Source organism: Shouchella xiaoxiensis (assembly GCF_016907895.1).
In the GTDB taxonomy this organism is placed as follows: Bacteria; Bacillota; Bacilli; order Bacillales; family Bacillaceae_D; genus Shouchella; species Shouchella xiaoxiensis.
Window position 1 is genome coordinate 510,576 of the sequence record NZ_JAFBCV010000001.1, and the last position, 57,671, is coordinate 568,246.

General features: G+C 41.0%; 57 protein-coding genes and 1 pseudogene (2 of these 58 cut by a window edge). 32 read left to right on the forward strand and 26 right to left on the reverse strand.

Annotated elements, in window-relative coordinates:
* Positions 1-360, forward strand: the end of a protein-coding gene (locus tag JOC54_RS02670; RefSeq protein ID WP_204464258.1) for an MFS transporter. Its footprint begins 870 nt before the window's first position; 360 of the gene's 1,230 nt are visible here — the last part of the coding sequence; its start codon lies off the left edge, out of view; its stop codon occupies positions 358-360.
* A 54-nt stretch (positions 361-414) separates the two neighbouring features.
* Here the strand turns inward: JOC54_RS02670 and JOC54_RS02675 are convergent, their stop codons facing one another.
* The 3 genes from JOC54_RS02675 to JOC54_RS02685 form a co-directional block, all read right to left on the reverse strand.
* A complete protein-coding gene (locus tag JOC54_RS02675) occupies positions 415-1,704 on the reverse strand; it encodes an acyl-CoA thioesterase/bile acid-CoA:amino acid N-acyltransferase family protein (RefSeq protein WP_204464259.1) in 1,290 nt (429 codons plus the stop codon).
* Between the two features lie 133 nt (positions 1,705-1,837).
* Positions 1,838-2,755: an AEC family transporter gene (locus tag JOC54_RS02680; protein ID WP_204464260.1), complete on the reverse strand. Its 918-nt coding sequence runs from the start codon at positions 2,753-2,755 to the stop codon at positions 1,838-1,840.
* Positions 2,756-2,870: 115 nt separating this feature from the next.
* Positions 2,871-3,893: an aminoglycoside phosphotransferase family protein gene (locus JOC54_RS02685; RefSeq protein ID WP_204464261.1), complete on the reverse strand. Its 1,023-nt coding sequence runs from the start codon at positions 3,891-3,893 to the stop codon at positions 2,871-2,873.
* Positions 3,894-4,032: 139 nt separating this feature from the next.
* Between JOC54_RS02685 and JOC54_RS02690 the strand changes: the two genes are divergently transcribed.
* Positions 4,033-4,512, forward strand: coding sequence for a DUF7878 domain-containing protein (locus JOC54_RS02690; protein WP_204464262.1), 480 nt, complete (start codon positions 4,033-4,035; stop codon positions 4,510-4,512).
* A gap of 88 nt (positions 4,513-4,600) precedes the next feature.
* On the opposite strand, the gene JOC54_RS02695 is transcribed toward JOC54_RS02690, so the two are convergent.
* Positions 4,601-4,867 (reverse strand): hypothetical protein, encoded by a 267-nt coding sequence (locus JOC54_RS02695; protein ID WP_157684028.1) that lies wholly within the window; start codon positions 4,865-4,867, stop codon positions 4,601-4,603.
* A gap of 457 nt (positions 4,868-5,324) precedes the next feature.
* Here JOC54_RS02695 and JOC54_RS02700 point away from each other — a divergent pair, with 457 nt between their 5' ends.
* Entirely contained in the window at positions 5,325-6,026 is a 702-nt protein-coding gene (locus JOC54_RS02700; RefSeq protein ID WP_204464264.1) for a class I SAM-dependent methyltransferase, read from the forward strand.
* A 54-nt stretch (positions 6,027-6,080) separates the two neighbouring features.
* Here JOC54_RS02700 and JOC54_RS02705 read toward each other — a convergent pair whose 3' ends face one another.
* From JOC54_RS02705 to JOC54_RS02735, 7 genes are read right to left on the reverse strand one after another with little or no spacing between them, the layout of a single operon-like run.
* Positions 6,081-6,521: a hypothetical protein gene (locus JOC54_RS02705; RefSeq protein WP_204464265.1), complete on the reverse strand. Its 441-nt coding sequence runs from the start codon at positions 6,519-6,521 to the stop codon at positions 6,081-6,083.
* Between the two features lie 19 nt (positions 6,522-6,540).
* Entirely contained in the window at positions 6,541-8,070 is a 1,530-nt protein-coding gene (locus JOC54_RS02710; RefSeq protein WP_204464266.1) for an ABC transporter substrate-binding protein, read from the reverse strand.
* A gap of 19 nt (positions 8,071-8,089) precedes the next feature.
* Positions 8,090-8,908, reverse strand: a complete 819-nt coding sequence (locus tag JOC54_RS02715) for an ATP-binding cassette domain-containing protein (protein WP_054792589.1) — start codon at positions 8,906-8,908, stop codon at positions 8,090-8,092.
* A complete protein-coding gene (locus JOC54_RS02720; RefSeq protein WP_204464267.1) occupies positions 8,905-9,891 on the reverse strand; it encodes an ABC transporter ATP-binding protein in 987 nt (328 codons plus the stop codon). Before JOC54_RS02720 ends, JOC54_RS02715 begins: the two co-directional genes overlap by 4 nt.
* Positions 9,878-10,780, reverse strand: coding sequence for an ABC transporter permease (locus JOC54_RS02725; protein WP_204464268.1), 903 nt, complete (start codon positions 10,778-10,780; stop codon positions 9,878-9,880). Before JOC54_RS02725 ends, JOC54_RS02720 begins: the two co-directional genes overlap by 14 nt.
* A 12-nt stretch (positions 10,781-10,792) precedes the next feature.
* Positions 10,793-11,707, reverse strand: a complete 915-nt coding sequence (locus tag JOC54_RS02730) for an ABC transporter permease (RefSeq protein ID WP_035419642.1) — start codon at positions 11,705-11,707, stop codon at positions 10,793-10,795.
* A 17-nt stretch (positions 11,708-11,724) separates the two neighbouring features.
* A complete protein-coding gene (locus tag JOC54_RS02735; RefSeq protein WP_204464270.1) occupies positions 11,725-12,345 on the reverse strand; it encodes a TetR/AcrR family transcriptional regulator in 621 nt (206 codons plus the stop codon).
* A 193-nt stretch (positions 12,346-12,538) separates the two neighbouring features.
* Here JOC54_RS02735 and JOC54_RS02740 point away from each other — a divergent pair, with 193 nt between their 5' ends.
* A complete protein-coding gene (locus tag JOC54_RS02740) occupies positions 12,539-16,018 on the forward strand; it encodes a beta strand repeat-containing protein (RefSeq protein WP_367617752.1) in 3,480 nt (1,159 codons plus the stop codon).
* Positions 16,019-16,347: 329 nt separating this feature from the next.
* Here JOC54_RS02740 and JOC54_RS02745 read toward each other — a convergent pair whose 3' ends face one another.
* Positions 16,348-17,721: an FAD-dependent oxidoreductase gene (locus tag JOC54_RS02745; protein WP_204464272.1), complete on the reverse strand. Its 1,374-nt coding sequence runs from the start codon at positions 17,719-17,721 to the stop codon at positions 16,348-16,350.
* Between the two features lie 270 nt (positions 17,722-17,991).
* A complete protein-coding gene (locus tag JOC54_RS02750) occupies positions 17,992-19,161 on the reverse strand; it encodes an MFS transporter (RefSeq protein ID WP_054794209.1) in 1,170 nt (389 codons plus the stop codon).
* A gap of 128 nt (positions 19,162-19,289) precedes the next feature.
* Between JOC54_RS02750 and JOC54_RS02755 the strand changes: the two genes are divergently transcribed.
* Entirely contained in the window at positions 19,290-20,048 is a 759-nt protein-coding gene (locus tag JOC54_RS02755) for a TrmB family transcriptional regulator (protein WP_204464273.1), read from the forward strand.
* 261 nt (positions 20,049-20,309) lie between these two features.
* A complete protein-coding gene (locus JOC54_RS02760) occupies positions 20,310-21,152 on the forward strand; it encodes an STAS domain-containing protein (protein ID WP_204464274.1) in 843 nt (280 codons plus the stop codon).
* Between the two features lie 35 nt (positions 21,153-21,187).
* Here JOC54_RS02760 and glpK read toward each other — a convergent pair whose 3' ends face one another.
* Complete coding sequence (gene glpK / locus JOC54_RS02765; RefSeq protein ID WP_035440854.1) at positions 21,188-22,696, reverse strand: glycerol kinase GlpK; 1,509 nt, start codon at positions 22,694-22,696, stop codon at positions 21,188-21,190.
* Between the two features lie 34 nt (positions 22,697-22,730).
* Positions 22,731-23,435 (reverse strand): MIP/aquaporin family protein, encoded by a 705-nt coding sequence (locus JOC54_RS02770; protein ID WP_035419590.1) that lies wholly within the window; start codon positions 23,433-23,435, stop codon positions 22,731-22,733.
* Between the two features lie 255 nt (positions 23,436-23,690).
* Here JOC54_RS02770 and JOC54_RS02775 point away from each other — a divergent pair, with 255 nt between their 5' ends.
* The 3 genes from JOC54_RS02775 (at position 23,691) to JOC54_RS02785 (ending at position 26,391) form a co-directional block, all read left to right on the forward strand.
* The gene (locus JOC54_RS02775) at positions 23,691-24,161 is read left to right on the forward strand and encodes an NUDIX hydrolase (protein ID WP_239586535.1); all 471 of its coding nucleotides are present in this window, start codon (positions 23,691-23,693) and stop codon (positions 24,159-24,161) included.
* A 181-nt stretch (positions 24,162-24,342) separates the two neighbouring features.
* Positions 24,343-24,762 carry a hypothetical protein gene (locus tag JOC54_RS02780; RefSeq protein ID WP_035440856.1) on the forward strand — a complete coding sequence of 140 codons (420 nt, stop codon included), beginning with the start codon at positions 24,343-24,345 and terminating at the stop codon, positions 24,760-24,762.
* A gap of 174 nt (positions 24,763-24,936) precedes the next feature.
* Positions 24,937-26,391: a SulP family inorganic anion transporter gene (locus JOC54_RS02785; RefSeq protein ID WP_204464275.1), complete on the forward strand. Its 1,455-nt coding sequence runs from the start codon at positions 24,937-24,939 to the stop codon at positions 26,389-26,391.
* Positions 26,392-26,434: 43 nt separating this feature from the next.
* On the opposite strand, the gene JOC54_RS02790 is transcribed toward JOC54_RS02785, so the two are convergent.
* Positions 26,435-26,623 carry a hypothetical protein gene (locus tag JOC54_RS02790; RefSeq protein ID WP_204464277.1) on the reverse strand — a complete coding sequence of 63 codons (189 nt, stop codon included), beginning with the start codon at positions 26,621-26,623 and terminating at the stop codon, positions 26,435-26,437.
* 154 nt (positions 26,624-26,777) lie between these two features.
* Between JOC54_RS02790 and JOC54_RS02795 the strand changes: the two genes are divergently transcribed.
* From JOC54_RS02795 to srtD, 3 genes are all read left to right on the forward strand, one after another.
* Positions 26,778-27,149, forward strand: coding sequence for a CidA/LrgA family holin-like protein (locus JOC54_RS02795; RefSeq protein WP_204464278.1), 372 nt, complete (start codon positions 26,778-26,780; stop codon positions 27,147-27,149).
* On the forward strand, positions 27,146-27,832 hold the full coding sequence (locus JOC54_RS02800; RefSeq protein ID WP_204464279.1) for an LrgB family protein: 687 nt from the start codon (positions 27,146-27,148) through the stop codon (positions 27,830-27,832). The genes JOC54_RS02795 and JOC54_RS02800 overlap by 4 nt, the downstream gene beginning before the upstream one ends.
* A 150-nt stretch (positions 27,833-27,982) precedes the next feature.
* Positions 27,983-28,645: a class D sortase, LPxTATN-specific gene (gene srtD / locus JOC54_RS02805; RefSeq protein ID WP_204464280.1), complete on the forward strand. Its 663-nt coding sequence runs from the start codon at positions 27,983-27,985 to the stop codon at positions 28,643-28,645.
* A gap of 45 nt (positions 28,646-28,690) precedes the next feature.
* Here srtD and JOC54_RS02810 read toward each other — a convergent pair whose 3' ends face one another.
* The 3 genes from JOC54_RS02810 to JOC54_RS02820 all read right to left on the reverse strand — a co-directional run bounded on the left by JOC54_RS02810 (position 28,691) and on the right by JOC54_RS02820 (position 31,405).
* Positions 28,691-29,530 (reverse strand): PhzF family phenazine biosynthesis protein, encoded by an 840-nt coding sequence (locus JOC54_RS02810; protein WP_204464281.1) that lies wholly within the window; start codon positions 29,528-29,530, stop codon positions 28,691-28,693.
* A gap of 68 nt (positions 29,531-29,598) precedes the next feature.
* Positions 29,599-30,702, reverse strand: coding sequence for an ABC transporter permease (locus JOC54_RS02815; protein WP_204464282.1), 1,104 nt, complete (start codon positions 30,700-30,702; stop codon positions 29,599-29,601).
* A 1-nt stretch (position 30,703) separates the two neighbouring features.
* Positions 30,704-31,405: an ABC transporter ATP-binding protein gene (locus JOC54_RS02820; protein WP_204464284.1), complete on the reverse strand. Its 702-nt coding sequence runs from the start codon at positions 31,403-31,405 to the stop codon at positions 30,704-30,706.
* A gap of 86 nt (positions 31,406-31,491) precedes the next feature.
* On the opposite strand from JOC54_RS02820, the gene JOC54_RS02825 reads away from it, so the two are divergent.
* Genes JOC54_RS02825 through JOC54_RS02835 form a run of 3 tightly spaced genes read left to right on the forward strand, consistent with a single transcriptional unit; the run spans position 31,492 to position 33,487 of the window.
* Positions 31,492-32,301: an SDR family oxidoreductase gene (locus JOC54_RS02825; protein WP_204464285.1), complete on the forward strand. Its 810-nt coding sequence runs from the start codon at positions 31,492-31,494 to the stop codon at positions 32,299-32,301.
* A 23-nt stretch (positions 32,302-32,324) separates the two neighbouring features.
* On the forward strand, positions 32,325-33,074 hold the full coding sequence (locus JOC54_RS02830; protein ID WP_204464286.1) for an alpha/beta fold hydrolase: 750 nt from the start codon (positions 32,325-32,327) through the stop codon (positions 33,072-33,074).
* The gene (locus JOC54_RS02835) at positions 33,071-33,487 is read left to right on the forward strand and encodes an SMI1/KNR4 family protein (RefSeq protein WP_204464287.1); all 417 of its coding nucleotides are present in this window, start codon (positions 33,071-33,073) and stop codon (positions 33,485-33,487) included. Before JOC54_RS02830 ends, JOC54_RS02835 begins: the two co-directional genes overlap by 4 nt.
* Before the next feature lie 49 nt (positions 33,488-33,536).
* Here JOC54_RS02835 and JOC54_RS02840 read toward each other — a convergent pair whose 3' ends face one another.
* Positions 33,537-34,010 carry a GNAT family N-acetyltransferase gene (locus JOC54_RS02840; RefSeq protein WP_204464288.1) on the reverse strand — a complete coding sequence of 158 codons (474 nt, stop codon included), beginning with the start codon at positions 34,008-34,010 and terminating at the stop codon, positions 33,537-33,539.
* A 208-nt stretch (positions 34,011-34,218) separates the two neighbouring features.
* Here JOC54_RS02840 and JOC54_RS02845 point away from each other — a divergent pair, with 208 nt between their 5' ends.
* From JOC54_RS02845 to JOC54_RS02875, 7 genes are all read left to right on the forward strand, one after another.
* Positions 34,219-35,487 (forward strand): ABC transporter substrate-binding protein, encoded by a 1,269-nt coding sequence (locus JOC54_RS02845; protein WP_367617753.1) that lies wholly within the window; start codon positions 34,219-34,221, stop codon positions 35,485-35,487.
* A gap of 58 nt (positions 35,488-35,545) precedes the next feature.
* Positions 35,546-36,487 carry a carbohydrate ABC transporter permease gene (locus JOC54_RS02850; protein WP_204464289.1) on the forward strand — a complete coding sequence of 314 codons (942 nt, stop codon included), beginning with the start codon at positions 35,546-35,548 and terminating at the stop codon, positions 36,485-36,487.
* On the forward strand, positions 36,484-37,311 hold the full coding sequence (locus tag JOC54_RS02855; RefSeq protein ID WP_035419578.1) for a carbohydrate ABC transporter permease: 828 nt from the start codon (positions 36,484-36,486) through the stop codon (positions 37,309-37,311). The genes JOC54_RS02850 and JOC54_RS02855 overlap by 4 nt, the downstream gene beginning before the upstream one ends.
* A 6-nt stretch (positions 37,312-37,317) precedes the next feature.
* On the forward strand, positions 37,318-38,349 hold the full coding sequence (locus tag JOC54_RS02860; RefSeq protein WP_204464291.1) for a LacI family DNA-binding transcriptional regulator: 1,032 nt from the start codon (positions 37,318-37,320) through the stop codon (positions 38,347-38,349).
* A gap of 107 nt (positions 38,350-38,456) precedes the next feature.
* On the forward strand, positions 38,457-41,126 hold the full coding sequence (locus JOC54_RS02865) for a glycosyl hydrolase (protein ID WP_204464292.1): 2,670 nt from the start codon (positions 38,457-38,459) through the stop codon (positions 41,124-41,126).
* A gap of 241 nt (positions 41,127-41,367) precedes the next feature.
* The gene (locus tag JOC54_RS02870; RefSeq protein WP_094190207.1) at positions 41,368-41,589 is read left to right on the forward strand and encodes a hypothetical protein; all 222 of its coding nucleotides are present in this window, start codon (positions 41,368-41,370) and stop codon (positions 41,587-41,589) included.
* A 223-nt stretch (positions 41,590-41,812) separates the two neighbouring features.
* Complete coding sequence (locus JOC54_RS02875) at positions 41,813-43,036, forward strand: MFS transporter (protein ID WP_204464293.1); 1,224 nt, start codon at positions 41,813-41,815, stop codon at positions 43,034-43,036.
* Here JOC54_RS02875 and JOC54_RS02880 read toward each other — a convergent pair.
* Positions 42,991-43,812 carry a helix-turn-helix transcriptional regulator gene (locus JOC54_RS02880; protein WP_239586536.1) on the reverse strand — a complete coding sequence of 274 codons (822 nt, stop codon included), beginning with the start codon at positions 43,810-43,812 and terminating at the stop codon, positions 42,991-42,993. The two genes, JOC54_RS02875 and JOC54_RS02880, sit on opposite strands and share 46 nt — an antisense overlap.
* Positions 43,813-44,209: 397 nt before the next feature.
* On the opposite strand from JOC54_RS02880, the gene amaP reads away from it, so the two are divergent.
* The 4 genes from amaP (at position 44,210) to JOC54_RS02900 (ending at position 47,188) form a co-directional block, all read left to right on the forward strand.
* Positions 44,210-44,755, forward strand: a complete 546-nt coding sequence (amaP, locus tag JOC54_RS02885) for an alkaline shock response membrane anchor protein AmaP (RefSeq protein ID WP_035419576.1) — start codon at positions 44,210-44,212, stop codon at positions 44,753-44,755.
* A 12-nt stretch (positions 44,756-44,767) separates the two neighbouring features.
* A complete protein-coding gene (locus tag JOC54_RS02890; protein ID WP_035419575.1) occupies positions 44,768-44,986 on the forward strand; it encodes a DUF2273 domain-containing protein in 219 nt (72 codons plus the stop codon).
* Positions 44,987-45,012: 26 nt separating this feature from the next.
* A complete protein-coding gene (locus JOC54_RS02895) occupies positions 45,013-45,483 on the forward strand; it encodes an Asp23/Gls24 family envelope stress response protein (protein WP_035419574.1) in 471 nt (156 codons plus the stop codon).
* Between the two features lie 325 nt (positions 45,484-45,808).
* The gene (locus JOC54_RS02900) at positions 45,809-47,188 is read left to right on the forward strand and encodes an MATE family efflux transporter (protein ID WP_204464294.1); all 1,380 of its coding nucleotides are present in this window, start codon (positions 45,809-45,811) and stop codon (positions 47,186-47,188) included.
* A 47-nt stretch (positions 47,189-47,235) separates the two neighbouring features.
* Here the strand turns inward: JOC54_RS02900 and JOC54_RS02905 are convergent.
* Positions 47,236-47,989 (reverse strand): annotated as a pseudogene (locus JOC54_RS02905) (class I SAM-dependent methyltransferase).
* A gap of 238 nt (positions 47,990-48,227) precedes the next feature.
* Between JOC54_RS02905 and JOC54_RS02910 the strand changes: the two are divergent.
* The 3 genes from JOC54_RS02910 (at position 48,228) to JOC54_RS02920 (ending at position 50,179) form a co-directional block, all read left to right on the forward strand.
* On the forward strand, positions 48,228-48,896 hold the full coding sequence (locus tag JOC54_RS02910; protein WP_035419572.1) for a Na-translocating system protein MpsC family protein: 669 nt from the start codon (positions 48,228-48,230) through the stop codon (positions 48,894-48,896).
* A 119-nt stretch (positions 48,897-49,015) separates the two neighbouring features.
* Positions 49,016-49,195 carry a hypothetical protein gene (locus JOC54_RS02915; RefSeq protein WP_035419571.1) on the forward strand — a complete coding sequence of 60 codons (180 nt, stop codon included), beginning with the start codon at positions 49,016-49,018 and terminating at the stop codon, positions 49,193-49,195.
* Positions 49,196-49,222: 27 nt separating this feature from the next.
* Entirely contained in the window at positions 49,223-50,179 is a 957-nt protein-coding gene (locus JOC54_RS02920) for an HD domain-containing protein (protein WP_204464455.1), read from the forward strand.
* Between the two features lie 21 nt (positions 50,180-50,200).
* Here the strand turns inward: JOC54_RS02920 and JOC54_RS02925 are convergent, their stop codons facing one another.
* Positions 50,201-51,133 (reverse strand): patatin-like phospholipase family protein, encoded by a 933-nt coding sequence (locus tag JOC54_RS02925; RefSeq protein WP_204464295.1) that lies wholly within the window; start codon positions 51,131-51,133, stop codon positions 50,201-50,203.
* A 260-nt stretch (positions 51,134-51,393) separates the two neighbouring features.
* On the opposite strand from JOC54_RS02925, the gene JOC54_RS02930 reads away from it, so the two are divergent.
* Positions 51,394-51,915, forward strand: a complete 522-nt coding sequence (locus JOC54_RS02930; RefSeq protein WP_051991496.1) for a YhcN/YlaJ family sporulation lipoprotein — start codon at positions 51,394-51,396, stop codon at positions 51,913-51,915.
* A gap of 50 nt (positions 51,916-51,965) precedes the next feature.
* Here the strand turns inward: JOC54_RS02930 and JOC54_RS02935 are convergent, their stop codons facing one another.
* Together JOC54_RS02935 and JOC54_RS02940 are read right to left on the reverse strand one after the other, a co-directional pair.
* The gene (locus JOC54_RS02935; protein ID WP_204464296.1) at positions 51,966-53,318 is read right to left on the reverse strand and encodes a TldD/PmbA family protein; all 1,353 of its coding nucleotides are present in this window, start codon (positions 53,316-53,318) and stop codon (positions 51,966-51,968) included.
* A gap of 5 nt (positions 53,319-53,323) precedes the next feature.
* Positions 53,324-54,706: a TldD/PmbA family protein gene (locus JOC54_RS02940; protein ID WP_204464298.1), complete on the reverse strand. Its 1,383-nt coding sequence runs from the start codon at positions 54,704-54,706 to the stop codon at positions 53,324-53,326.
* A gap of 149 nt (positions 54,707-54,855) precedes the next feature.
* Here JOC54_RS02940 and JOC54_RS02945 point away from each other — a divergent pair, with 149 nt between their 5' ends.
* Complete coding sequence (locus JOC54_RS02945) at positions 54,856-55,836, forward strand: alpha/beta hydrolase (RefSeq protein ID WP_204464300.1); 981 nt, start codon at positions 54,856-54,858, stop codon at positions 55,834-55,836.
* Between the two features lie 80 nt (positions 55,837-55,916).
* On the opposite strand, the gene JOC54_RS02950 is transcribed toward JOC54_RS02945, so the two are convergent.
* Entirely contained in the window at positions 55,917-56,771 is an 855-nt protein-coding gene (locus JOC54_RS02950; protein WP_204464303.1) for a LysR family transcriptional regulator, read from the reverse strand.
* 466 nt (positions 56,772-57,237) lie between these two features.
* On the opposite strand from JOC54_RS02950, the gene serS reads away from it, so the two are divergent.
* Positions 57,238-57,671, forward strand: the 5' portion of a protein-coding gene (serS, locus tag JOC54_RS02955) for a serine--tRNA ligase (protein ID WP_204464305.1). The gene runs 841 nt beyond the window's last position; only the first 434 of its 1,275 coding nucleotides appear in the window; the start codon lies at positions 57,238-57,240; its stop codon lies beyond the right edge, outside the window.

The window sequence follows — 57,671 nt, forward strand, 5'->3', positions numbered from 1 at the left end:
GTTGCAACATACACCGTTTCATTGGTATTCATCGCTGTGTTGCCATTCATAGGATTGTTTTTGTTTATGCAGGTCCTGACAGGAATAGGAAATGCGGGAAGTCGTATCTGTAAGCAGAATTTGATGATGGCGCACATACCGAACGCATTTATCGGTCGAGTGAATGGGATATTTGAAGCTGTTGGAACAAGCATTCGACTTGCTCTACTTCTAGCATTCACGTACGCACTTGATTGGATTAGTGTTCAAACCGCTTTCTTCATTACGGCTATCCTTTCATTTGCAGGTCTGCTATTTCTTATTAAAAGAAAAAATGAGCTGGAAGCGGTACCGGAAGCACGATTTGAGCAAAGTGCTTAAGTGAATATACTTTTAAGGAACTTTTCTACAAAACAGAAAAGAAAGCGTAAATCTTCATTGATTTACGCCTTCTTTTACAGAGGAACTTTCCAAGAAGTTAAATATGTGAGGAAGAGAATCGGCTGCGGCTAATGCGTTTGCCTCTGCAGTTCCACCGAATTGCATCGTCATCCGACCGCCTACATGCTCATTAAGATTAGCGGGCATATTCGGTAATGCATAGGGGAAGGAAAGAAAGTGACCTGCTTGCTCATAATGCTTCCACTCAAGCTGTGGAAGCTTATTTTTCATCAGTTTAGCAAAATGTGCTGCTGGCCAAACTTGATCATCTCCGCCAGTGAGGAGGAGAACAGGGGCTTTAATATTTTCTACTTTAATTCGAGCCGCTTCATTTTTTGCCGGAGCTTTCAAGCTACTCTCCCAAATTCCTAAGAAAGAAGCGGGTTTCTTAACCATCCATTGTCGAAAGAAAGAAAACATTACGGATGGTCGATACGTAAATTTTAAATAAGGAATGGCTTTGTCCGCTAAAGTCCATGATTGGATCGGAGCATAGATCGAATTTTTTAATCCTGATGTTACATATGCTCCAGGTGCACCAGCAATAACGGCATTAAACTGGTCATAAGTTGAAGCGAGCAGTAAAGCGAGCTCGGCACCTCTTGAGTAGCCAATTACAGAAATCTTTTCTTCATTTTCCGTCATTTCTTTGAATACTTGAATCGCGCCCTGGAAGTATTCAAGCGGGATGTTCTCAAGGTTATTCGGTACACCGTCTTGATTAAAATAAGCGAGATCGAGTACGTTGTAGCCTTTTGCTGCGAGCATCGTCGCAGCATGCTCTAATCTGCCCCCATCGGATCCGGCAAGAAGCATAACGTTTTGAGTAGCAGTTTGATCTATTGGTTGATATAGCGTCCCTACAGCGCCATTTGATCGCATCTCTCTTTTTATGACCCGATCGGTGTAGAAGGATATAGCAACCGCTGTCTCGTTAATGGTTTGATGATTCGCTTCCAGTCGAAGGGTTACTTTCAGTGGCTCCGCCGTTGTTTTCGTGAAATAATGACCATTTGCTTTTGTGTGATGAGTCATTGACCAAATTATACCCGCTTGATCAATCGACTGATAGGATCCCGATTCGGGAGCATTCTGTGCTAAAGAAATTTCACCAGACTCACTTGCACGAAACGTTGCCCATGAAGTAAATTGCTCATTTGCGTCATCTTTTAAAAGCGCGCGTAATGTTAGCTCTTGATTCGGTTGACAGCCAACGATCGTAATATAGATAGCTTCATCAATTCGTGGATGTTCAGGTGTAACATGGATGGAAGGGTTTGTCATGATGGAAACAGCTCCTTTTGACTTCTATGTAGGATTCCTTTCGTATCTACGGCTTTAGGAGCAGACGGTTTCGTCGAAAGCAGTGAACAATCGAAAAAGATAGAATGGCAAAAAGCCATTCTATCTTATGTCATTAAAACAGGATTGATGAAAGAAAGATAACGAGGGTGACGGTGATGCTGCTAAGCAAGGTTGTGTATAAGACTACTTGAGCATGAAGTTCTGGTTCGACTTGATATTGCATAGCCATCGTCGAAGTGTTCCGTGAGGTTGGAAAGGAACTAGCGATAAATAAAGATTGGGCGACAACACCGTCTAAACCAATCAGATAAATAATGAGTAGGGAGAGCGCTGGTCCTGCAACTAAGCGACCAATAACTGCCCATGTAATGATTTTGTGGTACACGCGGATCCGAATGTTTGCTAACTGTGCACCTAAGAGTAACAATGCTAAAGAAATAAATCCTGCTGACAAATAATCGAGCGGAATGAGAAGCGCACGAGGCAATGGAATTTGAAATAGTTGGAAAGCTAGCCCAAGAATTAATGCATGTATGATTGGAAGCTTTATAAGCGAGCGTAAGATGTCTTTAAACGTTTTTGTCGCAGCGAGTAAATTATATAAGCCATATGTATAAGTAAGCAGGTTTTGAAAAACTAGCACAAATATTTGAATGGTGACCCCAAGTGGATTTGTACTAAACACCATTTGACTTACTGGTAAACCAAAATTCCCTGAATTCATTAAGGAGATGCTATTTTTCAACGCAGCCCCTTCACCATCATTCACCTTTAAGATGCGGCCAAGAAGGTGGGACAGGAGTACAGTTGCTAGGGTAAATAAGAGTAAATAAACAAGCATTTCCGATAGAACTTGATAGTTGAGCTCAACCCTGTACATGTTTAGAAACACAGCTGCGGGCATAAAGCAGACAGTCAGTAAGGTAGAGAAAGGAGTGAGTGGGAATTGATAGCGTCTCTGCAAGAACGCACCAAGACCGATTAAAAGCAAGATTGGAAAAATGACCTCTAAAAACAAAGGGACAAACATGAAAAACTCCATTCTTAGATACACCGCTCGTTCTGTATCTCGTTACTCTAGTGTAAGGTTTTTTTGACGTGAGAGGTAATTGTTTTTTCTAATAGAGATTGATAACAAAAGCCAATCAGTTCTTTTTATCTAAGGTGGATATACGCGCACATAGCTGCTTTAGCTGTTCAACATATTGATTAGCCCATTGATGAAAAGGCAACTCATTATCCCATGTTACAGCCCCCGTTGCTTTAGCATTCCCCCAATCTAAGACCAGCTGATGGATGAGGTGCACAGTCAATCGTTTCTGCATAGATGCATGGAGCGCCTTAGCAAAATAAGTGTGGAGTAATCGTTCTGCCACAGCCATTTGTTTCTCATTCATGTAATAGAGCAACATTTTACTTAAATCGGATACCGGGTCTGCAAAGTAGGCATTCGTAAAATCAAATACGGCGCTTACGCACCAACCTTCAGGACCTTGGTTTATCAAAAAATTACCAGGTTTAAAATCACCCATTACAAAAGTTGAACTTGTTAAATCGGTAAATCCTTGTTTACTATCCTCCAAGTTCTTCTCAGTCCATCGAAGATCCTTAGTCGCAATCGTTGAAAAACGAGAAGCGTCGTTTAACCAATAGAGAATTCGCTGGAAAAGCCAGTTCGTATAGGAATGCTGAAATGGTGAGATCGTTTGGTCTGCTGGATTGAGTTGACCGAACGTCGGTTCAGTCCATTTATGAAACTGGAGTAAGGTTCTTGCAATGGCATCTGCAACAGCAAGAGACTCCTTTGTTTGCAACGTCTCGTCGTTGATATGATTCCCTGTTAATCTTGGCATAAGCGCATAACTCCAGCCAAATAGGCTGTGGTTTTCATTAATGTGGTAAGGTGATGGTAAAGGTACGGTTGTTTGCTGCTGAAGCCGTTTAATAAAGTATTGCTCTTCTTGGAGCTGACCTGGATAAAGCGGGTTGCCTTTGAGCACATACTCGCCATGACTCGATCTGATAAACAGCGTTTGTCCCATTGCTCCGTTCCCTGTTTTTTCAAAAGCAACTAAGCGACCATAGTGGTGATAATCAAGCATGGATTGAACTTGATTAGGATGGACTGTTCCTAATTTATTCGAAGCGAATATAATTTCTGCCGTCATATGAAAACCTCCTATGATGTGGTGGATTAATTGTTTAAGTTTATAGGAGTTTGTTCTGCCTCGTCTACTTACTGGCGCGTATGTATGGTTTACAATGTAATCATTATCTATAAAAAGAAGCTGTTTAAGGAGAAATCAAATGATAAACGATCCCCCCTTAGAAATTATATATACATTTGTTAATGAGAAGGACGCAATCTCCAATCGAGACAGACGAGATGTCCCAAAAATTTTAGCTATTGATGCGCTCGTTACGGTCAAAATAGCTGGAGACATTTATTTTCAAGAAGAAATCGCTGTGTTGGAATTTTACAAAGCACTCTATCAGTGGCGAAAACAAATGACGAATACGGACACTCAAAAATTTGATTATTTTTCAATTGAAAACGATCAAGAAGAAGGTCCGATTTTATCACTGCTGCCTTTTGCTAATAAGGCGCGAGTCAAAACCATATGGCCACTTGTAGATGTATATAATGTGTTTGAGTTGGTTGAAGCGGTTAAGGTGTTTTGTGAGCTTGAGGAAAGCTTAAAAATAGAAATAGAACGATATTTTGGCATTGAACTCAAACGTTTTCTCAAGCACATTCCTTATTATTTCCCGCTTAATAACGACTGAAGAACGATAGGTTTATATCCGGCGGACTACCTCACGAGTTGATTAATAAAAAGCAAGCAAGTAAATAACTACTTGCTTGCTTACTCTTTTACAAGTGAAGTTGTCGTGCGAGAAACACAGCCAAATCCGTACGCGATAATGCATTTTTGATGTTGTCATAGCCATAGCGATCAAGTAAGACAGTCATTGGCTTTCCTTGTTCAAGTGATTGAGATCTATAGTTGTAACAGTAGCTAGTTGGTGAAAAGCCAATCTCTCCATGCTTCTCAAAAATGAACGGTTGAGAATTAGGAAAGGTTTCAATACATATTTCAAAACGATGTAAGTTTTTTAAGATGGCAACTGAATCCATCATTTCCGTTTCCTCTACCATAGAGCTCCTTTCACACAGGGCTCGCAGAATACGTTCAAAGAAGACCTGTCCTAACAAGTATGACAAAAAAGAACGTATATTGACAGCGAATTTAGAAAAAATACATTATATTTCGTAACCGTGCGAGATTAAGGTACTAAATCCTTTAATAAAAGGATGTTCTGTCATGTATTTGTAACATTTGTAATAGGAGGCAAACACGATAAAAAAACTGTATTAAAGCAAGAGTCTTCTGGTATCGTTATAAGCAACTTTATAAAAATAAATGCCTAGCTATTGAGGCATTGAAAATGAATCAACTTAGTATCCTACAGGCCTATTAGAAGTATGTTAATTGCATGCAAGCACACACTATTTTATCTGATTTAATGTAGTTGTCATAGTCCTTTAATCAAACTACTTTATAATGACTAAAAGCGATTACAAAAGAGGTGTTCTAATGAAAGAAGACATTTATCGTAATGAAGATGTATTGTTGATGTTGGATCAGTGGTTAAGAGAGCCCGAACCTTTCTGGGATGAATTTTACGCTGACCGTCAAAGGTCGATCCCGTTTTTTATTCAAGCTCCGGATGAGAATGTGGTTCGTTATTTTGAAGCGAACCAAGTTAAGGTAGGGAAGGTACTCGAGCTCGGCTGTGGTCCGGGAAGAAACGCGCTTTATTTTGCCGGAAAAGGGTGTGAGGTTGATGCTGTTGACCTTTCAAGTACAACATTAAAGTGGGCAAAAGAACGTGCGGATAAAGCGAATTTAAAGATCAATTTCATTCATAAAAATGTCTTTGAGCTTGATATACAAGAAGGAACATATGATTTTGTTTATGATTCAGGTTGCTTTCATCATATTGCGCCACATCGACGAACGAGTTATGTTGAATTGGTTAGAAAAGCACTTAAACCACAAGGACGATTTGCACTAACATGTTTTCTTAAAGGTGGTCAATTAGGTGGTGCAGTAATTTCAGATTGGGAGGTGTATCGTAGACGTAGTCTTCAAGGTGGTTTAGGCTTTACGGATGAGAGTTTGCGCTCTATATTTTCAGATTTGCAAGTCATTGATGTAAGTCCGATGCAAATTATTGAACAACCAAGTACTCAATTCGGGGTGCCGGATTTTTTAACAGGGCTTTTTCAAAAGTAATCGTGAGATAAAGGTAGAAAAGCCGTTATGAGTACCTCTCATAACGGCTTTTAATTAATTCACTTCTGTTGCATGAACAATGGTTACACCATAGTTGTCCTGCTTCTTTTCGCTAAATAGTTTCCAGTTTGGAGAAAGCATTGCGCCAAACTCATGCAGCTGCGCTTCAGACAAGTGAAGTCCATCAAAGCGTGCTTCTCCCATCGTATAATCTGCGCCGTCTTCAATTCCGTATTTTAGGAGAAGTAGTCGTTTTATGCCAAAGGTAGACATGAACTTAACTTGGTATCCTGATTCAATGGCTGATTTAATTAAAGAAGGATCTTCTGTTGTTGCCTCGATAAGGTCGCTGTAATCAAAGGTTTGATCAAATGAATTAAGTGCTTCTGCATCATGATTTTCCACATGCAATAATAGCTTTTCTTCTGTCATTCCTTTAGCGAGCAAGGTTTCGAGCATAAACGCATTCCATTGCGATAGTGCAGGTAAAGTCATTTAGGTACGTCCTTTCCAGTTAATTAGTTAATTCAATCTCATTTACATCATACAATTCATCAAGTCGAGGAGTATAGTCTAGACGATCATTCACACCGTAACGACCTTGAAGTTGAAAAAGGTAGACTGCTCCGCGATCTTCTGCAAGAATTTGCTGTACTTCCTGATATTGTGCAATGCGTTCCTCTTCATCCATGTTGTATGCAGCCTCTTCTAAAAGCGCATCAATCTCTGGATTTGTATATGGTGCAACGCCATCCTCTTTGAAGAACTCCAATACACTGCCGTCAAACATATCATTGCCCCAGCCAACGAAAATGGCTTCATCTAACTCGTTACTAAATAGGCGATTGGCAAATTGGCTTTGCTCAATTAAATCAATATTTGCCGTAATACCAACATCTGAAAGCATGCCACCAACAACTTCAGCCATTTCCGTATAGTAATTATTGACAGACATGTTTACCGTGACGCCATCTTCATAACCAGCCTCTGCTAACAGCTCCATTGCTCGATCAGGGTCATATTCGTATGTGTTGTAGAGGGATTCATCCGCACCAAAGTTGCCCGGAGTAATATGGGTACGTGTTGCTGTGGCACTCCCGTTCAAGATTTCGTCAATAATAACTTGGTTTTCAATCGCTAAGTCAATTGCTTCACGGACAGCAGGATCAGCTGTTGGCTCGCCCTCTTCATTAGAGAGCCACATTTGAATGACGCGCTGAATCGGTTCAAGTGCCACATGCGTTCCATCATTGTTATCAATTCGCTCCATGTCCGCAGTAGGAATATTAAAGGCAATATCTACACCATCTGTCAATAATTCAGAGACACGAGTGGAGTCTTCAGGTACAACACTGAAACGAACGCGTTCCCAATTTGGTTCCCCTTCGAAGTAATCAGCATACTTACTTAGTTCGACTGCTTCATCTTGCTGCCATTTTTCGTACATAAATGGGCCTGTTCCAACTGGAGATTGGAAGAAACTCTCCGCGCCAACTTCTTCAAAATAATTACCAGGCAAAATGCTGGCTGCTGGAATAGAAAGACGATTAAGCAGTTGCGGGTCTGGTTCAGCTGTCGTTATTCTCACAGTATACTCATCAACAACCTCAACGGTTTCAATTTGGTTAAATGTAGAGTTCTGTTGCAGTGATGTATCATTGGCAACTCGCTCAAGTGAAAAAGCGACATCATTCGCTGTAAAAGCATCACCGTTGTGGAAAGTAACATCATCACGCAAGCGGAATTCCCAAGTTGTTTCATCAATAGGCTCCCAATCCGTTGCCAAGTCAGCTACAATTTCGCCAGCGTCATCTCGTTGCACAAGTTTGCTATATAGATTGACTAAAACAGCTGAAGTGGTAATGACGCTGTTGTTATGCGGATCAAACGTCGTAATATCGGCAGGGTTGGCAATGGTAAGCAATTCATAACCGCTTGATTCTTCACTCGGTTCTGCTGGACTTCCACCGTCAGGATCATCAAATCCACATGCAGATAAGGCAATAACAGAGAATAATGTACTAGCAAGTAAGGCTTTTTTCATGTTTGTAACCTCCATAAATTTAATTCGTTTGTCTATCTCTCGGATGAGCGGGAGGGACAGCTTGTAACAGTGCTTTTGTATAGGGTTCTTTTGGATCATGAAAGATTTGTTTTGTCTCTCCAATTTCAATTAGCTCTCCTTCTTTCATAATCGCAACCCGGTCACTTATATGTTTGACAACTGGTAAACCATGAGCGATAAACAAGTACGATAAACCGTGAACCAACTGTAACTCTTTTAATAAGTTTAGAATTTGTGCTTGCGTTGAGACATCTAAAGCAGAAACTGCTTCATCGCAAACAATGAGATCTGGTTTTAAGGCAATTGCACGAGCAATGCTAAGTCTTTGACGCTGGCCACCGCTAAATTCATGTGGGTAACGATCTAAATGTTGTCTACCGAGTCCAACTTCTTCAAGGAGGGAAAGGGCTCGTTTAGATCGTTCTGCTTTTTTCATTCGTTTGTGAATGAGTAGCGGTTCGGTCACAATTTCTTTTGCTCTCATTCGCGGATTAAGTGAGGCATAAGGATCTTGAAAGACTGCTTGAATTGTAGCCTTCTGCTGTTTCTTAGCTGTTTTTGATAGCTTTCCTACATCTTCTCCAGCAAAATAAACTGAGCCTGAGCTAGGTTCAAGTAACTGTAGAATCATTTTGGCAATGGTTGATTTGCCTGACCCCGATTCGCCAACAATTCCAAGCGTCTCACCTTTGTATAAACGAAAACTGACATTATTTACTGCTTTTAAGGTTGACTTCGAGCTACCGCGTTCTTTGTTGCTCAAGGAGAAGGTTTTGCTTAGCTGCTTTACCTCAAGTAAAGGAGTGATTTCGTTCATTTGATGGCCTCCTTATTCGCATGAATGCATCGAGCAAAATGATTGGCTGACTTTTCATCAAGCGCAGGTACTTTCTCCGTACAAGCATCTGTTGCCCATGGACAGCGTGGATGAAAGGAACAGCCGCTTGGAAGCTTTGCGATATTTGGTGGATTACCAGCAATGGCATTCAAGCTTTCGTTTTCAGTATCAAGTGTCGGCATCGCTTCAATGAGACCAATTGTATAGGGATGCTTTGGTTGATCAAATAAATCAAAGACCGTTGCTTCCTCAACAATCCGGCCAGCGTACATAACGAGCACTCGATCCGCGATACTTGCCACAACGCTAAGGTCATGAGTGATAAAAACAACGCCTGTACCGTTTTTTTCATTCAACGTTTTAATTAATGACAAGATTTGTGCCTGAGTAGTTACATCTAAAGCGGTTGTTGGTTCATCTGCAATTAAAAGCTTCGGGTCACATGCTAAGGCAATGGCAATCATGACACGCTGGCGCATTCCTCCTGAAAGCTGGTGGGGAAAACGCAAGGCTGTTTGCTCAGGGTTAGGTATATCCACTTGAGTTAATAAATCAATTGTTTTTTGTGTAATTTGTTTCTTCGTCCAGCTCGGTTGATGAATGGTTAGCACTTCAGCGATCTGAGAGCGGATACGTAACATTGGATTTAGAGAAGACATCGGTTCTTGGAAAATCATCGACATTTCACTGCCACGTAGAAGTCGACGCTGCTTATTTGTTAGAGTGAGCAGATCTTGTCCGTTATAAACGATTGATCCGGTTATTTGAGCATTTTTCTTCAATAAGCCCATAATAGATAAGGATGTTACGCTTTTGCCACTGCCTGATTCACCTACTATCGCTACAATTTCGCCTGGTTGGACAGTAAAGGAGACGTCTTTTACAACAGTTGACTGTTGCTTACCTGCCTGAAAGGAGGTAGATACATTCTCAACGGAGAGCAAAGGTTTATGCTGTTTCATCGCCGCCGTCGCCTCCTTTTTTTAAACGTGGATCAAGGTAATCACGTAACCAATCACCAACGAAGGTAAACGCTAATACTGTGATGGTAATAGCTATTCCAGGAAATGTCGCAATCCACCAGCTGGTTGCAATATAATTACGCCCATCATTTAACATGCTTCCCCACGTGATTGTTGATGGCTGAACACCAAAACCGAGAAAGCTTAAGGATGACTCGGTCAAAATAGCTGTACCAACGCCAATGGTCGCAATGACGGTAAAGGAAGAAAGGACATTCGGTAAAATATGTTTTCGAATGATATAAAAATTGCTAGCTCCTAAAGTTTGAGCGGACTGAACATATTCCCGAGCTTTTACACCGAGTACATCCCCACGAACAATGCGGGTATAGTGGACCCAGCTTGTTAAACCGATCACAAGAATCAAAGTGAGCAAGTTCGCTTCAAGAACGACCATCGCCACAAGAACAAGCAGTAGTGTTGGAATCGCCAACATGGCATCAACAACACGCATGGTCACCGCATCAATCCACCCGCCAAAATAACCGGACACAAGTCCAAGAAATAAACCAATCGCACCAGCGATCAAGACAGAGACAATTCCAACGAGCAGTGAAACTCGCGCCCCGTAGATGAGCCGGCTAAGCATATCTCTGCCTAGGTTGTCTGTACCGAGTAAATGGGCAGTTGAACCATTCTCCATCCAAAATGGGGGGACGAGTCGTTGCGTTGGTATGATTTGCCACGGATCGTAAGGAACAATCCATGGTGCACACACCGCAAGGATTGTAATCGCAAGAATGGATACTAAACCGAGTAAACCTAGTGGTGACACATTTGGTAAAAAACGACGGCGTATCGTGTCATTTAATTTCGTTAAAGCTGCCATCGATAACGCCTCCTAATCATATTTAATTCGTGGGTCAAGCACCCGGTAAAGTAAATCAGTTAATAAATTGACGGTGATCGTAATAAATGCAATAACGAAGACAATTGCTTGGACAACTGCCATATCGCTGTTTTCCATTGCCGTAAGCAACAGGCGGCCGATCCCTGGCCAAGAAAAGACTGTTTCCACCACGATTGCTCCACCAATTAATTGAGGAAATTGCAGACCAATAATTGTAACGATAGGAATAAGTGCATTTAGAAACACATGTTTTCCAATAACAATGCGTTCTTTTTGTCCTTTTGCTCGTGCCGTTTGTACAAATTCTTGTTCAATTACTTCCAAAACACTGGCCCGAGTTAACCGTGTCATTTCCGCCGCCAGTGCAATCCCTAATGTAAAAGCAGGTAAGACGAAATGCAGCGGGGAAGAGGCTCCTGAAACAGGGAAGATTGGAAAGATCACGGCTAAAAACAAAATGAGCATAATTCCGATCCAGAAGTTTGGCATCGCTTTTCCAACAATCGATACTCCAGATATTAGAAAATCCAGTACTGTATTTCGTTTTAAAGCTGCATAAATTCCAAGTGGAATTGAAATGACAATGGCAATGAACATCGCAATTAACGAAAGTGAAAGCGTAGCTGTTAGGCGGCTTAAGACTAAGTCTGTTGCTGGTTGCTGGTACTGTAAGGATGTTCCAAAGTCACCGCGGATTAAATCCCCTAAAAAAGCTGTATATTGTGTTAAAAAAGGTTCATTCAGGCCAAGTGACTCCCTCAGAGCCTCTCGGTCTGCAGCTGTCGCATTTTCCGGGAGCATCATCGAGGCTGGATCTCCAGCGACGTAAACGAGACAAAAGATAATGAACGTCAAAATGAGTAAACTTGGGATGACTTGGAACAATATTTTTTTTAAGAATGCCAGCTCGTTCACCTCCCTTTCTATGATTGGGACAAGGGTAGACCCTGTAACCCAAAAAATTCAAATGAAACGATGACTTTGGCTAGTTCATTTGGCGTCATCTCTGATAAGTCCGATTCAGGACGAAAGAGCCACCGTTCTAGCATTCCGAAGACTAGGCTCGAAAGCATCGCAGCTAACGTTTGGCTAGCGTATCTAGTAGAAAGCATATGTAATTCCTGGGCTCGAGCGATATTGCTAGCAAATGCGGCTTCTATTGCAACAAACGTGCCTTTAATTTGTGTGCGAATCTGTTTATCAGTATCTTGCCCCGTTTTAAACAGCAGTTGCATATAATCACAATTTGTTTTTGCATATGTGAATAAAGAGAACATGAGTTGTTCGGATGAAGCAACCATATCAGTTAATGAACCAACCTGCTTGCGGTAACCGGAGTGGATGACATCAAGCAAATTTCGCTCTCCATCTTCTAAAAGTCGTACAACGATGGCTTCTTTATTTTTGAAATGCCAATAGAACGTACCTTGGGCAACTCCGGCTTTTTTGACGATATCAGAGACTTTCGTTTTATGAAAGCCATTCTGAGCAAATAAAGGTAAAGCAGCATCCATTAAAAGACGGTTATTATCTGTAATGATCATAATCGTTCCTTTCCTCTTGATTGACTCGTCAGTCAATTATCCAATAATCCTAATATATTTACTCGGGTTTATGAAGTCAAGCATTTTGTTTTAATACTTTTTTAAAAGAGTAATAACAATTTACTCGTAATGTCCATAGCATAAAAAAGAAACGCCTACTTATGATGAAAGTTGGCAAGTAGGGGGGGCAGACGTGTTTACTAACCAATGTTCAGGATTTCAAACTTTTAGAAGAAGTTCTACAAATGGTGGCCAGCTCGGTGGATGTTGCGCACCACAATCAACTGGTATTACAGGAGGAGTGGGACCGACTGGTTCTATAGGGCCCACAGGTCCAACCGGGGCAACAGGTGTTGGATTTGAGCAAGTCATTCCCTTCTCAGAATTAATAAGACCATCTTTAATTTCAGGTGAATTGGTATCGTTTAACGGAAGCATATACCGGGTGTTGGTTAACTCACCAACAGGTACACCGAGCAATTCTTCAGACTATGCTCTTGTATTAACTGGGTTTACGGGAGCCACCGGAGCAACAGGAGTAACGGGAGAAACAGGTTCAACCGGATTGACAGGATCTACAGGACCTACTGGAGTAATTGGAGCGACTGGCCCAACTGGCACTACAGGAGCCACCGGGTTAACAGGATCAACTGGAGTAATTGGACCAACCGGACCAACTGGCGCTACAGGGTTAACAGGAGCAACCGGTTTAACGGGGGTCACCGGACCTACAGGACCTACTGGGTCAACCGGAGCAACTGGAGCGACTGGCACCACAGGATCAACAGGGCTAACGGGGTCAACCGGATCAACCGGAATTACAGGGCCAACAGGATCAACAGGGTTAGCGGGGTTAACGGGGATCACCGGAGTTACAGGACCTACTGGGTTGACTGGAATAACAGGACCCACTGGAGTAATTGGAGCGACTGGCCCATCAGGACTAACAGGAGCCACTGGAATTGCGGGAGCAACAGGGTTAACAGGAGCAACCGGAATTACAGGGCCAACAGGATCAATAGGACTAACTGGCGCTACAGGCTTAACGGGAATAACCGGACCAACAGGAACCAGCGGACTAGCAGGACCGACTGGAGCAAGTGGAGCCACAGGGATTACGGGATCACCAGGACTAACGGGGTCAACCGGATCAATTGGAGCCACTGGAGTAACCGGCCCAACTGGCACTATAGGGTTAACGGGGCCAACCGGAGCGACTGGCGCTACAGGGTCAACCGGAGTAACAGGAGGAGCCGGAGCAACCGGATCGACAGGAGCCACCGGGATTACGGGATCAACAGGACTAACAGGGTCAACCGGCCCAACTGGCGCAACAGGGTTAACAGGAGCAACCGGTTTAACGGGAGCGACTGGAGTAACCGGACCAACAGGACCAAGCGGTGCAACCGGTTCGACTGGAGTAACCGGACTAACGGGAGCCACCGGGATTACGGGATCAACCGGAGCGACTGGGTCTACAGGGTCAACCGGAGTAACAGGAGTAACCGGTTTAACGGGGGCCACCGGAGTTACAGGACCTATTGGGTTGACTGGAATAACAGGATCCACTGGAGCAAGTGGAGCCACAGGGATTACGGGATCACCAGGACTAACGGGGTCAACCGGATCGACCGGAATAACAGGGCCAACAGGATCGACAGGAGCAACCGGTTTAACGGGAGCCACCGGGATTACGGGATCAACAGGACTAACAGGGTCAACCGGCCCAACTGGCGCAACAGGAGGAACAGGAGCCACTGGGATTGCGGGATCAACAGGGCTAACGGGGTCAACCGGATCAACCGGATCAACTGGCGCTACAGGGTCAACGGGAGCAATTGGAGCCACCGGATCGACCGGAGTAACTGGACTAACGGGATTCACCGGGATTACGGGATCCACCGGCGCCACTGGGGCAACAGGGTCAACCGGATCAACGGGAGTAACAGGGCCAACAGGATCAACTGGCGCCACCGGAGTAACCGGGTTAACAGGACCTACTGGGTTGACTGGAATAACAGGATTCACTGGAGCAAGCGGAGCGACGGGACCAACAGGACCAACCGGATCGACCGGAGTAACTGGTCTAACGGGAGCCACCGGGATTACGGGATCAACCGGACTAACGGGATCCACCGGCGCCACTGGCGCCACCGGAGTAACCGGGTTAACAGGACCTACTGGGTTGACTGGATTAACAGGATCCACTGGAGCAAGCGGAGCGACGGGATCAACAGGACCAACCGGATCGACCGGAGTAACTGGTCTAACGGGAGCCACCGGGATTACGGGATCAACCGGACCAACAGGACCTATTGGGTTGACTGGAATAACAGGATCGACAGGAGCAAGCGGAGCGACTGGCCCATCAGGATCCACTGGAGCCACTGGGATAGGAGGAGCCACAGGGTCAACCGGATTAACTGGCGCAACAGGAGCCACCGGGATTACGGGATCAACCGGACCAACAGGACCTATTGGGTTGACTGGAATAACAGGATCGACAGGAGCAAGCGGAGCGACTGGCCCATCAGGATCCACTGGAGCCACTGGGATAGGAGGAGCCACAGGGTCAACCGGATTAACTGGCGCAACAGGAGCCACCGGGTTAACGGGATCAACTGGAATAACCGGACCAACTGGCGCTACAGGGTTAACAGGATCAACCGGATCAACCGGATCAACAGGGTTAGCGGGTGCCACAGGACCAACAGGACCTACTGGGTTGACTGGAATAACAGGACCAACAGGAGCAACTGGCGCTACAGGGTCAACGGGAGCAATTGGAGCCACCGGATCGACCGGAGTAACTGGACTAACGGGATTCACCGGGATTACGGGATCCACCGGACTAGCGGGATCCACCGGCGCCACTGGGGCAACAGGGTCAACCGGATCAACTGGGGCCACAGGAGTAACCGGATCGACGGGAGTAACAGGGCCAACAGGAGCAACTGGGGCCACAGGAGTAACCGGAGCGACGGGAGTAACAGGGCCAACAGGAGCAACTGGCGCCACCGGAGTAACCGGGTTAACAGGACCTACTGGGTTGACTGGAATAACAGGATTCACTGGAGCAAGCGGAGCGACGGGACCAACTGGCGCTACAGGGTCAACGGGAGTAACCGGACCAACAGGACCAAGCGGAGCAACCGGACTAACGGGAGCCATCGGAATTACGGGACCAACTGGAGGAACAGGGTTAACGGGAGCAACCGGTTTTACTGGAACATCATCAGTTGAACCATTTTTTAATAGCAATGTTCAAGCTCAGACCATTTTAGCGGGCGCGCCAGTTATTTTGATGACCCCAGGAGCTTACTCTGGATTAACGTTTGTTCCCGCGACGGGCACCTTTACAATTATAACCCCAGGAATGTACTATATTAGTGTGGGGCTTAATAAAACCGCGGGAACCACTACTGGTGCAGTATTTGGATTAACCGTTAATGGTGCCGCAACCCCAAGTGCTCCAATCGCATGTTCGGATACTGCAGGTATATCGCTCGTTATTCGAGTTCAAGCTTATAATGCTGGAGACACGATACAAATTACTAATTTCTCTACTTTTGCTGTTACAATCGCTAATGCGCCTAACCAAGCAAACAGTGCTGGTCATGTGACTATTCATCGTTATGCCAGTGGTCCATCAGGAACCGTTATTCCGATTTAATTAAAGGACGCTTGAAACTTATTTTTTCTAATTTTCGTGTCGAAACATTTTTAATAGAAGAACGTAGCTAAAGCAAATTGGGATTAGTTTAAACAGAGCTTTCAAATGAGCAGAAGGCTAGAGGAATGCTAGCGCTAAGTTTCTGCATTAAAGAAATGATAAAAAGGCAATTGAGACTTATTCAACTCAATTGCCTTTTTATATTAGATTGTTGAGTATAGGCCAGCCACCATCAATAACCGTTTCAGAACCAGTCATACATTTTGACTCATTAGAAGCTAGAAATAGGGCAGAACAAGTAGTTAATAATTGACTCCGTTTTTTTCTTACTATACAAGCTCCGTACTATTGTCTGTGCTTATTGGTTCTTGCGCTAAAATTTTTAGGGCTAGCGTATTTAATAGATTGATTGGCTTGTTGTAATGGGGTTGGAAAAAGAAATCAGTAAATGCCAAATCTGATACAGTCATTTGCTGTTGAATACAAACTGATACGGTATTCATTAATTGAGTTTGATCAGCTTTACTAAGAACTTGTGCTCCTAAGATGCGCATGGAATCATTGTCATAGACAAGTTTTAGCTTAACTTCTTCGGCAGTCGGCATAAAAGTAGGTCGCTCATGGTCAACAAGTAGGTGCGATCGGACATCTAGTCCGTATGCTGCTGCGCTTTCTTCTGTTAAGCCAGTAGAAGCCAAGTTAAGATCATACAGTTTTAAAGCTGACGTTCCTTGTGTTCCTTTGTAAGCTATTTTAGGTCCGTTAATATTGTAAGCTACAAGAGTCCCCATTTTTGTTGCATTTGTTGCAAGTGGAATATAGGCGTTATGCTGAGATGAATTGTGAAATACTGCACAAGAATCGCCAGCAGAAAAGATATCGGGATTACTTGATTGCATATACTGATTCACAATGATAGCTCCATTTTCTAATGTTTCAACTTTATCTCGAATTAAATCTGTTTGAGGTCGGAATCCGACGCAGAGAAGCACCAGGTCAACATCATGCGTTTGCCTATTCGTGTGTACTGTTTTGACGGCACCAGTGTCATCACCTGAGAATGATTCGACTTTTTCTTCTAAAGCTAACTTTATATTATGATCAATCAAGGCGCGCTCAACATCGTTTGTAAATTCTCGATCAAGGTATTTATTTAAAACACGGTCTGCGCCTTCAATAAATGTTACTTCTTTTCCATATGATTCAAATGCTTCAACAAGCTCAACACCAATGTATCCAGCACCAATGACAGCAATTTTTTTAGCTTCGGAAGCTTTGGCAATAATTTGCTCGGCTTGCTCATAGTTTTTGCAGAGCTGGATATTTTTTAAACCAACACCTGTAATAGGCGGAATAATCGGTGATGAACCTGTTGTGAAGACAAGTTTATCATAAGAATCGTTAAAGGTTTCGCCAGTATGAAGGTTTTTAACAAGTATCGTTTTTTTATCAGGATCGACTTTAAGAACATCATGCTCAAGGTTCATGTTTGCGCCTAGTGATTCAAGTTCTTCTGGAGATGAATAAAATAAGTCGTCTGCTTCTTTTACGATCCCACCGATATGCAAAGCAATGCCACAAGAGAGAAAGGATACATTATTATTTCGTTCATAGACAGTAATAGTTGCTTGAGGATAAAGTCGAGCTAAGTTTCGGACGGCGGTTGTTCCTGCGTGTGTACACCCAATAACGATAATTTTCATAAAATACGTCCTCCTAAAATTATATTGTGAAGAAATTCACATAAAAATGTTTGTGAAGTGAATACTTGCTAGTCACGCAACTATTATGTGAAGTTGTGAGCAAGATCAAGTATAAGGTATCTGATTAACTACAAACTAAGAATAACATATTGTGAATTAATGAGCAAATTTTTTTTGAAAGTGATTTAACCAATGGTTAGACAGCTGAAAGATAAAGGTATCGGATAAAAGGCCCTCTCGTTTTACAAAAAACGAGAGGGCCTTACTTATTTACGCTGCCTTCGAACTCATCTTAGTATTTTTTATTTTTAAACGCATTGAAATGATGATGATTAATAAAGAGACAGTGGCGAGGGCGCCACCAACAAGTGCATTTAACTCAACATACGCCTGCTCAATCACAACGCCACCAATCATCGAACCAAACGCAATGCCGAAATGCAGAGCGGAGTTATTTAAGCTTTGCTGAATGTCGGATGTATCTGGTGAGGTTGTAATTAGATAGCTTTGCATCGCGGGTGTAATGGCCCAACTAAGCATGCTCCAAACCATCATGACGATAATAAAAATCGGAAGAATTGACGTAACAAATGGGATGGAAGTGATTGAAATGATAAAGACAGAAATGACCGAGACAATCGTTTTTTTCGGACCGATTCGATCTGTAAGTATGCCTCCAACTCCACCACCAATGATAGCGGCAATGCCAAATAATAAATACATCAAGCTGATCGCATTTCCCTCAAGACCGAGCGTACTTTGTAAGAACGGGGTTAAATAGGCATAAAGCGTTAAATGGCCCGCAAGAAAGAAAAAGGAAGTAAGCTGAATCAGTACAATTTTTATATTTGCTAACGTCCTTAGTTGTTTTCTTAATGAGATCATCGGCTTAGGTGCAATTTTTTCCATAAATAATAAAACAAATAGGATGGAAAGGGATGTTAGTATGACAATTAAAACAAACGGGGCTCTCCAGCCAAACGCATTTCCGAGCATTAGTCCTAGCGGTACGCCTAGAACAAGTGAGGCACTTACGCCCATGAACACAATACCAATTGCTCGCGCTTGATAGGGTTTCGTCACAATATTAGAAGCGATCGTAACGCATAATGAAATAAGTAAAGCAGCACTCATTGCTGAAAGAATTCGTGCAATAAATAGCATTGCATAACCAGTGCTAAAAACAGCTATGATGTTAGCTACAAGAAAAGCGAGCAATGTCCATAACGTCAGTTTTTTTCGTTCAATTGACGCTGTAGCTGTTAGCAAAATGGGGCCTGAGAGTGCGAATACAAATGAAAAGACAGATATTAACAATCCGACCTGTCCAAGCGAGACTTGAAGATCGTCCGCAACTAGATGAAGAATTCCTCCTAGTAAAAGTTCAACTAAACCAACAACAAAAGAGACGACGGTTAGTAAATAAACACGTTTATCCATAAAACACCTCGTTTTTAAATGTTACCCCTAAAAGGGTAACATTTAAAAACAGGAGAAACAAGTGGAAATGTTTTTGGGAAATGGTCTATGCTTAGAAGACGATAGAAAAAGTCAAAGAGGGGATTTTTATGCTGCAACAATTTGGATTCACCCAATATGAAAGTCAAGTGTATACATCCTTGATTACAATCAATCAAGCGTTGGATGCAACCGCCATTGTTAAGCGTTCTGGAGTTCCACGATCAAAAGTATATGAAGTGTTAACAAAGTTAAGCGAAAAAGGAATTATACTTGAAGCAACAATTGAAAAGAAGAGACAATACACAGCGCTTCCTATCGAAGCAATGATTGAGAAATTAAAGACGGATTTCGAAACGAATATAGAAGAATTAAAGAAAATTGAAGTTGCAGAAATGGAAATTGACGATCGTGTCTGGACTTTAAAAGAAAACCAATCGATTACATCTGTTATGAAAGAATTAAGTGAAGGTGCGAGAGAGTCGATTCATATTTCTGCTTGGGCAGATGATTTAGCGTTGTTCCTGCCCGTACTTGAAAAAAAACATTCGTTCGGACTAGACATTAACATTCATACAATTGGTTCCATAACGACTGACATACCTTCTGTATCAACGCTTATTCCTAGTCAAGGGCATTCGTCATTAGAAAGAAGTCGGATTTTGCTAGTTGATGGAAAGGAACTAATTTTTGCTGGTATGGAAGATGGAGATTGGAAAGCTATTCGAACCCAATCTCCACCGCTAGTCACGTTTTTTTCGGAATTTTTCTTTCATGATATTGCCTTAACAAAAATCACTCAGCGATACCATGACATCGTAATGAAAGATGAAGAAATAAGAGACATGTTGCTTAAATTGCGGTATTAAAAATCAGAGTAAGGTAGATTTAAAAAAAGCCAGCTTTTGATCTTGCTAGCTTGAGGCAAGTATTAGGCTCAACCGTCACATTAATGGTTGGGCTTTTAAACATGTTTATAGAATTGAAACATCTTTCAACAATAATAGGTTTAGTAATGTGTAAACTTGGCTATCTAACAAGAAGGAATCCTTCATGATTTAAACGTTCCATAAAAAAAGAAATTGAACACCGGGGTAGATAAGCTTGATTAAGAGATGAGGATGCAAAACATGATTCATTCGCAATCACTGTATGATTTCTTGATGAACAAATTAACTCTACTTGTGGAAGATTGGGTAGATAGTGAACGTTTCAATGGAAAAGAAGGGGATCAACTAACAAATAACATAACCAAAGCACAAAGAAAAGAACAGGCATTAAGTTTTCATAGTCATTTTCTGCAAATGTTTCGCTCTGATTACGATTCGTATGCTGCTGGAATCAATCAATGGCTAGAGACCGTTGGGATGAGTGAGGGAGCGATTCAATCAAATACAACCGAAAGATTAAAGGATTTGTTTCAAACGCAAAACCAGTATGTAAGCCTCGTTGACGACTTCTTTGAAGATGAGTTCGCTGATGAGAAAGAGCTGGCTAAGAAGCAAATAATTGAAGAAATGCAAGCTCTTATTGTAAAAATTACTCAATTATATGAGCAGATACAAGAAAAACAGGAATTAAAGAAGAAAGAGATTATCTCTCAATTGTCTACACCTATTATTTCATTAAACCGTTACGTGGCTCTATTACCGTTAGTAGGAGAGATTGAAGCGGCGCATGTAAGTGATGCGTTTGAAACCATACTTGAAGAGTGCTCCAAACGAAATGTAAATCATTTACTTATTGATCTATCGGGCTTGTACTTCATGGATACGATGTTCGCTCATCAAATTCAAAAATTAGTTCAAAGCCTTTTGTTGACGGGTGTTCAAGTATCACTGTCTGGAATGCGTCCACAAATTGCTCAAACATCCGTTCATTTAGGAATTCAATTTCAGGATGTTCATCACTATCAAGATGTAGAAAGAGCAATGAATCATCTCAACAATCAATATTTAAAAATAAGCATGTAAAAAACGTCCTTGTGATTAATCACAAGGACGTTTTTTTATTTGGATTCGTTCGGTTTAAATGCCATTGTTGCATCAACTGCTTTTCTCCACCCATTGTACAATGCATCACGTTCGCTCTCATCCATTTTAGGTTCAAACGATCGGTCCATATCCCATTTCTTGGCGATGTCATCTTTGCTTTCCCATATTCCAACAGCAAGACCGGCAAGGTAAGCCGCTCCAAGTGCGGTTGTTTCCGTAACCGTTGGAATTTCAACCGGGGCATCGAGCAAGTCGCTTTGGAACTGCATTAAGAAATCATTTGCAACTGCGCCGCCATCAGCCCGTAGTTTTTTTGATTCAATCCCTGCATCGGATTCCATAGCAGCCATAACGTCCTTCGTCTGATAGGCGAGTGATTCTAGTGTAGCTCGAACGATATGCGAACGTTCTGTCCCTCGAGTTAATCCAAACATCGCTCCACGTGCATCGCTATCCCAATACGGCGTTCCAAGTCCAACAAATGCTGGAACGAGGTAAACACCATCGGCTGATGTGACGCGCGTCGCTAATTCTTCACTTTGTGGGGCATTTTCAATGATTTTTAAACCATCGCGCAACCATTGAATCGCAGAACCAGAAACAAACACACTACCTTCTAAAGCATACTCAACTTTTCCATCAATTCCCCAAGCAAGCGTTGTTAATAGTCCATTCTTTGATTCAACCGCTGTATCACCTGTATTCATCAAAATAAAGTTACCTGTACCGTATGTGCTTTTTACCATACCTTTTTCGAAGCAAGCTTGCCCAAATAAGGCAGCATGCTGATCACCGGCGACGCCAGCAATTGGAACTTGTTCTCCAAAGAAATGATAATCAACTGTATGAGCATAAACTTCTGAAGAAGAATGGACTTCAGGTAACATTGCTTTTGGAACGTCAAGCAAATCCAATAATTCTTCATCCCACTTCAAATCATGGATGTTGTACATAAGGGTTCTGGCAGCGTTCGTATAGTCGGTCACATGTGCTTTACCACCGCTTAGTTTCCAAATAAGCCATGTATCAATTGTTCCAAAGAGGAGCTCACCTTTTTCAGCCCGTTCCCGCGCACCGTCGACATGGTCAAGGATCCACTTTACTTTTGTTCCTGAAAAGTAAGGATCAAGCAATAAGCCAGTTTTCTTCCTGAATGTGTCGTTATGCCCGGCTTGACGCAAGTCGCGACAAATGCTTTCGGTTTGCCTAGACTGCCAAACAAGCGCGTTATAGATCGGCTTACCAGTATTTTTGTCCCAAACAACTGTTGTTTCACGTTGATTGGTTATGCCAATTGCGGCAATGTCTTTTGGCGTAGCCTTTGATTCTGAAAATAGCTCTGCAATGACGCTGAGTACCGATGACCATATTTCATTAGCATTATGTTCAACCCAACCTGGTTGCGGAAAATATTGTTTGAACTCCCGCTGTGACGTTTGGAGCAAGTCTCCTTGATCATTAAAAAGAATGGCTCTCGAACTAGTTGTTCCTTGATCAATCGCTAGAATGAATTTTTTTGACATTGAGATAAGCTCCTTTTAGTTGATTATTTTTATACTAAAAAACAAGTGTAAACAATACGGCACCAACAATACCACCGGCGATTGGTCCAAAGATAGGAACCCATGCATATGCCCAGTCAGAAGGTCCTTTCTTGTCAATAGGTAAAATTGCGTGTGCAAGTCTTGGTCCTAAATCACGCGCTGGGTTAATCGCATAGCCAGTTGGGCCACCTAAGGATAGACCAATAGCGGCAATTAAAACACCGACAATTAGCGGGTTTAATCCATCACTGAACGTATTAGCTCCAATCGCAAGTAAACCAAAGATTAATACAGCAGTACCGATAAATTCACTGAAAAAATTTGAAGTGAGGTGACGAATTGCTGGTCCAGTCGCGAACACACCTAATTTTGTACTTGGATCAGGTGTGTTTTTCCAGTGAGGGTAGTAATGTAAGAATACTACGACTGCCCCTAAGAAAGCACCAATTAATTGACCAATAATATAACCTGGTACCTGCGCCCAAGGAAATTCACCAATTGTCGCAAAAGCGAGCGTAACAGCCGGATTTAAATGAGCATCACTAACGGTACCCGAGACGTAAACACCTAAAGCAACAGCAAAACCCCAGCCAAGCGAAATGGCAATCCAGCCGGCTCCTTCTCCTTTAGACTGACGCAAGCTGACGCCAGCAACGACTCCAGCACCAAAAATGATTAAGATCATGGTACCAACTAATTCAGCAACAAACTCAGCCATACTTTGTTCCTCCTCAGAAAGATAGTCCTTATGTTTGTAATGTGGAATGAAGGAAAAGGTGATCAAACCTGACCAAAGTTCCACGATTTGGGATAGGTTTCCCAAGTAACCACGGGAAGTTGAAAACGGATACAACTGGCTGCTTGGAAGCAAAGGCATCACTTTCTTCATAGCTATTCGTGGTAAAAACAAGCTAGAACCGCTTTTCGAACAAGTTATGATCACGTATGATAGAGACAGATAATAAGTAGGGAGTTGACTCTAATCGACTATATTAAAAACATTCGGCAGAAAGTTGGACAAGAAGCGATCATTTTGAACTTTGCCGGAATCTGTGTAGAAAATAATCAAGGAGAGATTTTACTCCAAAAAAGAGCGGATTCTAACCAATGGGGCTTTCCTGGCGGAGCTCTTGAGCTTGGAGAATCTGTCGAAACTTGTGCAAAAAGGGAAGTTTTTGAAGAAACTGGGCTTCTTGTAAATGTGCTTTCCCTGATAGGGGTTTACTCAAACTACTTTAGTGAATATCCAAACGGCGATAAAGCACAAAGTGTCCTTCATTTTTTTAAAGGGACAGTGTCAGGTGGAAAGTTGTTAACAAAACCGAATGAAGAGACGATCCAATTAGCTTTTTTTGATCCAAAGAAATGCCCACCACTTTTTAATCAACAGCATCAGGATTGTCTTGCCGATGTTATTAATGGGAAAAGCGGTGTTTTTAGGTAAAACGAGGGTGATAATTATGTAAAACAGAGAATTGTGCTTTCTATTTAAGGGAACTACTTGGTTAATGAATCCGTGGTCTTAAAACATAGATACATTGTACATATATTTCTTTTACGTATGATCCATTCGCTCCTCTCATATGATTTACTTACAGACACTCTGCTAGAGGAGGGGTCTTTGAATGGGAAAGAATGATGGAAAAGGAAGTGCGTTTGGTGCAGGTTCTTCAGAAAGCGAAAGAGAGCGTTATTTGGAGGAGTTACTTACTTTCTCTGAAGACCTTATTTTCTATGGAACGATTTTAAGTACTATTTCATCAGCACTAGGGTTGATTGGTGTTTGCATCGCTCGTGATGTCGCGAGGCAGAGAGATCTGAGTCCCGAAATGCAAGAAGAGGCGGATGAAGTTGAGACTTTCTTTACTTCCGGTGCAACAACTGCAGGTGGGTCCGTTATTCGAGGCAATCCAGGGAACGAACAAGAATATACAGCTCAACTATATGCCCAGATGAATCAGATGCGCCAAGAATTAAACAGGGTGAATGGGCAAATGAAACGTATTCAAGATCAGCTCAATCAATGGAGGCAGCCCCCTCATTAAAGAAAACAAGAAGCCATGCGGTTCCTTGTTTTCTTTCATTTGCAAAAAAGATTGAAACGAATCGAAATTTAAAGTAACCTAATAGAGGATTTAAATGAACCTACTTTAGTAAAGAATAGTGACTTTTAGTGAGACTCTGAAGTCAGTTACTTTACTAAAGAAAGAGGTTTATGAATGGAAAGTACTTTAAAAGAACAATGGTTTGGGAATATTCGGGGCGATTTCTTAGCTGGGATTGTTGTAGCGCTTGCTCTTATTCCTGAAGCAATTGCTTTTTCAATTATTGCTGGTGTCGATCCAATGGTTGGTTTGTATGCATCTTTTTCAATTGCAATTGTGATTGCCTTTGTTGGTGGACGTCCAGGAATGATTTCAGCAGCAACTGGAGCAATGGCGCTTGTAATGGTAACGCTTGTTGCCAATCATGGGCTTGAATATTTACTTGCGGCAACAATCTTAACGGGAATTCTGCAAATATTATTTGGTGTGTTTAAACTTGCTCGTTATATGAAATTCGTTCCGCGAACCGTTATGACGGGATTTGTTAATTCACTTGCAATCTTAATCTTCCTAGCACAAATTGACCACTTCGTTGGAGAAACGTGGCTAATGTATGCGCTGGTTGCCCTTACACTCGCTATCATTTATTTGTTTCCTTTATTAACGAAGGCAGTTCCATCAACACTGGTTGCCATTATTGTTGTTACAATCATTGTGCTAACAATGAATTTAGGTGTTCGTAACGTAGGGGATATGGGTGCGTTAAGTCAAACGCTTCCTGCTTTTGCTTTGCCAAACATTCCTTTTACTTTGGAAACATTGCAGATTATTTTTCCTTACGCCCTTGCTCTTGCGATTGTTGGCTTACTGGAATCTCTTCTAACAGCTAGCATTGTAGACGATATGACTGACACAAAAAGCAACAAAGATATGGAGAGTCGTGGACAGGGGATTGCCAACATTGTAACCGGCTTTTTTGGTGGAATGGCAGGATGTGCAATGATTGGACAATCCGTCATTAATGTTAAATCGGGTGGAAGAGGAAGGTTGTCAGCGCTTGTTGCAGGTGGCTTTCTGATGTTTTTAATTCTTGTCCTAGGAAATGTCGTTGTTCAAATTCCAATGGCAGCACTCGCAGGAGTTATGATTATGGTGTCCATTAGTACATTTGATTGGAATTCGGTACGAACCCTTCATAAGTTGCCACGAACGGATGCAATTGTTTTAGTTTCAACAATTGCAATTGTACTCGTTACGCATAATTTGGCTTATGGAGTTTTAGCTGGAGTCTTGCTCAGCATGGTTTTTTTCGCGGCGAAAATTTCAAAGGTGGACGTACAGGCACATTTAAATCAAACGTCAACCGTTCGTTATTATCAAGTGAAAGGCCCATTGTTTTTTGCGTCCGTAACAAATTTCCTTGCCTCAATTGACACAGACGAGCGGATTAATGAAGTTGAAATTGACTTGACTGACTCTCAGTTATGGGATGATTCTGCGGTCGGTGCACTTGAACGAATTGAATCAAAATTCGCCACAAACAGGGTGAAGGTCACATTAAGAGGGTTAAATGAAGAGAGCGCACAGCTTCTCACGGCAATCGGGCAAATTCCCGAAAAAAATAGTTAATAAGAAAAGTGAGGTGCCTTCTGAGGCTACCTCGCTTTTATCGTTACAAGAGAAGAAAAGCTACTAGAACAACGAAAATTAAAGATACAGGCACCATTAAAAAGTACATCCATTTAAAGGTTGCCATACTTTTTTCATGACTGTACGTTTCATCAGGTTTGTTTATTGAGACAATCGTCACGATAAAGCCAATCACACATATAACTCCAGCGATAAGATATAAAAATATCATGGTTGTGTCTCCTTTAAGAATCATTGTCTCTATTGTACAAGTAATAAGCACGAAAATGCTACTATTGTGGAATAAAGCGTTATAATTAAAAGCAGAGAGATGAAATATGGCTTTAGGTGTAAAAGGAGGGAACCTGTTCAAAGAGCAGGGGTGTATGAAAGGTATACAGATGATCATCCAGGTTGTTTTTTTATTTAGTTTGGCATGGTTAGGAGGATTTATTCAAATGTGGTTGCAGCTTCCCATACCAGGTGCAATTATTGGTTTTGTACTCCTACTTGGGTTATTACTAACAAAGGCTATTCCAGAAAAGTGGGTCGAGCAAGGTGCTAAGGCACTTTTATTTATACTGCCATTGTTATTCGTCCCGTTTAATCTGGGCGTGATGGATTATCCGGAATTGCTTTCTTCAAGTGGAGCATTAATGGTGTTATCAGTTGCTGGTAGCACAATCGTTTCTATGATTGCAATTGGTCATCTTTGTCAGTGGCTAGAAAATAAACGAGAAAAGGAGTTAATGAAATGACCTCTTTTCTTATTGGTGTCTTAATGGTGTGTCTTACAGTGGTAATCTTTTTTTGGATGCGTCGTATTTATTTGAAAAAGCCAAATCCGTTTTTACTGCCAGTTATTACGACAACATTTATACTGTTTGTTTTGCTTGTGGCTTCTGGAACTTCTTATGAGACGTATATGATTGGCGGTGCTTGGTTAAATGAGCTAATGGGGCCAGCAATTGTCGCACTCGCCTATCCTTTGTATATAAAACGTCATGTCGTCATCAAGTTTAGCGTAATGATTAGCGCTGGAGTAGCATCTGGTCTGATGATTGGATTTGGTTCCATTTTCGCGCTCTCAACGTTATCAGGAGTAGAGCAAGTATTTGTTGCTTCAATGTTACCAAAGTCAATAACGGCACCTGTTGCTGTGGAATTATCGGCTGCATTAAATGGAATCCCACCATTAACGGCAGTTTTTGTTTTAATAGCTGGTTTAACTGGAATCTTATTTGGGCCCACAGTCATGAAGTGGTCGCGAATTAATAGCTTAAATAGTAAAAGCATTGCTCTTGGTGCGGCTTCACATGCAATGGGGATATCGAAAGCGGCGGAATACGGGGATGTTCCCTTGTCAATGAGTTCAATTGCAATGATCGTAAGTGCAATTAGTGCATCAATTTTGCTACCAATCGTATTGTTTTTCGTATAAAACCGTTCTTTAACGGTTTTTTTACGATTGTTGAAAAATGATTGTAATTTATTGAAAAAAAAGAATCAATCTGTAATGATAGAAAGAGAAAGATGAAGTCGTAATTTAGAACTTTTGCGAAAGCTTGGGGCTCTTAATGGAGGTGAACCTATGAAAAAGCTTTACAATGCATGTATCTTACTTGGGCTTGGCATTGCGTTGTTTTTTTCATTTCAATGGTGGCAAGGAACGCAAGCAGTTGAACATGTGACTGAGCCGAATGACGAAACATTGGCAAAAGCAACAAGTAATGAGGACGCACCAAGCGAAGATGATCCTAGTCTGAATGAAAAAAGTATTAGCGAAGAAGTCGATATTGCGATTCCAGAAACTACGCCAATCACAAACGATTTAGAGGATCAATTTGAAGTTGGCGAAGGAATGGGGCGCCTGTACATACCTAAGCTGGAGAGTGCGTATGAAACCTTTTGGGGAACCGATGATCGAACGCTCAAACAAGGAGTCGGGATGTATGTAAGTGAATGGACAACAACGCCTGATCAAAAAGGACATACGGTCTTGAGCGGGCACCGAGACACCGTTTTTTCTGAATTGGGTGATCTTGAAGTAGGAGATCGAATGTTTGTTGATTATGACGGAAAAGCATATGAATATGAAATAGAAGATATTTGGATCACAGATTTAGAAGATCGAACGGTTATTGTGCGGAAGGAAGAGGCGACATTAACCTTAACAACCTGTTATCCGTTTGAATTTCTGGGATCAGCTCCTGACCGTTATATCATTCAGTCTAAGCTAGTTAGCATCCGTTAAAAGAGAAGGCCGAAGCCTTCTCTTTTCGTTTGCATACAGTGTTGCTTAGACTAATGACCATTCACCTTTAGCTATAAATGAAACCTGTCCTCCGACGTGAACGGTAAAGCGGTTGTCTGTTTTTTTACCATCAAGATAAAGGAGTGAGGGACGGTTAATTTGATAGCCCTGTTCGGATTTTAGCAGGAATGTAGTTAAGTTCAAAGCATTATGATGTAGCAGGTAACTAGCGATACTGCCATTGGAGCTACCAGTAGCTGGATCTTCGCTAATGCCATAAAATGGTGCAAAGTCACGCACGTGTAAATCATTTTGCGGATTAATGGTTTCCGTCGAAAAAACACAAATCCCTTTAGCGTTCCCCCTGCTAATTAACTCATTGTAGTGGTCAAGTTGAAGCTTAACCTTCTGGACAGCAGCTAGTGATTGCAAGGGACATACAATAACAGGTAGACCAGTAGATACTTCTTGCACAGGTAAGGAAGTGTGGAAATCGCTTTCCTTAAGTTGTAGAACGTTAGCCATGTCTGTTTTCATCAGCTTTTCTCCAAAAGAAGGCTGCTGTTGTTCAAGCCAATATGTACTTGTATCCCGGCGGTAATTAAGTATAACGAAACCTGCTTCTGTCTCGATAGTAAAAGGGGGTTGCCGCCCTAAAATTTGGTGCATAAAGAACCCTGCTCCAATTAAGGGGTGACCTGCAAAAGGGATTTCTTCTTCAGGTGTAAAAATACGAACACTAACCTTACCTCTTACCTCAGTAAGGAAAAGTGATTCAGAAAACTGCATGTCATTGGCAATTGATTGCATTTTTTCTGGAGCGAGTTCAGTTGTGGGAAGAAAAATAGCCAGTTGATTACCGCTGTTAGTATGTTTCTCCTGCACAAATACGTTCAGAATTTAAAAAGGGAGCATGCATTGTCATCCTTTGTAAATAATTTAATCGACCAAACTTATAACGAATTCATCGAAATCCATTTAATAAGCAAAAGACATGAAAAGAAAGCAGTTTGTAAAAGAAGAGCACGTTTTTGTAACGCATGAATGGCTGCGCTGTACTGGTCTTGTTCAACCGGGTAGTGGGGTGGAATTAATTGCCCATAAGGTGGAAAACCTTGCGTAAATTGCCTCGTATTTAAAGCGACCAGAACTACACTAATTAATACAAGAGCAATTAGGTTGTTTACAAACAGTATAAGGGCAGCTGTCAGTAAAAGAACTCTCATAAACAAACGGCCGCTTTCCGTTCCGCGAACTAAGGAACGTGCTAATAAGTAAGGCAACGCTTCATCTTTACCAACCGTTAAAAACAAGATAAGAAGCTTTCTTCCCCGGGCTGGTCTCAAGCTGATGGACACATTCGTAAAATTACTCATAAAAAGGGTGAAAAAAGCATCTGAGCGTTGGTCAGAAAGACTTAACCGCTTCCAAGAGTGAATGGGGAATAGCTTGTTTTTGGTTAACCAATAGCCAGTACTGAAAAGCGCTAAACTAATCATGAAAATGAAAACGTTCATTTCCACAAATAAGAAAACAATCATCAACCATATGTAAAGATACTGAAGGATGGTGTAGAGGCCCCGCCTTTTTAGATCAAGGCTAATGAAAATCATCGTGACCATTACATGAAGCACCGCACTAAGAGTTAATGAAAATACCAATACAATAAATAGTAAAGATGAGCTATCAAGCAAAAAAACGTTTAGAACGAGAAATCCTCCGCATTTAATGAACTGAATTAGAAGATTGTAATAGATTATTCCACGAAAGTACCTGCCCATGCCATTAACTTTGGGGGCGAGGTAAACCACGTCTTGGTCAGTTAGTAGGCTGCGAATTCGATGGTTACAAAAAAGAAAGAGAAATACAGAAGCGATGATGAATGATTCTTGAAAAGAATTCAGTTGTTCCTGATTAAAAATGTGAACCAAAGCATATATGGCAAGCATCAAAAAAGGAACAAGTAAGAATACACCACTATTACTCAAAATTGAAATCAACTGCTTCATACGTACTTTTAAGTGATTGTTTAAGCGTGTCTGGAATAAAGTTCGCATCTTACTTTTCTCCAATCATCGAAAAAAAGACAGATTGAAGTGAACCAGCTTTCATTTCTTTAAGATGAATTGAAGGATTGCCGTTATACTTCAGTTGTTTGCCTTTATTAATTATAACAACTCGATCACAGAGGTCTTCAGCAATGGCTAATAAGTGAGTCGATAGCAAAATAGCTGTCCCTTTTTCTTTTAACTGATGTAAATCCTCTAAAAAAAGAGATAAGCCAATCGGATCAAGCCCCATGAACGGTTCATCAACAATTAAGTAGTGAGGATTGGTCAGTAAAGCTAGCAGAATAGACACTTTTTGCTGTGTTCCTTTGGAGAGCGCATAGGGGTATTTCTCTAGATGAGGTAGTAAGCTATAGCGCTCAAGTTGTTTATTTAAATAGTCCACACTTGAGTTGGGATAAAGACGCATAATGAAGTCAAGATGTTCTTTGATGGTCAAATTAGGATAAAGCTGCGGCGTATCTGGAATATGCGCCATGCTTCCTCTTTCTTTTAACCATTCGTGCCCGTTTAGTGTAATATCACCGGACATTGGCCTTAATGTTCCCGTAATAAGTCGCAACGTCGTGCTTTTTCCAGCTCCATTCAGTCCAACTAGTGCAACAATCTCGCCATAATCAACTTGAAAGTGGATATCTTCAACAATGGGTTTTCGCAAATAGCCACCGCTAATGTGATTAAGTGTAAGCATCAGCATACATTCCTTTCTTTCTATGACTCTCTCTATTATTTTATCTGAAAATGTGAAAAAATAGGAATGAAAAGGGAGGTTTTTTTTTGACTAGTTTACAACGAGAGCTTTATCCACTAAAAGGAAAATGGGTATTTATCACAGGCGTTAGTAGAAGACAAGGAATTGGTTATGCGATTGCTAGACAGGTGGCAGCTTGGGGTGCTTCCGTTGCCATTCATCATTATATCCCACATGATGAAGAACAGCCTTGGGGATCAGATACATTGGCTGATGTACTGGCTGGAATAAAAGCTATGCTACATAAAGATGCAGAATTGTACGATGTCCATGGTGATTTTTTTGATGGCGCCGTTCCGGATCAGGTTATTCAAGCTGTCGTAGATAGAGCTGGAACCATTGATGCGCTTGTTTGCAATCATGCGCTCAGCGGAAGTGATGGCGCGATTGGCGAATTAACGGCAGATATGCTTGATCGCCATTGGATGATTAATACACGGTCGTCTATTCTTTTGGCACAAGCTTTTGCGAAGCAGCGTATAACGAGAAAAGACCGCGGTACGATAGTCTTTATGACTTCTGGACAAAGCCTCGGTCCAATGAGTGGTGAGGTGGCATATGCGTCCTCAAAAGGGGCGTTAGCAGAAATTACAGCAACCATTGCTGATCAATTAGCAGATCAAAACATAGCCGTTAATACCGTCAACCCAGGACCGGTTGATACAGGTTATATGACAGAAGAAGTGTGGGAGGCAATCAAGCCGAAGTTTCCGTTCGGACGTTTTGGTCAACCTGAAGATCCTGCTAGATTAATTGCCTGGCTGTTAACAGAAGAAGCGTGCTGGATTAGCGGTCAGGTAATCAATTCTGAAGGCGGCTTTGCTAGATGGCGTTAATAGAATGAATAGGGGGGAACAATATGATATTACATATGACTAGTAGTGGGTCAGGGGAACCGATTGTGTTTTTGCATTCAGGAGCTGAAACTAGTCAAACGGATTATCAGGACCAAAAAGACTATTTTCTAGAGAAGTATCAGGTTTTTATGCCAGATTTAAGCGGCCATGGTCAGTCTGGAATTGGCGAATACTCAACTTTTTTAGAATTCATCCAATTAACGGTAGAAGATCTGTATCAAACACTCGTACATTATAAATTGAGCAATGTTCATATCGTAGCAAGTTCCTCCAGTGCGATTGTTGCAGTTGCTTTTTGCAACCAATATTCTCAGCTTGTAAAATCAGTGACACTGACAGGACTGACTCCGGTGAAAACGGATGACTGGAGTCGCATTTTTAATGATGATCTAGAACACAAGAAAAAGATTCTCGAGAATTCTGAAGCGGATGCGTACTTTAGGAAATTACATGTGAAAAGTGATTGGAAAAAATTCGTAGCACTTGTTGTTCATGAAGATTGGTATCCGCACAAATTGGTAAGTGACTTATCAAGGTTCAGTCACATACCAACACTAATTGTTTCAGGTGAACAGGTCGCTCCGGAAATTACTGGTTTGGCTTTTTATAAAGAGACTTATAAACATATACATTCTGCTGTGATCCCATTTGCAGGTCATCTTGTCCATCGTGATCAACCAGAATTATTTAATGCGAGTCTCGAGAAATTTTTGCTGGTTCAAGCAAGCAAGAAAGAGGGAGTATTTCAATGAGCGACATTTTTCATCTCATAGCCAGCTCGAAGCCTGGAGTTCAACGGGACGAGTTGAAGCAAGCGGAAGAAGCATTGGCGGTAACTTTGCCGGAACAATACAATCAAATGTTTTTGCAAACAAACCAAGCTGAATTTGGTGATTGGACCTTATTCCCAATTAAAACAAATTCGAATCTCAAAAAAACATGGGACGATCTTGTGAGGCAAAATCAATCAGAACGAAATGACCATTGGCCCGATCATTTTTGTGCAATCGGCGAAGATGGGTTAGGAAATTATATCGGTTTTGTTTCGCAAGGAGCTGAACTGGCTCCGGCTGTTTATTATTGGGACCATGAGGAACTTGAGCTGAGACAGGAAGCCCCAACTCTGTTTGAATTTATTCGTAGTGTTTCAGAAGATTATGAGTGAACATAAAGCGCCGGCATGTAAGCACAATACCGGCGTTTTATTCATTTATTTATGAAAAGGTCTTTAAGTACCAAGCATCACATGAGAAGTGCCCGGTATCAAGCAGCGGTTGATCCAATCGTTTAAAGCCATTTTTTAAGTAAAAGCGATTGGCTGCATGCATATTGTCAAGTGTTTCTAGATAACAAGAGTGGTAGTGGGTCTGAGCAAACGTTAAGGCAATATCGAGTAAATTCTTCGCAATTCCACTGCCTCTTGCCCCTTGAAGAGCGTACATTTTCTGTAATTCGCACACATCTGGATGTTCTTTAATAGGGCCAATTCCACAGCCTGCTACGATTAGCCCGTCTTCTTCTGCAACCCAGTAACAAGCATGTTCTGCTTGATACACGCGGTAGAAGTCACCTAAGTAAGGGTCTGACCAAGCAGTACCTTCTTTGTCTGCTCCGAATTCAATCAGGCAAGTTCGAATTAACTGTTCAACTTGCACGTTGTCTTTTTCTTCGATTACTCTAATCTTCATCTTACCTCTCCTACTCTGTTTAATTGCTTGTTATTTTGTATGTATTGTTAATGAAGAATGAATGATCTCTTATTGTTTGATAAGTATAACATACAAACGTAGGCTTTTTTCTCATTCAAAAATAGAGATTGACAAACAAATTAGAAAGCGTTTACACTATTACCGAAACCGGTTTCGTACACGGATGATAATTTAAGGGGGAAATCTGATGATGAAAAAAAGGTATGGTTTGGCACTTGCATCAACAATGGTCTTGGCTGCTTGCAATGGGGGATCTTCAAACGAAACAGGTGGAAATGGTGATGTTGAATTAACGTTTTGGTTATTCGGAACAACGAAATATGAAGAACTCGCTGAAGTTTATATGGAAGAAAATCCAGGTGTAATTATTAACATTCAAGAAGGCGATAACACGGATCATCATAACAATTTATTTACTGCTCTATCGACAGGAAGTGGTGCTCCTGACTTAGCGCTCGTCGAAATAAATGAGATTGAGCGATACCGAAGTGCTCAGGATCGTTTTACGAACTTGTATGATTATGGAGCTGAAGAGTTGTCAGATAGTTATTTAGACTGGGTCTGGCAGACAGCTGAAAACCGAGAGGGTGACTTCTTATTTGGTTTGCCTACGGACATCGGTCCGACTGCGATGTTCTACCGAACAGATATTTTTGAGGAAGCTGGCTTACCAAGTGATCCCGATGAAGTATCAGCGTCAATTCAAACGTGGGATGATTACACGGAGATGGCCAACACGATTTACGAAGAGACAGGAAGAGTTGTGACGGACAGTCCAGAATTAATATATAATGCGCTACGCGATCAAGCTACTGAGCATTATTTTAACGAAGAAGAAGAGCTTATCGTTGAGAATAATGCTGATATTCGCGAAGCATATGATCGTACAGTTGAATTAATTGAGAATGATGTAGTTGGTTCACTCGAACTGTGGACACCTGAGTGGGGCGGCGCGATGGACACTGGTGATTACGCTACATTGCTTGGGCCGGCTTGGATGATTGCGGTTATACAAGGAAATGCCCCTAACGCAGCGGGAAACTGGTCAATTGCGACGATGCCTGAAGGTGCTGGTAACTGGGGCGGGTCGTTTGTAACCATTCCAGCGGAGACGGACCATCCAGAGGAAGCTTACGAATTTACAAAATGGCTTCTTTCTCCAGAAAATCAGTTGAATTCATTTGTGGATGCAGGACTCTTTCCATCTGCACCAGCTGTTTATGAAGAAGATGAATTCGTTAATCACTCAGATGAATACTTTAATGGCTTAAATACAGCGGCCGTATTTGGTGAAGCTGCACAACAAGTTGAGAGTGTTTATAAAGGAAGCAACTATATGCTCGTTCAAGAAGAGATTCTGATGGCGCTTGATAATGTAAATAATAATGGAGCTGACGCTGATGCAGAGTGGGATGCAGCGATGACAAGAATTACAGATCGATTGCAGCGCGGCTAATTGAATGAAGGGGCTGTGACACTGTGACACAGCCTCTTTTTTTAAAGGGGGAGAGAAGATGGAAACCACAAGAGCAACTAACCCACTTATAAAGAAAACGAAACGCGTTTATAAAGATAAGTGGTCAGGGCTTTTATTCATATCACCGTTTTTTTTATTGTTTGCTATATTTGGTTTAATACCGATGTTATTTAGTTTTTATTTAGCGTTCTTTCGTTGGAATGGTCTAGGCCCAATGACGTATACAGGGCTTGATAATTTTCGCCTTGTCTTGGAAGATGCGCTGTTTTGGAAATCATTATCAAACACTTTTATTATCGGCATTATGGGGACGTTGCCACAATTAATTATTGGGATTTTTTTGGCTTATGCCCTTAATTCAACCTTAATTCGTTTTCGCAATGTTTTTCGTGTATCCATTTTCATTCCCTATGTGACGTCGATTGTCGCAGTAGCTGTTATTTTTGGCGTACTGTTTAGCAATCAAACGCATGGTTTGGTCAATTCAATCTTAATTGGACTTGGCTATGACGCCATATCATTTACAACAAGCGAATGGGGCGCAAAGATTGCCATTTCAATGATGATTTTTTGGCGCTGGATTGGTTACAACACATTAATTTACTTAGCAGGAATGCAGAGTATTCCAAAGGAGCTTTATGAAGCAGCTAAGATAGACGGTGCCTCAATATGGGCGGAGCTACGATATGTAGTTATTCCTATGTTAAAGCCATTTATCATTTTTACTGTGTTTACGGCAACGATTGGCGCGTTACAGGTGTTCACAGAACCGCTTGTCTTTTTAGGAAGAAGCTTACGCGAAGAAGGAATTACGATTGTTGCCTACCTATACCGTGATGCATTTATGAGTAATTTCTTTGGAACCGCATCCGCTACAGCAGTTCTCTTATTTATACTGATCATGGTCATTACTTGTGTAAATTTACTTCTGACGAATCAAATTGGTAAAAGCAAGTGGAAAGGAGCGAAAAAAGGATGAAATCACGATCATTTGGAAAAATCATTCTCTATATCACGTTAATCATCGCTTCCTTACTTGCTATTTTCCCATTTTATTGGATGTTTGTTATGGCAACAAACCCAAGCCATCTTATTAATCAAACGCCCCCTGTGATGATTCCCGGAGCAGAGTTGCTAACAAACTTCCAGAACGTAATGGCTACAGTGGATTTCTTTGGAGCATTTAAAAATTCATTTATTGTGTCTGTGTCGGTGACGATAGGAACTCTTTTTCTTTGCTCGTTAGCTGGGTTTGCGTTTGCTAAGCTTGATTTTCCTTGGAAGAAATTTTGGTTCGGAGCCATTCTAGTCACGATGATGATTCCGCCACAGCTTGGATTAATTCCGCAATATTTTATTATCACTGAACTTGGTTGGTTAAGTGATTTACGGGCAGTTATCGTACCTGGATTGATTAATGCGTTCGGAATTTTTTGGATGAGGCAGTATATTAAAGATTCCATTCCCGATGCGTTAATGGAAGCTGGAAAAATAGATGGTTGTTCGACGTTTCGAATGTACTGGAATATCGTTATCCCTTCAATTACACCAGCTTTTGCCACATTGGGCATCATTGTCTTTATGAATGTCTGGAATGATTTCTTATGGCCACTTGTTGTTTTGCAGGATTCTGCCAGCCATACGCTCCAAGTCGCTTTGCGTTCCTTGAATGACTCGTACGTCAATGATTATGGTATGATTATGTCAGGCACGCTGTGGGCAACCGTACCGCTCATTGCAGTCTTCTTGCTATTTAATCGTTTCTTTATTAATAGCCTCACTCAAGGCGCTGTGAAAGGATAGAATCGTTTGAAAGACAACAACTCGATAACCATTAAAGATATTGCAAAAAAAGCTGGTGTTTCCCAAGCGACCATTTCAAAAATCTTAAACAATTACACCGACGTTAGTCAGAAAACAAAAGAACGGGTTTTTCGAATTATGGAAGAGGCAGGGTATCGACCTTCCCATTCGGCAAGGACGCTTGCGCAAAAAACATCAAAACTGATTGGTGTTATTTATGCAGGTCGATTAAATGCCGACTTTGACCATCCGTTTTTTATTGAGGTATTAAACGCTTTTAAGCGGACGATTGGGATGCATGGCTATGACTTGCTGTTCTTTTCCGATGAAACGTTCCAAAAAGAAGAGAATTTTTATGCGCGATGTCTCTATTACAAAGTAGATGGCTGCATCATTATTGCTGGGGATGATGTACAGCAGTCGATTGATGATTTAACAAAAAGCGATATTCCCTGCATTGGGGTTGACATCCAGTTAGAAGGACCAAAATCTGGCTATGTAATGACAGACAACAAAAAAATTTCCCAATCTGTCATTGACTATTTTTATTTGCAAGGTCACCGTGATATCGCTTACATTGGAGGAACAAACGAATCGACTGTTTCTAATATTCGACTAAAAGGGTTTCGTGACAGCATCAAAGAATATGGGCTGACGTTAAATCCGGAGTGGGTTATTGAAGGTGATTTTTTTGAGAAAAGTGGATATGAAGCTGGTTTGGCATTATTTAAAGACGTAACCAAAAGCCCAACAGCCGTCTTCTCGTCTTCCGATTTAATGGCATTTGGCTTCATGCGGGCCATTCATGAACTCGGTTTGTCCATTCCAGCTGACGTTTCCCTTATTGGCTGTGATGATCAATTAGCCGCAAGGTATGTCCAACCGCCGCTTACGACTGTCAGGCAAAATAAGGAGAAAATTGGTCGCCTAGCTGCGCTGATGCTACTTGATTTTATTGGCGATCGGTCAAGTACAGCCCGGGTTTTAGTCGAACCAGAGTTAATTAGTCGTAAAACGACTGCTCAGTTAGCACCATGAGGGTAAGGCTCCATTTAATAAAAATATGGAGCCTTAACAAAAAGGAAATGAGCTCTTTTCTGGCAAATTACGAAACCGATTTCGTTTGAAAACTTAGGAGGTCTCATATGAAGAAACGATGGACATTAGCTGCTCTTAGTCTAAGTGTTTTACTGATTGTGCCAATGCAACAAATATCTGCAAATACACCTGCGCAGCAAATTGGGAAAGGAAGTTACTCCCTTCAATATCCACCGATTGATTTTGATGCAATTGGGGACCCGGGTTATGCGGATCAGCAGAAAGAACCTCCTGCACAGATTTATCGTACAGACAATGTTGAGGGGCCAATGCCAACAAACCGATGGTGGAGCTCACTTGCGGTCGACCGTTTTTCAAACAATCATTATGCCCATCCTTTTAGTGTTAAACATCAAGAAAACGGCCTAAACGTTTTTTATGACGCCCCTCACAATGTCGTTGTCCATGAAAATGCCCAAGCGGGAACCTGGCATATTACTGGAGCCATTTCAACCGACTTTACTATTGGTCACTCTGCAACGGATTCATTTAATGATGCTAAAGTCGATGACTATAGCGATTGGTACGTGAAGGGATTGTTGCAAGATGGTGACGCTGCGCTAGCTCTTACGTATGGAGTTGGCTCTCCTTATATTTTTGCTGAATACGAAGGTGGTTCCGCTGAAATTAATTTCCCAATCCAGCCACAAGTTTGGGCTAACGAAGGAAATGTTATTGGCTTCTCTACACATGACAACAAGCACTACGCAGCTTATGCCCCTGAAGGGTCGGATTGGCAGCTAAACGGTAGTGAGTGGGAAAATCCAGCTTCCTTTATCTCTGTCGCGAAATTACCAGAAGCAACTGGAGAGATGCTTCAAACTTTTGAAGAATACGCGTTTTCTATCGTCCGCAATTCAAGAGCTGATTATAACGTAGACAATGAAACCGGAGAAGTGCGCACGGTTTATTCGGTTGAGACAGAAGCACAAGTGGATGGAGCAAAAGACGGAACGATTTTTGCGCTGTACCCGCATCAATCAAGGCATCTGACGGATTCATCAGAAGCACAGTTGCTGAGCCAAACAATTTTCACCATTCGCGGGGACATGAAGTTACTGCCCTCTACTCAGTTTGAAACATCGCTTCAGTACACAGGTGTATTGCCAAGCCTGCCGAATGTCGGGACTGATACAGAACGTTTGAGGGGCTATCTGGAAGATGCTCAAGCTGATTACCCAACCGGACAAGACACGTATGAGTTAGGAAAATATTTAGGAAAACTTGCGAACCTTGCACCAATTGCTGATCAAACAGGTGATGAAGCTCTTGCCGATTCGTTTAGAGATGAACTGCAGTCAAACCTTGAAGATTGGTTGGTTGCCACGAATGGCAATGGTGAGCTTAAAAGTGAAAATCTGTTTTATTACAACAAAAACTGGGGTACTTTGCTTGGTTATCACGCTGCCCACGGTTCAGCAGTACGCATGAACGATCATCATTTTCATTATGGATATTTCGTGAAAGCAGCAGCTGAGATTGCCCGTGTGAATCCTGAATGGGCAGCTGAAGAAGAGTGGGGCGGTATGATTGATATCTTGATTCGTGATTTTGCTACAGGGCGAGATGACGAGATGTTTCCATACTTACGCATGTTTGATCCATATTCTGGCCATTCTTGGGCAGACGGTCTTGCCACATTTGATTCAGGGAACAATCAAGAATCATCTTCTGAAGCGATGCATGCCTGGACTAATTTGATCCTTTGGGCAGAGGCAACCAACGATGATGAACTACGAGATCGTGCGATTTACTTGTACACGACGGAAATGAGCGCAATAAATGAATACTTTTTCGATGTTCATGATGAAATTCACCCTGAAGCGTACCAGCCTGAAATTGTAACAATTAATTGGGGTGGAAAGATGGATCATGCCACGTGGTGGAACTCCGGTATGGTCGAGAAATACGCAATTAACTGGCTACCGATACATGGTGGAGCCCTTTATCTAGGACATCATCCAGATTATGTCGAGCGTGCATACAATGAATTGCACACGCGTAACGGTTCTTCAGATTGGAATTTATGGGCAAACATGGTGTGGGCATATCGTGCATTTACAAACCCTGACGATGCGATTAACCAAATGAATGCCAAGATTGATGACTATGATCAATTCAATCCAGGCGATGAACGAATTATTGAGCGGGGGAGTACAAAAGCACAAACGTATCAATGGGTCACAAGCTTACGTGCACTCGGTCAAGTTGACCCGACTGTGCAAGCTGATACGTCAACGTACGCTGTCTTTACAAACAACGGTGAACGTGTTTATGTTGCTTATAATTACAGCGATGCTCCTACAACGGTAACGTTCACGGATGGGCACACAGCTCAAGTAGCAGCAAATAGTTTTTATACAAATGCTGATTTGGATCAATCACCGCCAGTTGAACCGCCGAATCCGGACCCAACCCCGGAACCGGAACAACCAGGTGGTGGTGATAATCGTGATCATGAACATTATCAAGTGAGTGTAACCAAGGAAAATAATCAGGCAACTGTTCTGTTCACCCCTAAAGGAAATTCTCGTTATGTCGATATTCATTACCGAATTAACGGTGGTGACCAGCAGAATTTTCGCATGAATGAGGAAGATGGAGCGAGGGTTCATATAATTCAAGGCGTCAGAGAATCTGATCAACTAACGTATCGATTTACGTATGAACGCGAAGGACCACAGTTTGAGACACCGTGGTATACGTTTGGAAGATAGGGAGAAAATGAAACCTGTTAATGTGCCCGTTAATCGCTGGCAATTAACGGGTTTTTCTTTGACGTTTGTCAATCAAGATTTCTTCAATTTTGGAGAAGTACTTCACAGATAAATCACTGATGATGTATAGTATGATAGTATTGCTTTATACAATTAAGTTTAACAAATCGTATCAATTTATTGTTAAACATAAGAGTTATTTCATAGTAAGGACTACTTAGTAGATTGGAGGGAAATGGTTATGAAAAACAGTGGGGTAGCTGCGGTACTATCTTTTTTTATCTCAGGTCTTGGTCAAATTTATAATGGACAAATTGCAAAAGGAATTGTGTTCATCATTGCATACGCAATCTCATATCTGTTGATGTTTGTTTTGATTGGATTTATTACAACACCAATTATTTGGATTTGGGGTATGGTCGATGCATATAAAACGGCCGAGCGTTTAAATAAGCAACAGTAATCAAGAGTCAATTATATAACTATACCATTAGCACTTTTCCTTTTTTATCGAAAAAAACGTTTCTACTTAGAGGAACGTTTTTTTTGTTTTCATTAGAAACGAGCTTTTAATGTAGCGCAAGTATAATGTAATTCCTCCTTAATCTTGTTAGAAATCCCCGCAATATTAGCGCAGACTTATAGTGTCCCACTCTGTATGCTTTAAATAGAAAGGGGCACACATCATGTATTTCACCTTATTAAGAAAAAATCAATCACTTTTTTATTATCTTGCAAGTACTGGAATAACCAACTTAGGTAATGTCATGACTGGGCTTGCCTTTTTATTTCTGGCGTTCGATTTAACAGAATCAAGTCTTCACGTAACGGGTGTCGCAGCAACACAGGTAATACCGTATCTATTATTCGGTCTAGTTGGCGGTGTGCTTGCTGATTGGGTACCAAAACGAAAATGGATGATACGAATTGAAATGATGCGCGCTCCTTTGCTGCTCGTTTTGGTCATGTTCTATTACATCAATCTGCTAGCATACTGGCATTTAATTGCTGTGAGTTTCATAATTCATCTATTTGGCTGCTTTTTTAATCCTGCTCACAGGGCGCTTCTTCCACTTATAACAGAGGAAAGCGAGCGCACGGCTGCGAATAGCTTACTAGATACAGTCACGCGTGGTATGACGGTGATTGGACCAATTATCAGCATCCTGTTTATTCAAACAATTGGCGTTATTCATTTCTTTACGCTAGATGCACTTACTTATTTGGTCAGTGCTTGGTTGTTAGCAAAAGTGAAGCTTGAAGAAGCAAGAGGGAGACAAATGGCAGGTATCAAGTTTAAATCGATTTTTTTTGCATTAAATGACTTCCGAGTATGGTTAAAGAATGTATTTGTAATTAGACGGTTATTTGTTGTAACTGGAATCATTGTTTTTTTACATACATGGGTTTGGCAAGTAGGTTTGTTGTTGATGTTGCACGAAACAATGAGTGAGGCAGAAGCGTTTTACAGTGTGTTGCTGAGTGTTTTTGGTGGAACGGTTATTTTCGTTAATTTACTCATTCCTTATCTTGTAAAACAGTTTACATTACCGATCTATTTTTATAGCGCTATCATATGGGGCAGTGGAATTGTTGTTTTAAGCTTGGCATCAGGACCAATAGGATATTTTATAGGAATGATTGTTTCCGCTCTTGGACTACCTTTATCGGGTCTTGCTAGAGTATATCTTTTACAAAAGTTTGTTCCAAGAGAAATGCTGGGTCGAGGATTTAGCTTTAACGCAGTCCTGCTTTATGCCGCAAACCTCTTATCACTTGCTTTATTCGCTGGTCTTGCTACGTTTATTCCCATTTCTTCGCTTTTTCTTGGCAGTGGATTGCTAATGGTATGTATTTCTGTACTTTATCTTCTGATCCATTTTCGAAACGCACTAGGTGTAAAACCATAAGTCCGCTTAAATAAACGATTATATACCGATAATGAGGAGAATCCAGCTAAATAAGCGATTGATAATATAGTTTCTTGTGAATAACGAAGCAGTTGTTGACTGCGAACTAGTCGATACTGTTGAAGCCAGGCATATGGAGAAATGCCAATGCGACTCGTGAAGGCATGGGAAAGTTGGAATTTATCTTGCTGCGCAACTTTGGCCATCTCGTCAAGTGTCCAAGGGTGACGATAATCTTGTTTTAATGCATCTAATAAGAGGTAGATACGCTGATCTTCATGTTTATAAACGCTAATCGGAATATCGATTTGATGAGTACCTACAGTTTGTTTTAATAGAAGCAAGATTAATTGTGAAAAGCTATGCTCAAGAAAAAGAAGTGATTCTTGTTCATCTAACTCTTCTATTGATAAATAGTCAGTCAAGAAGAGCGCCCATCTTGATAAAAGCTGATTTTGTTGAACACTAGATGAAAAATGAATGTCATAAGAGGCAACACCTAGTGAAGAGGCTGCTTGGTTAAGTGAATCTGAATGGAGTTCGATTAAGAATTTTCGTTTCTCAATCTGCCATTGCTTATGTTCATCATGCGGGTTAATAAGCATGAATTGATGTTGGTTAAGCTTAAGCTGGTGCCGTGGGGTTTGGTAATCTAGTTGGCCATCAAGAGCGTAAATAAATTTATAAAGGTTGTCAGATCGCCAGTTGCTTTCTTGGGGAGGATTCTGTTTTAGAAGAAATAATCCTTGTTTGGCTTTTATGATTTTCGTATTCATTCGATTCACACCTTTTAGTCCTTGATACTTCGAGTTTACCACATGTATGATAGATGACATTTTTTAAATGGAATGGGGATGTTAGTTGAAAGCTCTCCTTATGATGTCTAAAAAAGCAACAACACGCCTTTCATAGTCGATTTTCTATTTATGAGCCAATTTAGATTGTTTTTTGATAGAAAAAGTATTTAACTCTATAAATTTACTCTTAAATAGTTATAAATACCTATTTTAAAGAAAAGACTTTTTGATTTATTTGGAAGTGGGTACTTAATACTTAGGTCGCCAGCAAAAATGTTTTTCGACGTTTTTACTGAGCGATGAAGGCAGATCAGTAAATGCAATACAGTATTGATTTTCAATCTAGTTGAGTTTAGATCTGTCAGGAGGTGAATGGATGAACGGTTTGTTACGGTTTTTTATGGCAATCTATGCGTTAATAACATTACTCGTTTCAGTAGGTTTTATTTTAGCTGTGACAGAAGTGTATGACGTATTTACAGAATTGCTTGGACAAGGACAAGAAATGTTTTGGGTATTCATTGGTATCTTTTCGTTTTTGATCTTATTGTCACTTATTTTGTTTGTTGCTAGTTTTAGACGAAGTGAAAGTGAGATACAGTCCTATTATGTTGATACTGAGATCGGAGCAATTGGGATTTCTAAACAATCAATTGAATCAACAGCAATGAAGAGTGCGCGTCGTCTGGATGGAATGCGATCAATCGAAATCCGCTCACGTCTGTCGCGTGAATCGAATCAAGTTGCCTTAGAAATAACATACTCACCTTTTGGTCCAAATCCGGTTCAACAGAATGCACGTAAACTACAGGAAACGGTAAAAAGTGATGTAGAATCATGGCTTGAAGTTGCGGTATCAGAAGTTAAGGTATACGTACGCCAAACACAGCCGTCATCAAATAAACGACAACGCGTTGTATAAGGAGGATATGCAATGGATCGAGAAAAACAAGAAACGTTTAAACGCTATCGCGGACGAATTCTTGGATTAGTCATTGCAGCGGTGTTCAGCATTCTCTTCTTAACCATCGGGTTTGGATACACCGTTGTCATCGCAATATTCGTCACGATTGGCTTTCTAGTAGGGAAATGGATTGATGGAGACCTCAATGTCTCAAGTTACTTAGAAGCGATGTTTGGAAAAAGGCAATAATAAACTAATTTAAGGAGATGATTGGAATGGATTCAACAACAGTAAAATCAACAACTAAAAGAGACGAGACTTTTGAAGCGGAGAAAAGAAAAGAAGCAGAAGCAAATGCAAATCGTGACAAGTTAACATACGATAATGAAGTAATCAAAAAGATAACAGCAATCGCGACGATTGAGGCTGACGGCATTCTTGGCATGAGTGGAAGTTTCTTCTCAGGCATTCGTGAAACGTTAGGCGGAGATGAGGACATCACAAAAGGCATTCGTGCTGACGTTGGTGAAAAACAAGTGGCAATCGATCTAGAAGTTTACATTGAATATGGAAAAAACATTCCTGAAATCTACAAGAGCATTAAAAGCAGCGTAGCAGAAAACATTAAAACAATGACTGGGTTAGAGCTTGTCGAATTTAACATGAACGTCGCTGATGTCTTTACAAGACAAGAGTTCGATGAGAACAATTCTAAAACGCGCCAAACGTCAGATCGAGTTGAATAATCAATGAAACCGGACCATAAGAGGTTCGGTTTTTTTGTGTTGAAGTTAGATTTGGTGATCAGATGAACAATACCTTCTAAGCTAGTAAACGCTAATTGACAACTATTAGCAGCAGGAGTATAGTAGATACACTTTTAAGAATGATTTGTTTAAGTTTATTTAAAATGTAAAAAGTAATAAGGCTGAGCTAGCATCCATTTTGTTGCAGATGATACGTCTGGAGCTTTTTTGTTCGTTTGCGCTGAAACTTTTTGCTTTATCTATTCGTTTATTAGCAGTGGCACAATGTAATGATCTTTTCAGTTGGTACAGGAAGGAAATCCATATGAGTTCAAAAAATAATAGTTCTAAGTTAGGAAGCGAGCCAATTGGCAAGCTGCTGCGTGATTTGTCCATCCCTGCAATGATCGGCATGTTCGTAATGGCATTATACAATGTTATTGATGTGATTTTTATTTCATACGGAGTTGGAATTGATGCTGTTGCTGGTTTAACCATTGCGTTCCCATTGATGATGATCATGATGGCAGTTTCAGCGGCAGTTGGTATTGGTGGAGCATCAGTCATTTCAAGACGGCTCGGTGAGAATCGAGAGAATGAAGCCAATCGCATTTTTGGAACGGTACTCGCACTCATTCTAATTATTAGCGTTGGCGGATTCATTGTCGCTTTTTTCTTCTTGGAAGATCTTTTGCTTTTATTTGGAGCGACGCCTGATATATTGCCACATGCTTATGATTATATGTTCCCTATTTTGTTAGGAACGGTATTTTTTGCTTTTACATTTGCTACAAATAATATCATTCGTTCTGAGGGCAACGCGCGTTTTGCAATGATGACGATGATTATACCCGCAGTATTAAATATCATTTTAGATCCTATTTTTATTTTTGCGCTAGACATGGGTGTTTTTGGAGCTGGACTCGCGACTGTTGTGGCACAAGGATCCATTAGCATCGTTATCTTACGCTATTTTATGAAAGGAAACAGTTCGCTCCGAGTCAGTTGGTCCGATGTAACATTAAAATGGTCATTAGTAAAAGAAGTGCTTTCCGTTGGATTACCAGCATTTGTTCAACAAGCATCTGGAAGCTTAATGATGATTGCGATTAATACGATGCTGATTCAATACGGGACGGATATGTACGTTGCCGTGTTTGGGATTATCCAGCGGATTATGATGTTTACAGTCATGCCGATGATTGGCGTTATGCAAGGAATGATGCCGATTGTCGGTTACAATTATGGGGCAAAACAGTACGAGCGTATGCGCCAAACGATCTGGCTAACTTTAAAGGTCGTTATTCTTTGTTCAATTGGAGTTGTCTTCATTATGATGGTATTTCCGTCCTTATCAATGCGAATTTTTACGAACGATCCAGAAGTCATTGATGCGGGTGCTACAGCAATGCGCATTATGTTTGCCGGTTTTTTCTTAGCAGGTGTACAAATAGTAGCGGGTGGTCTTTATCAAGCACTCGGAAGACCAATTCCAGCACTCATTCTATCGCTTTCTAGGCAAATTCTCTTTCTAATTCCACTAGTCTTGATCTTGCCTCAATACTTTGGGATCGTTGGCGTGTTTATGGCATTTCCAATTGCTGATTTTTTCTCCTTTATCTTCTCTAGCTACTTGTTATATCGTGATAGAGATACGACTCTTGTGAGAGGGAAGGATGAGGACAACCAGTTGGAAGTAGAGTAGGCTAAATCAGGAAATCTGCACAGCGACTTGAGGTTGCGCGGATTTTCTTATTTTCTAGCTTTTATAATCATCGTTGTTGGAACCTGTTTTGCTTTGAACAAGGAGTAATACCGTTCAGACGCGACGCCCTCTTCATTTTTAAGATGACTAGACACAGTTGGTTCAATTACTTGTTCAATAGAGAAGCCGGAGTTAATGAGAGCGTTGATGTATGTACTCATTTTTCGAATAGGGATAGTCATTGTCGCTCCTGTCCCCTTAAAATTTGGGTAGGTTCGAGAGCCTTCAAGTTGGTAAGAGTCAAATAGTTGTATTTGATCCCCCTTTACCTGTAAATGGGAATACAGGGGATGGTCCCAACTAAAAATAAAAGATCCACCGGGCTTTAGATAAGAGTAAATACGAGAGAGCGTTTGCTGCAAATCAAACGTCCAACCAATCGCATAGATGGAATAGACGATGTCAAAATGGTTCGTTGGAATGCCACTATTTTGCTCCATTGGTGTGCATAAAAGCGTTGTTTCAAAGCCATCAAGTAACTTGGTGGCATTCGCTATTTGTTCCTCTGAGAAATCAAGCCCCCACAGTTCTTTGGCACCATGATTCTTCATGTATAGAAGCGAGTGCCTGCTACCGCAGCAAATATCTAAAATGGTCTTTCCCTTAATTAAATCAAACAACTTTAACTCATCTTCCGTTTGTGAAAAGGGACCATAGTGCGGCAATGCATCCATTCCATTGTAAAAAAGGTGCAACGGTATTCCAGCTTTGTTTGTTTTGGTCTAAATGAACATGATCCATTCTATAACCACCTTTCATTCATTTATAATTAAACAGAGCTTCATTATATCCTGCTCAGACGACTCGTTTGTTTGTTGGAAAGGACATGTTGTTTTTTCTTGTCTTTTTTCAAACCTTTTTATAAAATAAAACCAATTAGCATTAACGCGATAAAGGGTATCAATGGAAGCGTATGTTTGGTACAATGAAATATGGATGAGGAATAGGATGTCCTTATCTATGTAAAGGGTTGGGGAAGATGGAAAAAACATCAATACAAGTTGAATTGGCAAGCTATTTAGGCAAGCTTTTGCGTGATCACTTTGGAAAAGGGCCTTCATCTGTTTATGTTTCGGTCAATAAACCGTTTATTACGATGCATATTCGTGACTTTATTGCTCCGATGGAACGTGTATTGATCGATCAAGGTAAGTTGTTAAAGGTAGAAGAACTAAGAGATCATTTGATGGAAGAGTTATTACCTGAAATAAAAGCGACCGTACAAACAATGTTAGGTGTCAATATTTCCGAGATGTATTACGATTGGTCATTAGAGAATCGTTCTGGTATGATTCTTTCTGTATTAAGCGAGTCCGACCATCAGTTAAAAGACTATCCGCAAAAAGAAGCCATTCAGCAAGAGACTGCTGTCATTAGTGAGATGGCTGAAAAGGTTCCAGCGCATATGGATTCGTGCTTTCTTAATAACCGAACATTGTTAATTAGGCGTGACGGTATCTTAGTGCGTATTGAAAAAGAATTAATTGTAAATGGATTCGAAGAAGCATTAAGATTGTCAAAAAAAGGTCTGGAAAAGCGATTATTGAAACACAGTAAAATAAACTCAATTCTTGATGGGGAAGTCACCGATCTGTTCGTTGATTGGGATTTTGAAAAAGATAAGAGTTACATCATATTCGTATTATAAAGAGGTAGCAATGAGACGGACAAATAGAGCCGTTCATAAGCCAAAAAGGATTCTATTGAATCTTTTTTGGTTTTTTTGCGTATGTGAAAACTGTGGTTCGCTCGGGGGGAATAATATTTGTGAAGTATTTAATTGATCACACAACAAAAAAGGTTCATCGAACATCGCAAATCGGCGATGCGTGTAATGTGCACACGAGCGTTAGCAATGAGCGCGAGGTAACAGAGAATCTAACGAAAGTAAATGAATTTATTGAGAAAAAACAATACGTGCGCTGCGAAAGATGCCATATGCTGTAGTGATAGGTATAGGATGAGGGGGACATGATGCAAATAAACGATCCTTTATACGGTTCATTTTCATTAGAGTCTGTATTAGTAGAGTTACTACAAAGCGAGCCTTTAGAACGGTTAAAAGGCGTTTACCAGGGAGGTGCAAGCCCCCTTGTTCATCCTAGCTGGAATGTGACGAGGTATGACCATTCTCTTGGGACGATGTTGCTTGTTAAACGACTGGGAGCATCAGTGGAAGAGCAAATTGCAGCATTGTTGCATGATGTTTCTCATACCGCTTTTTCTCATGTGGTTGATTATGTGTTCGATAATGAACAAGAAGATTACCACGAGAAAATCTTTGAAAAAACCGTAAAAGCTTCAACGATTCCGTCAATTGTAAAACGTGCGGGGCTAGATTGGGAAGCGCTTTTATTAAAGCAAGAGAAATGGACGTTACTTGAACAAGCTGCACCGGAACTATGTGCTGATCGGGTTGATTATACGCTCCGTGATATGTATACGTATGGACATATCTCTTTGCCTGATGCTCATCGCTTTTTAGAACAATTAATTGTACATAATGGAAAGATGTACTGTAGCAACTTGCTTGCAGCAGAATGGTTTGTGGAAACGTATTATAAAGAGGTCATTGGTTTCTTCATGGACCCACTTAATGTTTACGGCAATGATCGATTAGCTACACTTTTAAGAACGGCATTAAATAAAAAAGTATTACAAGAAGCGAATTTCTTGTTGAGAGATAAAGACATTCTTGCAAAGCTTTCGCAGTCCCAAGATGAGGAGATACATCGCTTACTTCAGCAATTTGAACGACCGATCAATGTCGAGTTAGGTGGCGAGTCAGACAAGCATATTAAGACCAAGTTGCGATTAATTGATCCTTCCATTCTTTCTGAAGGAAAATTGGTTCCAGCTTCTCAGTTATCTGAGAAGGTCGCAACTACGAATAAAGCGGCCAAAAAAAGATGGAAGCTGGAATTTATTTAAAATAACGTAAAACAGGACAACTTATTGTATGTCCTGTTTTTTGCTTGATTTTCGCGCTTTGCGGTTTTGCTTATGTTGCTCGAAATTCCACTGCTCTAAGAAGCGGTTAGCCGAATCAAAACCTGATTGATAAAGCGTGTCCATTTGCTCATCGTTTAAGTGGAAGTCGGTCGCATTGATGGAGCCAGTATAGATTTGCAGCGTTCGCTCTTTTGCTTCATCATTTAAGTGGCGCATATCATGAGCCTGAAGCATTGTTTTTACAATGTTTTGCGCTAAATGAATGGGTGTCGGAATAATTGAATCGGCTTCAATCGTATCTTTTAGAAAGCGAAACCCAAATGTCGGAAAACGTGGCTCTGGGACATCGAAAATCCAAATGGGGAAATTACTTAACAAGCCCCCATCGACGATATAACTTCTTCCATTCTTAGCTTTTAATTTGGCAGGTCGATAGAAGAAGGGGATTGATGTGCTCATCATAACGGCTTTAGCAACTGGCATATCTTTTTCTTTAAGCCCGTATCGCGGCAAGTCATCTGGAAAAACAAGCATTTGCCCATTTGAAATATCAGAAGCGATTATTTTAAGCGAATCCTTTGGTAAGTCGGCGAACGTTCGAATGCCTTTTGCAGAGAGAAGCTGATTCATCCATTGTTCAATATAATCGTTTTTGTACATCCCTAAATGAAGAAACAAATGGCTCACGTTTCCAATAAGAGGAATATGATTTAACCACGTCTTCCCACGCAATAATTTAAAGTTGAGTAACCGTAATTCAGCGTGTATTTCTTTACTCGTGTAGCCTGCTGCTAAGAGTGATGCAAGAATGGATCCCACAGAAGTTCCTGCTAAGCGAACCCATTCCACTCCTCGTTGTTCCATCGCCTCAATGGCGCCAGCAAAGGCAATTCCGCGAATGCCTCCACCTTCAAAGACAGCATCAGCTTTCATTAGTACACCTCAATTCCTAAGAAATCAGAGCAAGAAGAACTTGTCTACTCATAGTTTATGAACGGAAAAGGAGCAATGTGCTAGATTTCCGTAGGAGCGGATTTCAGATTAATTAAGTGAATGGTCTTTATAGAAAAGAGAAGGTGGATGAAACTGCCACGTATAAAAAAAAACTTTTTTTAAAAAAGATACATAATATCAACAGAAGTAATCCATTTTATATAAGGAAAGACAACTTTATGATAAATGGAGTGAAACGAATGAACAAGTATTTAAAGCACACAGTTGTTTTGTCAATGCTGTCAATCGCTTTGGTCGCATGTGGAAATAACAACGATCAAGATATGAATCCAGATAATCCAAGTGATGGCGTGGAAATGGATGACCCAAACAATGTTGAAGGTCAAGGTCATGGTATGTATCGTGACCACGGTAACTATGGCGATATGCATATGGGCACGTCAACAGAAGTAGCGGACAGTGTAAGACAACTTGATGAGGTGAATCATGCGGCTGTTATTGTTATGGGTGATCAAGCATATGTAGCTGTAACGATGCAAGATGAAAGTCATGACGTGGCAGACCAAGTAAAAGATCGGATTGCTGAAAAAGCAAAGGAAGCGGATAGCGAGATTAAAGATGTTCATGTCTCTGCCAATCCAGATTTCATGGAACGTTTAAGTGGTTACGGTGACCGGATTGAAAACGGTGAACCGATCTCAGGTATGGCGGACGAGTTTAAAGAAGCCATGCATCGTATGTTCCCGACTATGAATCGTTAAAACAAACAACCCTGTAAACCACATCTGGTAACAGGGTTGTTTTCTGAAGGTCAAATGCCTCCTACGGACAAGGCAGGAACTTGTAAACTAGGTGAACCAATAAAGGAGTGACCGACTGGAGAAAACTGTAAGTCATCACCTATTGCTTCGACTTGTTGAAGTAGTTCAAAGAAGTTCCCGGCAATTGTGATCTGATCAACTGGACGATCAATTTTTCCATCTTTTATATAGTAGCCGTTAGCTGCGAGCGAGAAATCTCCTGAAACGGAGTCTGCACCTGAGTGTAAACCTTGTAAGCTTGTTACCATTATTCCCTCATCTAATGAAGCGACCATAGAATCAAGCGTGGTGTCGCTTGGTTGAATATACATGTTTGACGGGGCAACTGAGACTGTATCTTTATAAGATGTTTTGAATCCATGTCCTGTTGATTGCACGCCATCTTTCTCTGCTGTTTGTTGATTGTACAGGTAGGATTTCAACGTACCATTCTTAATGACATGTAATGGCTGAGTTGCAACTCCCTCATGGTCAAAAGTTTGACTGGAGAGCCCTGCATTCATATGCGGATTATCAATTAATGTAAGTGAAGAAGACGCAATCCGCTTTTCTAGCTGTCCTTTTAATAAGGATCGTCCGTTTTGTACATTATCTGCAGAAAAGCCACTGGCATAAACATGTAAGAGTGAAGCTGCTGCCGTGTTACGTAGCAGAATTGGATAATGCTTACTCTTAATGGAAGTTGCTCCAATATAGCTTAACGCTTCTTCCACTGTTTCTTGAGCCATTTGTTTTGGCTGAAACGTAGAGAAATCGTCTGTAATCCAAAATTTCATTGCGCTTTTAAAGTCTTCTCCTGACGCAACAACGACTGACAGAACAACGTAGGTGATATTACGTTTTTCGCTTTTATCAAGTCCTGTCGTGTTGGCTAAGTAGGTTTCAACCGTTTTTGATAGAAGTCCGCAGTGATTAACGCTTGTAACTTGGTCACTTTGGCTCAGAGCGTAAGCTTCCGTCTCTTTTAATAGCTTGATTTTAGCTTCGGCAGAAACATTGTTTAGCGTCTCGGAGTAAAATGCTACTTCTTCATAGTGCGCTGAGCCTGCAAAGAGCTGTTCAGGCTTATCAGCGTCTCTAAGCATTGCGTTCTCTGTCGCTTCAGAAATCAGAAAATGAATTTGCGTAGCATCAATTTTTTCTGTATAGGCATAACCTAACACACCATTTATTAAGCCTCGAAACGATAATCCGCCTTCGTTCGCAAGGGTGTATCCGTCTACTTCTCCTTGAAAAATATTGGCTGAGAAGCTTTCTGTTGATTGATAATACACTTCCATCTCCGAAAAACCAGCCTGCTTACCTTCTTCAAATAATTTATTTTTGAACTCAATCAATTTCATCTTTATTAGCCCCTTCCCCCAACGGTTATTTCACTGACACGGACCATCGGTTGACCAACATTCGCCGGAATTGATCCACTGGATGCACCGCACATTCCTTGGCCGTGTGTAAGATTGTTTCCTACCATATCGACTTTTTGTAACGTCTTTAGCCCATTTCCGATGAGCGTTGCCCCACGGACGGGCTCTGCGATCTTACCATTACGAACAATATAGCCTTCATTTACGGCGAAATTGTAGTCACCTGTTGAAGGGTTGACGGAGCCGCCACCCATATACTTTGCATAGATTCCGTATTCTGTATTGGCAATAATCTCATCGTGAGTGGATTTTCCTGGCGCAATAAATGTATTGGTCATTCTCGACGTTGGAGCAAATTTATAGGATTCCCGTCGAGCAGAACCAGTTGAAGCCATTCCCATTCGACGTCCACCTAACTTATCAATTAAATAACCAGTTAAAATACCGTTCTCTATTAGAACATTTCTTCTCGTTTGTTCGCCTTCATCGTCGATATTGGCTGAGCCCCATTCATTTGTTAAGGTCCCATCATCAATGTAGGTCACAATTTCTGGGGCTACTCGTTCACCCAGTTTTCCAGAAAAAACGGAAATATTTTTAGATACGGAAGAGGATTCAAGGCTGTGCCCGCAAGCTTCATGAAATAGAACACCACCAAATTCATTGTCAATAATGACAGGGAAAGTGCCGCTAGGACATTCTTTTGCATCAAGCATCGTAACGGCTATTCGCGCTGCTTCAGTCCCGTAATGATGCAAATCGAGGTCATTAAAAAATTCAAACCCTTTCGCTGCACCTGGAGCATAAGAACCTGTTTGCATGTCGGTTCCTTCTGATGCGACAGCTTGAATGGACAAACGTGTATGTACGCGACGATCCTCAATAAATTTTCCATCTGAATTGGCAATTAACACCTGTTGGTCGTCATCTATGTAGCGAACGGAAACTTGAGAGATGCGCTCATCATATTGTTTTGCGTGATCATAGGCTAGCCGTAATTTATCCACTTTGTCTTTCTTAGCGATATCTTGTGGGTATTGTAAAATGGGGTGTTTGCTCTGATAGGCTTCCTTTGTTAAGTCCAGTGTTAGCGTTGACGGTTCACCAGTAATTGCCTGTGCAGCCTCTAGCGCTACTCCTAATAATGGCTCGCGCTCAAATTCATTTGTATAGGCATAGACACTTTGCAGCCCCTTTAAAATTCGAATACCAATTCCGAAGTCTTTACCAGATATAATTGACTTCATTTTGCCTCCAACGTAAGACAGGTTGCTGTTGAAGCGATCCTCGACAAACACTTCAGCAAAATCACCACCTGTACTTAATGCGGCGTGAATCAAATCTTCTACAAGTGCTTTTTGTAACATGATTTTCCTCCTTTTAAAACGGTTTCTTCTCTATTATACTTTTTATTAAATGAAATTTAAACTTTCAAACTAATAGAATGTTCAAATTCAATTACTGCTTGAGTAAATAGAAAATTCAACAGTTACGGACTAAGTATGGAGGCGATCAGTTGGGTAGCAGTCGATTCATTAAAGAGATAGAGGGTGAGGAGGGGAAACGATTTATTACAAGTATTTATTATCCGGTGAAAGAAACGACATGTAGTCCTTATTTGAACTTATATGAACAAGATATGACAGAAGCAATTACCCAGTTTCAACGCATCGGTCTAGAATTAGATACGCTAAACCAATTGAATGTCTCGTTTCAGAACAATAGCCCCATTCAGATTAGGGTAAAGCGAAGTTGTGTAATCCTGTCACCAGGAATAGGAATTGACCGTGATATGTATACGTATTTAATTGAATGGTTCAATAAAAATGGTTATATTGTCATTACAATTGGTCATGTGTTTGATACGTTGTTCACAATCATGCTCAATCAAGAATTGTTTTTACAAGAAGAAGCGATCACAAATCTAGATTACAGCAATTTTGAGTCTCTTCATCATGTAGTAAATCGGCGTAAAGCAGACATTTTGCTTGTTCTGAAAGCAATTGAAAGCTGGAATGATACAGATTCAGATTTAAAAGGCTTATTTGATTTGAATCAGATTGTTGGAGTGGGTCATTCAATTGGTGGGGCAGCAATGATTACACTAGCACAAGAATTAAGCAGCTTTAAATCAGTTATTAGTCTGGATGGAAGCTTGCACCTAATTCATTCCTCACAAAAACTTCAAGCACCATTGCTCCAGCTTCGACAGCAAGCGAGCTCGTTTGAGGAAATGAAGTATGAATGGCAAATGGATATTGCACAGGCTTTTGCAAACAACCAAGCAGAGTTAGCGAGACAAAATAATGTGCTAGCGATAAAGATAAAGCAGGCAGATCATTTAGCTTTCTCAGATTTTCCCCTATTATTTCGAACGGATAGAGAGGGAGTTAACATCCATGAAGTGATACAAGAGGCCATTCTGTTATTTATTGAAGGGAAAGAGAGTAAGTCCAACCGAATGGCGGTCATTGATGCAGAAGGATTTGAGCTATAAATGTGGCAAAGCCCCGGTGATAACCGGGGCTTTGTACATGAGGTGAACATGGTAGTGAATAATGAAAGAAATAGGAAAAATTAGACTTGTTGATTTTGCATCTGTGCTTGTAAAGATTGCTGCACGGGCTTTAGGTAAGCCTCGTTAGTCGTATGTAAATAAAGTTTTCTCGATAGATCACCGCGAGCGATCTTTTTAAAAAGCAAATCTTGCTCCCACTGATTTTCGATCATCAGCTCTGGAAAAAAAGCAAGTCCACGTTGTTGTTTAACTGAATACAACAAAGATTGGTATGGCACGCACGTAACGTTCGATTCTACCATACTTAATTTTTGTTTAAGTGCCATCCAATTTTTGTAGAAGCGACTTTTTTGAGGTGGAAGCACTTGGGGGTATGCAAGGCACTGTTCAAGTGATACCGTGTCATATTCAGCGAGGGGGTGATCAGTTGGGATTGCCACTTGGTAAGACTCAATTGAAATTAAGCAGGAATAAAAGCCTGGATGTTCAGGATAGCCTTCAATAATCGCAGCATCAATTTCTCCTTGCTCTAGTAATTTAATAAAATCAAAACAATCCAGTTTTGTTTGATTCCACTTTACTTTAAGGCGTAGTTCCTCAACAGTGCTCGGAATGTATTTGGGTGCGAGAAAAGGAGTAACGCCAAGGCGAATGAGTGGTTTAGGCATATGAGCATGCATAAGTGTGCCTAACTCATTCCAAACTGGACGAATATCATTGTATAAAGAATGACCTCTCTCGGTTAACTGCATGCCCTCGTACGAACGAGTAAATAAACGTGCTTGTAAAACAGCTTCCATTTGTTTCAGTTGACGGCTGACGGCTGGTTGTGTGAGGTTTAAGCGTGAGGCGGCTTTTGAGACACTACCTTCTTCGGCAACGGCTAAAAAAGCTTCCAAAAAACGAATTTCCATGTAATCACAACCTTTCTAGTAGAAACATCTAAGAGCTTATATGTATGGCTGGTCTTAAATTTTACCTATGGAGAACCCTTCATTAATCACCCGCTTAGTTACCTCATTATCATTTTTACAAAATGCAGCTGAATAAGCAATGCAAAAGCATTGCATTATGTTAAGAACTTGCGGAATTTTTAAGATTTCGTGTCAGGTCGACTTTAAACGAGAGGAGAATTTCTTTTAACTAGAGTAAACATAACAATTCTAGTTCATTGAATAGGAGAGAGTGTGCTAAAATAGATAGACTAGATCATGCCACTGTTGTCCAACTGATTAATGGATGTTCGCCTCGGACATAATAGAATAGAAAAAGTCAGTGAATAGCCATCATTTAAAATCAATTGATGGCGGCCACTTAGCTAACAGCTACATTCAAGGCAAAATGTTACTAGAATTCAACTAAAGATGGAGAGGGAAAAACGTGTTAGATATTCAATTTATTCGTGAACATGCAGATGTTATTCAAGAAACAGCAAAACAGAAAAAGCTGAATGTGCCAATTGATAAGCTAGTGCAAACGGATGTAAGGCGCCGAGAGTTAATCCAAACAATTGAAGCGCATCGAACAAAGCGTAATCAAGAAACTAAAGCAATTGGTGAATTAGCTAAGCAAAAGGCTACAGCAGAAATGGAAATAAAAAAAGAAGAAGTTCGAGTTATTAATCAAGCAATTAAAGAAGTAGAAGCGGAGTATCAAGAAGTAGAAGCTACATTTAAGGAGCTAATGAATCTCGTTCCAAATATTGTTTCTCCTGACACGCCTGTTGGCGACTCTGATGAAGATAATGTAGAATTAGAAAAAGTAGGGTCTCTTCCAGCATTTACGTTCGAACCAAAAGACCATATGGAACTCGG

Coding starts and splice junctions, on each gene's coding strand:
- JOC54_RS02675 (WP_204464259.1), bottom strand. CDS start 1,704: ATGACAAACCCTTCCATCCATGTTACACCTGAACATCCACGAATTGAT.
- JOC54_RS02680 (WP_204464260.1), bottom strand. CDS start 2,755: ATGTTTGTCCCTTTGTTTTTAGAGGTCATTTTTCCAATCTTGCTTTTA.
- JOC54_RS02685 (WP_204464261.1), bottom strand. CDS start 3,893: ATGACGGCAGAAATTATATTCGCTTCGAATAAATTAGGAACAGTCCAT.
- JOC54_RS02690 (WP_204464262.1), top strand. CDS start 4,033: ATGATAAACGATCCCCCCTTAGAAATTATATATACATTTGTTAATGAG.
- JOC54_RS02695 (WP_157684028.1), bottom strand. CDS start 4,867: ATGATGGATTCAGTTGCCATCTTAAAAAACTTACATCGTTTTGAAATA.
- JOC54_RS02700 (WP_204464264.1), top strand. CDS start 5,325: ATGAAAGAAGACATTTATCGTAATGAAGATGTATTGTTGATGTTGGAT.
- JOC54_RS02705 (WP_204464265.1), bottom strand. CDS start 6,521: ATGACTTTACCTGCACTATCGCAATGGAATGCGTTTATGCTCGAAACC.
- JOC54_RS02710 (WP_204464266.1), bottom strand. CDS start 8,070: ATGAAAAAAGCCTTACTTGCTAGTACATTATTCTCTGTTATTGCCTTA.
- JOC54_RS02715 (WP_054792589.1), bottom strand. CDS start 8,908: ATGAACGAAATCACTCCTTTACTTGAGGTAAAGCAGCTAAGCAAAACC.
- JOC54_RS02720 (WP_204464267.1), bottom strand. CDS start 9,891: ATGAAACAGCATAAACCTTTGCTCTCCGTTGAGAATGTATCTACCTCC.
- JOC54_RS02725 (WP_204464268.1), bottom strand. CDS start 10,780: ATGGCAGCTTTAACGAAATTAAATGACACGATACGCCGTCGTTTTTTA.
- JOC54_RS02735 (WP_204464270.1), bottom strand. CDS start 12,345: ATGATCATTACAGATAATAACCGTCTTTTAATGGATGCTGCTTTACCT.
- JOC54_RS02745 (WP_204464272.1), bottom strand. CDS start 17,721: ATGAAAATTATCGTTATTGGGTGTACACACGCAGGAACAACCGCCGTC.
- JOC54_RS02750 (WP_054794209.1), bottom strand. CDS start 19,161: ATGGATAAACGTGTTTATTTACTAACCGTCGTCTCTTTTGTTGTTGGT.
- JOC54_RS02755 (WP_204464273.1), top strand. CDS start 19,290: ATGCTGCAACAATTTGGATTCACCCAATATGAAAGTCAAGTGTATACA.
- JOC54_RS02760 (WP_204464274.1), top strand. CDS start 20,310: ATGATTCATTCGCAATCACTGTATGATTTCTTGATGAACAAATTAACT.
- glpK (WP_035440854.1), bottom strand. CDS start 22,696: ATGTCAAAAAAATTCATTCTAGCGATTGATCAAGGAACAACTAGTTCG.
- JOC54_RS02770 (WP_035419590.1), bottom strand. CDS start 23,435: ATGGCTGAGTTTGTTGCTGAATTAGTTGGTACCATGATCTTAATCATT.
- JOC54_RS02780 (WP_035440856.1), top strand. CDS start 24,343: ATGGGAAAGAATGATGGAAAAGGAAGTGCGTTTGGTGCAGGTTCTTCA.
- JOC54_RS02785 (WP_204464275.1), top strand. CDS start 24,937: ATGGAAAGTACTTTAAAAGAACAATGGTTTGGGAATATTCGGGGCGAT.
- JOC54_RS02790 (WP_204464277.1), bottom strand. CDS start 26,623: ATGATATTTTTATATCTTATCGCTGGAGTTATATGTGTGATTGGCTTT.
- JOC54_RS02795 (WP_204464278.1), top strand. CDS start 26,778: ATGAAAGGTATACAGATGATCATCCAGGTTGTTTTTTTATTTAGTTTG.
- JOC54_RS02800 (WP_204464279.1), top strand. CDS start 27,146: ATGACCTCTTTTCTTATTGGTGTCTTAATGGTGTGTCTTACAGTGGTA.
- srtD (WP_204464280.1), top strand. CDS start 27,983: ATGAAAAAGCTTTACAATGCATGTATCTTACTTGGGCTTGGCATTGCG.
- JOC54_RS02815 (WP_204464282.1), bottom strand. CDS start 30,702: ATGCGAACTTTATTCCAGACACGCTTAAACAATCACTTAAAAGTACGT.
- JOC54_RS02820 (WP_204464284.1), bottom strand. CDS start 31,405: ATGCTTACACTTAATCACATTAGCGGTGGCTATTTGCGAAAACCCATT.
- JOC54_RS02830 (WP_204464286.1), top strand. CDS start 32,325: ATGATATTACATATGACTAGTAGTGGGTCAGGGGAACCGATTGTGTTT.
- JOC54_RS02835 (WP_204464287.1), top strand. CDS start 33,071: ATGAGCGACATTTTTCATCTCATAGCCAGCTCGAAGCCTGGAGTTCAA.
- JOC54_RS02840 (WP_204464288.1), bottom strand. CDS start 34,010: ATGAAGATTAGAGTAATCGAAGAAAAAGACAACGTGCAAGTTGAACAG.
- JOC54_RS02845 (WP_367617753.1), top strand. CDS start 34,219: ATGATGAAAAAAAGGTATGGTTTGGCACTTGCATCAACAATGGTCTTG.
- JOC54_RS02850 (WP_204464289.1), top strand. CDS start 35,546: ATGGAAACCACAAGAGCAACTAACCCACTTATAAAGAAAACGAAACGC.
- JOC54_RS02855 (WP_035419578.1), top strand. CDS start 36,484: ATGAAATCACGATCATTTGGAAAAATCATTCTCTATATCACGTTAATC.
- JOC54_RS02865 (WP_204464292.1), top strand. CDS start 38,457: ATGAAGAAACGATGGACATTAGCTGCTCTTAGTCTAAGTGTTTTACTG.
- JOC54_RS02870 (WP_094190207.1), top strand. CDS start 41,368: ATGAAAAACAGTGGGGTAGCTGCGGTACTATCTTTTTTTATCTCAGGT.
- JOC54_RS02875 (WP_204464293.1), top strand. CDS start 41,813: ATGTATTTCACCTTATTAAGAAAAAATCAATCACTTTTTTATTATCTT.
- JOC54_RS02880 (WP_239586536.1), bottom strand. CDS start 43,812: ATGAATACGAAAATCATAAAAGCCAAACAAGGATTATTTCTTCTAAAA.
- amaP (WP_035419576.1), top strand. CDS start 44,210: ATGAACGGTTTGTTACGGTTTTTTATGGCAATCTATGCGTTAATAACA.
- JOC54_RS02890 (WP_035419575.1), top strand. CDS start 44,768: ATGGATCGAGAAAAACAAGAAACGTTTAAACGCTATCGCGGACGAATT.
- JOC54_RS02895 (WP_035419574.1), top strand. CDS start 45,013: ATGGATTCAACAACAGTAAAATCAACAACTAAAAGAGACGAGACTTTT.
- JOC54_RS02900 (WP_204464294.1), top strand. CDS start 45,809: ATGAGTTCAAAAAATAATAGTTCTAAGTTAGGAAGCGAGCCAATTGGC.
- JOC54_RS02910 (WP_035419572.1), top strand. CDS start 48,228: ATGGAAAAAACATCAATACAAGTTGAATTGGCAAGCTATTTAGGCAAG.
- JOC54_RS02920 (WP_204464455.1), top strand. CDS start 49,223: ATGCAAATAAACGATCCTTTATACGGTTCATTTTCATTAGAGTCTGTA.
- JOC54_RS02925 (WP_204464295.1), bottom strand. CDS start 51,133: ATGAAAGCTGATGCTGTCTTTGAAGGTGGAGGCATTCGCGGAATTGCC.
- JOC54_RS02930 (WP_051991496.1), top strand. CDS start 51,394: ATGAACAAGTATTTAAAGCACACAGTTGTTTTGTCAATGCTGTCAATC.
- JOC54_RS02935 (WP_204464296.1), bottom strand. CDS start 53,318: ATGAAATTGATTGAGTTCAAAAATAAATTATTTGAAGAAGGTAAGCAG.
- JOC54_RS02940 (WP_204464298.1), bottom strand. CDS start 54,706: ATGTTACAAAAAGCACTTGTAGAAGATTTGATTCACGCCGCATTAAGT.
- JOC54_RS02950 (WP_204464303.1), bottom strand. CDS start 56,771: ATGGAAATTCGTTTTTTGGAAGCTTTTTTAGCCGTTGCCGAAGAAGGT.